This window comes from Rhodococcus sp. NPDC127593 (genome assembly GCF_042671975.1).
GTDB lineage: Bacteria > Actinomycetota > Actinomycetes > Mycobacteriales > Mycobacteriaceae > Rhodococcus_F.
In genome coordinates this window covers 57,040-113,659 of sequence record NZ_JBHXWI010000028.1, presented here as the reverse complement: position 1 = coordinate 113,659, position 56,620 = coordinate 57,040, and the positions used below count along the sequence as shown (strand labels likewise).

Annotated in this window: 54 protein-coding genes, 1 tRNA gene and 1 riboswitch (2 of these 56 running past the window's edge); of the genes, 27 read left to right on the top strand and 28 right to left on the bottom strand. The window is 68.3% G+C overall.

Annotation, left to right across the window (positions count from 1 at the left end; genetic code table 11):
- Positions 1 to 680: the 5' end (the start) of an MFS transporter gene (locus ACFVJ3_RS25745; RefSeq protein WP_378454741.1), read on the bottom strand. It extends 793 nt beyond the left edge of the window; the window shows 680 of its 1,473 coding nt (coding positions 1-680); its start codon is at positions 678 to 680; its stop codon lies beyond the left edge, outside the window.
- A gap of 154 nt (positions 681 to 834) precedes the next feature.
- On the opposite strand from ACFVJ3_RS25745, the gene ACFVJ3_RS25740 reads away from it, so the two are divergent.
- On the top strand, positions 835 to 1,275 hold the full coding sequence (locus ACFVJ3_RS25740; protein ID WP_378454740.1) for an SRPBCC family protein: 441 nt from the start codon (positions 835 to 837) through the stop codon (positions 1,273 to 1,275).
- Positions 1,276 to 1,281: 6 nt separating this feature from the next.
- Here ACFVJ3_RS25740 and ACFVJ3_RS25735 read toward each other — a convergent pair whose 3' ends face one another.
- On the bottom strand, positions 1,282 to 1,917 hold the full coding sequence (locus ACFVJ3_RS25735; protein ID WP_378454739.1) for a TetR/AcrR family transcriptional regulator: 636 nt from the start codon (positions 1,915 to 1,917) through the stop codon (positions 1,282 to 1,284).
- Between the two features lie 207 nt (positions 1,918 to 2,124).
- On the opposite strand from ACFVJ3_RS25735, the gene ACFVJ3_RS25730 reads away from it, so the two are divergent.
- From ACFVJ3_RS25730 to gcvP, 15 genes are all read left to right on the top strand, one after another.
- Positions 2,125 to 2,928 carry an SDR family NAD(P)-dependent oxidoreductase gene (locus ACFVJ3_RS25730; protein ID WP_378454738.1) on the top strand — a complete coding sequence of 268 codons (804 nt, stop codon included), beginning with the start codon at positions 2,125 to 2,127 and terminating at the stop codon, positions 2,926 to 2,928.
- Between the two features lie 41 nt (positions 2,929 to 2,969).
- Complete coding sequence (locus ACFVJ3_RS25725; protein WP_378454737.1) at positions 2,970 to 4,091, top strand: DUF5938 domain-containing protein; 1,122 nt, start codon at positions 2,970 to 2,972, stop codon at positions 4,089 to 4,091.
- Between the two features lie 34 nt (positions 4,092 to 4,125).
- On the top strand, positions 4,126 to 5,646 hold the full coding sequence (locus tag ACFVJ3_RS25720) for a long-chain fatty acid--CoA ligase (protein ID WP_378454736.1): 1,521 nt from the start codon (positions 4,126 to 4,128) through the stop codon (positions 5,644 to 5,646).
- Positions 5,647 to 5,717: 71 nt separating this feature from the next.
- Positions 5,718 to 6,335: an NUDIX hydrolase gene (locus ACFVJ3_RS25715; RefSeq protein ID WP_378454735.1), complete on the top strand. Its 618-nt coding sequence runs from the start codon at positions 5,718 to 5,720 to the stop codon at positions 6,333 to 6,335.
- A 42-nt stretch (positions 6,336 to 6,377) separates the two neighbouring features.
- Positions 6,378 to 7,436 carry an SMP-30/gluconolactonase/LRE family protein gene (locus tag ACFVJ3_RS25710; RefSeq protein WP_378454734.1) on the top strand — a complete coding sequence of 353 codons (1,059 nt, stop codon included), beginning with the start codon at positions 6,378 to 6,380 and terminating at the stop codon, positions 7,434 to 7,436.
- Between the two features lie 115 nt (positions 7,437 to 7,551).
- A complete protein-coding gene (locus tag ACFVJ3_RS25705) occupies positions 7,552 to 8,175 on the top strand; it encodes a CDP-alcohol phosphatidyltransferase family protein (RefSeq protein ID WP_378454733.1) in 624 nt (207 codons plus the stop codon).
- Positions 8,175 to 9,038, top strand: a complete 864-nt coding sequence (locus ACFVJ3_RS25700; protein ID WP_378454732.1) for a DUF881 domain-containing protein — start codon at positions 8,175 to 8,177, stop codon at positions 9,036 to 9,038. Before ACFVJ3_RS25705 ends, ACFVJ3_RS25700 begins: the two co-directional genes overlap by 1 nt.
- 32 nt (positions 9,039 to 9,070) lie before the next feature.
- Positions 9,071 to 9,433 carry a small basic family protein gene (locus ACFVJ3_RS25695; protein ID WP_005264197.1) on the top strand — a complete coding sequence of 121 codons (363 nt, stop codon included), beginning with the start codon at positions 9,071 to 9,073 and terminating at the stop codon, positions 9,431 to 9,433.
- A 7-nt stretch (positions 9,434 to 9,440) separates the two neighbouring features.
- Positions 9,441 to 10,187, top strand: a complete 747-nt coding sequence (locus tag ACFVJ3_RS25690) for a DUF881 domain-containing protein (RefSeq protein WP_378454731.1) — start codon at positions 9,441 to 9,443, stop codon at positions 10,185 to 10,187.
- 42 nt (positions 10,188 to 10,229) lie between these two features.
- Positions 10,230 to 10,634: a glycine cleavage system protein GcvH gene (gcvH, locus tag ACFVJ3_RS25685; RefSeq protein ID WP_378454730.1), complete on the top strand. Its 405-nt coding sequence runs from the start codon at positions 10,230 to 10,232 to the stop codon at positions 10,632 to 10,634.
- Positions 10,635 to 10,954: 320 nt separating this feature from the next.
- Positions 10,955 to 11,455, top strand: coding sequence for a glycogen accumulation regulator GarA (gene garA / locus ACFVJ3_RS25680; protein WP_009473579.1), 501 nt, complete (start codon positions 10,955 to 10,957; stop codon positions 11,453 to 11,455).
- Positions 11,452 to 12,192 (top strand): MerR family transcriptional regulator, encoded by a 741-nt coding sequence (locus ACFVJ3_RS25675; RefSeq protein WP_105422644.1) that lies wholly within the window; start codon positions 11,452 to 11,454, stop codon positions 12,190 to 12,192. Before garA ends, ACFVJ3_RS25675 begins: the two co-directional genes overlap by 4 nt.
- 142 nt (positions 12,193 to 12,334) lie before the next feature.
- Positions 12,335 to 12,808: a bifunctional nuclease family protein gene (locus ACFVJ3_RS25670; RefSeq protein WP_378454729.1), complete on the top strand. Its 474-nt coding sequence runs from the start codon at positions 12,335 to 12,337 to the stop codon at positions 12,806 to 12,808.
- Between the two features lie 284 nt (positions 12,809 to 13,092).
- Positions 13,093 to 13,713 carry a MerR family transcriptional regulator gene (locus tag ACFVJ3_RS25665; RefSeq protein ID WP_005243116.1) on the top strand — a complete coding sequence of 207 codons (621 nt, stop codon included), beginning with the start codon at positions 13,093 to 13,095 and terminating at the stop codon, positions 13,711 to 13,713.
- 69 nt (positions 13,714 to 13,782) lie between these two features.
- Positions 13,783 to 13,906, top strand: a riboswitch (glycine riboswitch).
- A gap of 174 nt (positions 13,907 to 14,080) precedes the next feature.
- Positions 14,081 to 16,933, top strand: coding sequence for an aminomethyl-transferring glycine dehydrogenase (gene gcvP, locus ACFVJ3_RS25660; RefSeq protein WP_378454728.1), 2,853 nt, complete (start codon positions 14,081 to 14,083; stop codon positions 16,931 to 16,933).
- Between the two features lie 45 nt (positions 16,934 to 16,978).
- Here gcvP and ACFVJ3_RS25655 read toward each other — a convergent pair whose 3' ends face one another.
- The 9 genes from ACFVJ3_RS25655 to ACFVJ3_RS25615 all read right to left on the bottom strand — a co-directional run bounded on the left by ACFVJ3_RS25655 (position 16,979) and on the right by ACFVJ3_RS25615 (position 27,491).
- Positions 16,979 to 18,133 carry a metallophosphoesterase gene (locus ACFVJ3_RS25655; RefSeq protein WP_378454727.1) on the bottom strand — a complete coding sequence of 385 codons (1,155 nt, stop codon included), beginning with the start codon at positions 18,131 to 18,133 and terminating at the stop codon, positions 16,979 to 16,981.
- Complete coding sequence (locus ACFVJ3_RS25650; protein ID WP_378454726.1) at positions 18,130 to 19,917, bottom strand: substrate-binding domain-containing protein; 1,788 nt, start codon at positions 19,915 to 19,917, stop codon at positions 18,130 to 18,132. The genes ACFVJ3_RS25655 and ACFVJ3_RS25650 overlap by 4 nt, the downstream gene beginning before the upstream one ends.
- A gap of 126 nt (positions 19,918 to 20,043) precedes the next feature.
- Entirely contained in the window at positions 20,044 to 22,227 is a 2,184-nt protein-coding gene (locus tag ACFVJ3_RS25645) for a malate synthase G (RefSeq protein ID WP_378454725.1), read from the bottom strand.
- Positions 22,228 to 22,361: 134 nt separating this feature from the next.
- Positions 22,362 to 23,327 carry a sulfite exporter TauE/SafE family protein gene (locus tag ACFVJ3_RS25640; RefSeq protein WP_378454724.1) on the bottom strand — a complete coding sequence of 322 codons (966 nt, stop codon included), beginning with the start codon at positions 23,325 to 23,327 and terminating at the stop codon, positions 22,362 to 22,364.
- A gap of 262 nt (positions 23,328 to 23,589) precedes the next feature.
- Entirely contained in the window at positions 23,590 to 24,834 is a 1,245-nt protein-coding gene (locus ACFVJ3_RS25635) for a saccharopine dehydrogenase family protein (protein WP_378454723.1), read from the bottom strand.
- Positions 24,835 to 24,869: 35 nt separating this feature from the next.
- Positions 24,870 to 25,280 (bottom strand): DUF2784 domain-containing protein, encoded by a 411-nt coding sequence (locus tag ACFVJ3_RS25630; protein ID WP_378454722.1) that lies wholly within the window; start codon positions 25,278 to 25,280, stop codon positions 24,870 to 24,872.
- Positions 25,281 to 25,356: 76 nt separating this feature from the next.
- Positions 25,357 to 25,773 carry a universal stress protein gene (locus tag ACFVJ3_RS25625; protein WP_378454721.1) on the bottom strand — a complete coding sequence of 139 codons (417 nt, stop codon included), beginning with the start codon at positions 25,771 to 25,773 and terminating at the stop codon, positions 25,357 to 25,359.
- 105 nt (positions 25,774 to 25,878) lie between these two features.
- Positions 25,879 to 27,333 carry an SDR family NAD(P)-dependent oxidoreductase gene (locus tag ACFVJ3_RS25620; protein WP_378454720.1) on the bottom strand — a complete coding sequence of 485 codons (1,455 nt, stop codon included), beginning with the start codon at positions 27,331 to 27,333 and terminating at the stop codon, positions 25,879 to 25,881.
- Between the two features lie 72 nt (positions 27,334 to 27,405).
- Positions 27,406 to 27,491 (bottom strand) — tRNA-Leu (locus tag ACFVJ3_RS25615).
- 111 nt (positions 27,492 to 27,602) lie between these two features.
- Between ACFVJ3_RS25615 and ACFVJ3_RS25610 the strand changes: the two genes are divergently transcribed.
- Positions 27,603 to 28,955, top strand: coding sequence for a M20/M25/M40 family metallo-hydrolase (locus ACFVJ3_RS25610; RefSeq protein ID WP_378454719.1), 1,353 nt, complete (start codon positions 27,603 to 27,605; stop codon positions 28,953 to 28,955).
- A 34-nt stretch (positions 28,956 to 28,989) separates the two neighbouring features.
- Positions 28,990 to 29,520: a YbhB/YbcL family Raf kinase inhibitor-like protein gene (locus tag ACFVJ3_RS25605; RefSeq protein WP_378454718.1), complete on the top strand. Its 531-nt coding sequence runs from the start codon at positions 28,990 to 28,992 to the stop codon at positions 29,518 to 29,520.
- 76 nt (positions 29,521 to 29,596) lie between these two features.
- Here the strand turns inward: ACFVJ3_RS25605 and ACFVJ3_RS25600 are convergent, their stop codons facing one another.
- The 3 genes from ACFVJ3_RS25600 to ACFVJ3_RS25590 are packed head-to-tail and all read right to left on the bottom strand — an operon-like array spanning position 29,597 to position 31,928.
- Positions 29,597 to 30,667, bottom strand: a complete 1,071-nt coding sequence (locus tag ACFVJ3_RS25600) for a quinone-dependent dihydroorotate dehydrogenase (RefSeq protein WP_378454717.1) — start codon at positions 30,665 to 30,667, stop codon at positions 29,597 to 29,599.
- A 10-nt stretch (positions 30,668 to 30,677) separates the two neighbouring features.
- Positions 30,678 to 30,917: a DUF5703 family protein gene (locus tag ACFVJ3_RS25595; RefSeq protein WP_005243088.1), complete on the bottom strand. Its 240-nt coding sequence runs from the start codon at positions 30,915 to 30,917 to the stop codon at positions 30,678 to 30,680.
- Entirely contained in the window at positions 30,918 to 31,928 is a 1,011-nt protein-coding gene (locus ACFVJ3_RS25590; RefSeq protein ID WP_378454716.1) for a hypothetical protein, read from the bottom strand.
- 184 nt (positions 31,929 to 32,112) lie between these two features.
- Here ACFVJ3_RS25590 and ACFVJ3_RS25585 point away from each other — a divergent pair, with 184 nt between their 5' ends.
- The gene (locus ACFVJ3_RS25585; RefSeq protein WP_378454715.1) at positions 32,113 to 32,469 is read left to right on the top strand and encodes a hypothetical protein; all 357 of its coding nucleotides are present in this window, start codon (positions 32,113 to 32,115) and stop codon (positions 32,467 to 32,469) included.
- Between the two features lie 9 nt (positions 32,470 to 32,478).
- Here the strand turns inward: ACFVJ3_RS25585 and ACFVJ3_RS25580 are convergent, their stop codons facing one another.
- The 5 genes from ACFVJ3_RS25580 to ACFVJ3_RS25560 form a co-directional block, all read right to left on the bottom strand.
- Entirely contained in the window at positions 32,479 to 33,357 is an 879-nt protein-coding gene (locus tag ACFVJ3_RS25580; RefSeq protein WP_378454714.1) for a heme ABC transporter ATP-binding protein, read from the bottom strand.
- Positions 33,354 to 34,427: a FecCD family ABC transporter permease gene (locus tag ACFVJ3_RS25575; protein ID WP_378454713.1), complete on the bottom strand. Its 1,074-nt coding sequence runs from the start codon at positions 34,425 to 34,427 to the stop codon at positions 33,354 to 33,356. The genes ACFVJ3_RS25580 and ACFVJ3_RS25575 overlap by 4 nt, the downstream gene beginning before the upstream one ends.
- Entirely contained in the window at positions 34,424 to 35,464 is a 1,041-nt protein-coding gene (locus ACFVJ3_RS25570; RefSeq protein WP_378454712.1) for a hemin ABC transporter substrate-binding protein, read from the bottom strand. The genes ACFVJ3_RS25575 and ACFVJ3_RS25570 overlap by 4 nt, the downstream gene beginning before the upstream one ends.
- Entirely contained in the window at positions 35,461 to 36,147 is a 687-nt protein-coding gene (locus tag ACFVJ3_RS25565; protein WP_378454711.1) for a heme oxygenase (biliverdin-producing), read from the bottom strand. Before ACFVJ3_RS25565 ends, ACFVJ3_RS25570 begins: the two co-directional genes overlap by 4 nt.
- 98 nt (positions 36,148 to 36,245) lie before the next feature.
- Positions 36,246 to 37,175: an aldo/keto reductase gene (locus ACFVJ3_RS25560; protein WP_378454710.1), complete on the bottom strand. Its 930-nt coding sequence runs from the start codon at positions 37,173 to 37,175 to the stop codon at positions 36,246 to 36,248.
- A gap of 235 nt (positions 37,176 to 37,410) precedes the next feature.
- On the opposite strand from ACFVJ3_RS25560, the gene ACFVJ3_RS25555 reads away from it, so the two are divergent.
- The 5 genes from ACFVJ3_RS25555 (at position 37,411) to mshC (ending at position 41,871) form a co-directional block, all read left to right on the top strand.
- Positions 37,411 to 38,256, top strand: coding sequence for an undecaprenyl-diphosphate phosphatase (locus ACFVJ3_RS25555; RefSeq protein WP_378454709.1), 846 nt, complete (start codon positions 37,411 to 37,413; stop codon positions 38,254 to 38,256).
- 40 nt (positions 38,257 to 38,296) lie between these two features.
- Positions 38,297 to 38,995 (top strand): histidine phosphatase family protein, encoded by a 699-nt coding sequence (locus tag ACFVJ3_RS25550; RefSeq protein ID WP_378454708.1) that lies wholly within the window; start codon positions 38,297 to 38,299, stop codon positions 38,993 to 38,995.
- A gap of 152 nt (positions 38,996 to 39,147) precedes the next feature.
- Positions 39,148 to 39,741 (top strand): DUF3090 domain-containing protein, encoded by a 594-nt coding sequence (locus tag ACFVJ3_RS25545; RefSeq protein ID WP_378454707.1) that lies wholly within the window; start codon positions 39,148 to 39,150, stop codon positions 39,739 to 39,741.
- A gap of 6 nt (positions 39,742 to 39,747) precedes the next feature.
- Complete coding sequence (locus tag ACFVJ3_RS25540; protein ID WP_378454758.1) at positions 39,748 to 40,551, top strand: SCO1664 family protein; 804 nt, start codon at positions 39,748 to 39,750, stop codon at positions 40,549 to 40,551.
- Positions 40,552 to 40,623: 72 nt separating this feature from the next.
- Positions 40,624 to 41,871, top strand: a complete 1,248-nt coding sequence (mshC, locus tag ACFVJ3_RS25535) for a cysteine--1-D-myo-inosityl 2-amino-2-deoxy-alpha-D-glucopyranoside ligase (RefSeq protein ID WP_378454706.1) — start codon at positions 40,624 to 40,626, stop codon at positions 41,869 to 41,871.
- 39 nt (positions 41,872 to 41,910) lie between these two features.
- On the opposite strand, the gene ACFVJ3_RS25530 is transcribed toward mshC, so the two are convergent.
- The 6 genes from ACFVJ3_RS25530 to ACFVJ3_RS25505 all read right to left on the bottom strand — a co-directional run bounded on the left by ACFVJ3_RS25530 (position 41,911) and on the right by ACFVJ3_RS25505 (position 52,689).
- Positions 41,911 to 46,068, bottom strand: a complete 4,158-nt coding sequence (locus ACFVJ3_RS25530; RefSeq protein WP_378454705.1) for a TIGR02680 family protein — start codon at positions 46,066 to 46,068, stop codon at positions 41,911 to 41,913.
- Positions 46,065 to 47,459 (bottom strand): TIGR02678 family protein, encoded by a 1,395-nt coding sequence (locus ACFVJ3_RS25525; protein ID WP_378454704.1) that lies wholly within the window; start codon positions 47,457 to 47,459, stop codon positions 46,065 to 46,067. The genes ACFVJ3_RS25530 and ACFVJ3_RS25525 overlap by 4 nt, the downstream gene beginning before the upstream one ends.
- Positions 47,456 to 48,907: a TIGR02677 family protein gene (locus ACFVJ3_RS25520; RefSeq protein WP_378454757.1), complete on the bottom strand. Its 1,452-nt coding sequence runs from the start codon at positions 48,905 to 48,907 to the stop codon at positions 47,456 to 47,458. The genes ACFVJ3_RS25525 and ACFVJ3_RS25520 overlap by 4 nt, the downstream gene beginning before the upstream one ends.
- Positions 48,908 to 49,208: 301 nt before the next feature.
- The gene (locus tag ACFVJ3_RS25515; protein WP_378454703.1) at positions 49,209 to 50,363 is read right to left on the bottom strand and encodes a hypothetical protein; all 1,155 of its coding nucleotides are present in this window, start codon (positions 50,361 to 50,363) and stop codon (positions 49,209 to 49,211) included.
- 181 nt (positions 50,364 to 50,544) lie between these two features.
- Positions 50,545 to 51,666 (bottom strand): helix-turn-helix transcriptional regulator, encoded by a 1,122-nt coding sequence (locus tag ACFVJ3_RS25510; protein WP_378454702.1) that lies wholly within the window; start codon positions 51,664 to 51,666, stop codon positions 50,545 to 50,547.
- Positions 51,667 to 51,837: 171 nt separating this feature from the next.
- Positions 51,838 to 52,689, bottom strand: coding sequence for a class I SAM-dependent methyltransferase (locus tag ACFVJ3_RS25505; protein WP_378454701.1), 852 nt, complete (start codon positions 52,687 to 52,689; stop codon positions 51,838 to 51,840).
- A 47-nt stretch (positions 52,690 to 52,736) separates the two neighbouring features.
- Here ACFVJ3_RS25505 and ACFVJ3_RS25500 point away from each other — a divergent pair, with 47 nt between their 5' ends.
- Together ACFVJ3_RS25500 and ACFVJ3_RS25495 are read left to right on the top strand one after the other, a co-directional pair.
- Positions 52,737 to 53,318 (top strand): helix-turn-helix domain-containing protein, encoded by a 582-nt coding sequence (locus ACFVJ3_RS25500; RefSeq protein ID WP_378454700.1) that lies wholly within the window; start codon positions 52,737 to 52,739, stop codon positions 53,316 to 53,318.
- A gap of 12 nt (positions 53,319 to 53,330) precedes the next feature.
- Complete coding sequence (locus tag ACFVJ3_RS25495; protein ID WP_378454699.1) at positions 53,331 to 53,543, top strand: hypothetical protein; 213 nt, start codon at positions 53,331 to 53,333, stop codon at positions 53,541 to 53,543.
- Between the two features lie 9 nt (positions 53,544 to 53,552).
- Here the strand turns inward: ACFVJ3_RS25495 and ACFVJ3_RS25490 are convergent, their stop codons facing one another.
- Positions 53,553 to 54,353: a helix-turn-helix domain-containing protein gene (locus tag ACFVJ3_RS25490; RefSeq protein ID WP_378454698.1), complete on the bottom strand. Its 801-nt coding sequence runs from the start codon at positions 54,351 to 54,353 to the stop codon at positions 53,553 to 53,555.
- A 65-nt stretch (positions 54,354 to 54,418) separates the two neighbouring features.
- Between ACFVJ3_RS25490 and ACFVJ3_RS25485 the strand changes: the two genes are divergently transcribed.
- On the top strand, positions 54,419 to 54,859 hold the full coding sequence (locus ACFVJ3_RS25485; RefSeq protein ID WP_378454697.1) for a DUF3224 domain-containing protein: 441 nt from the start codon (positions 54,419 to 54,421) through the stop codon (positions 54,857 to 54,859).
- Between the two features lie 37 nt (positions 54,860 to 54,896).
- On the opposite strand, the gene ACFVJ3_RS25480 is transcribed toward ACFVJ3_RS25485, so the two are convergent.
- Both ACFVJ3_RS25480 and ACFVJ3_RS25475 read right to left on the bottom strand, forming a co-directional pair.
- On the bottom strand, positions 54,897 to 55,370 hold the full coding sequence (locus ACFVJ3_RS25480) for a carboxymuconolactone decarboxylase family protein (RefSeq protein WP_378454696.1): 474 nt from the start codon (positions 55,368 to 55,370) through the stop codon (positions 54,897 to 54,899).
- A gap of 67 nt (positions 55,371 to 55,437) precedes the next feature.
- A protein-coding gene (locus tag ACFVJ3_RS25475; RefSeq protein WP_378454695.1) for an acyltransferase family protein crosses the window boundary here: on the bottom strand, positions 55,438 to 56,620 show its 3' portion. 1,004 nt of this gene lie beyond the right edge of the window; 1,183 of the gene's 2,187 nt are visible here — the last part of the coding sequence; its start codon lies beyond the right edge, outside the window; the stop codon is at positions 55,438 to 55,440.

The window sequence follows — 56,620 nt, the reverse complement described above, 5'->3', positions numbered from 1 at the left end:
CCGCCGGTGCCGAGCACACTGCCCGCGACGTCGAAGTGTGCGAACCGGGCGCGGCGCCGGTCGCCGGGAATGAGCGCGAAGACCGCCGGCAGTACGAGCGCGCATGCCAGAGGGTTCACGAACAGCACCCATCGCCAGCCCGGCCCCTCGGTGAGCACGCCGCCGAGAAAGACACCGACGGCCGATGCGAGACCGCCCACCCCGGCCCAGACGCCGAGTGCGGTATGCCGTTCGGGGCCCTCCTCGAACGTCGTCGTCAGAATCGACAGCGCGGCCGGAAGCATCAGTGCCGCACCGACACCCTGCGCGAGTCGCGCGCCGATCAGGACCTCCGCGTTTCCGGCGAACCCGCCGATCAGCGACGACAGCCCGATCATGACGGTGCCGGTGACGAGCACGCGGCGGCGCCCGAGCAGGTCGGCCAGGCGGCCGCCGAGCAGCATGAATCCGCCGTAGGTGAGGAGGTACGCGCTCGGTACCCATTGCAGTTCCTGAACCGAGATATCCAGGTCGCTGCGCATGTCGGGCAGGGCGATGTTGACGATGGATGCGTCGACGAAGTCGAGAAATGCCACGGCGCACAACAGCGTCAGCGTGAGGGTGCCTCTGGCGGTGGAGAGAAACGGGCGTGCCGGGGTCGATCGCCCGGCCCGGGAACTGTTGGTGACCGAGGTGTCCATGTCGAAGCCTTCCTGTGTTCAGGGTCCCTTGCAGGAGACGCCGCGTTGCCGGCCGTCACTTCTATGACCGACGGCCCGGCGGCGATGTGACCGCGCCGCGGCTACGTCGCGAGTACTGTCGGAACCCGGCAGGTCACGGAAACGGGAGGCTGGCATGGCTGGACGGTTCGAAGGCGCTGTTGTGATCAATCGCCCCATCGAGGAAGTGTTCGAGTACCTCGCCGCGGGGGTCAACGACCGGGAGTTCAGTCCCCGGGTGCAGGAGATCGTGAAGAAGACGGACGGTCCTCCGGGAGTCGGCACCATCTTCGTCAGCACGGTCAAGGACGCCGGGATGACCACGAAGCGGGAGTTCGAGATCACCGAATTCGAGGCGCCCCGGAAGATTCGCTGGGCGGAGCGTTCGAAGAATTCCGTGACCGCGAAAGAGGGTGGTTACGACCTCGAACCCTCGGGCGCAGGAACCAAGGTGACGATCTTCAACGTGCTGGAGGGTCACGGAATCGGAAAGCTGATCGCACCTCTCGCACTGCGGGCGGCCCGGAAGGACGCACCCGATTTCGCGCAGCGGATCAAGGCCGCCGCGGAGAAGTGACCGGCTCTACCGTGCCGGAATGACGAGCGCCAGTATCTGATCGACGTTGTTCGCGAGGCCGTCCGCCGCAGAGTCGTCCCCCGCCAGATACCTCGCGAGGCTCTGCTGGAACAGTCCGTCGAAGACCGCGTACATGGTGGCCGGGGCGATGGTGATCGTGCGCCCCGCCAATTCCGCGTACCGGGACACGATGCGCCAGATCATGTTTTCGAGGCTCTTGTCGATCGCGGCGACGTCTGCGCGGAACGACTCCTCGAACAGCGACTGCGAGCGGAGGTCGTACCAGAGTCGATGCATGGTGGCTTCGTCCTGGAGCGAATCCACCAGCACCCGGCCGAATCCCGCCTTCAACTCTTCGGCAGTCTGGGCCGTGGCGACCACGCCGTCGTATCGCGTGACACACCGGGACTTGTAGTGCCGCACGCAGTGTGTGATCAGATCGACCTTGTCGCTGAAGTAGTAGTGCAGGACGCCGTGCGAGAACTCGGAGTTCTGGGCGATCTCCCGGAGACTGGTACGGGCATAGCCGAGTTCCGAGAGGGTCTGCAACGCCGACTCGGCGAGTTGATCCCGGCGCTCGGCGAATTTGTCGACCTGGCGGCGCGAGACCCGATCGGCGTTCTTCTCGGCGACGGGTGTCACGGCATTCTTCCTGTTCGGCTCGCATGGTCCAGCACGGTGTGCATCAGTCTAACCCGCATCCTTGACGACTGTGTAACAAAAACTTGACAGTCGTCAAGAGAAATCTTGACAGTCGTCCAAAGTCGAATACTCTGTGATCCACACCACATTGCGGACTCGGTCTCGTGACGTGGTTCCGCGAATCGTCTCGTACGAAGGCAGGTCGGAATGAGCGTGAGTGATCTTGCAGGACGGAAAGCGCTGGTCACTGGTGGTGCGAAGGGGTTGGGTGCCGGTATGGCTGCCGCCCTCGCCGAGGCCGGTGCGGCAGTCGTGATCGGCGACGTCCTCGAGGGGGAGGGGCGCGCGACCGCCGATTCAATCGGGAAGTCCGGCGTCGACACCGGATTCGTGACACTCGACGTCACCGACGACGGCAACTGGGAGCGCGCCGTCGCTGCCACCGTGGAGCAACTCGGCGGACTCGACCTCCTCGTCAACAACGCGGGCATCGAGATCTCGTCACTCGTGGTCGACATCGACCCCGCCGACATCCGCCGGATGTGCGAGGTCAACATTCTCGGTGTCGCGCTCGGTCTGAAGCACGGTCTGCGCGCCATGCGTCCCGGAGGCCCGGCGGGAGCGGGCGGGGCGATCGTCAATGTCTCCTCGGTGGCCGCGACGATCCCGTTCCCGGGCATCGCCGGCTACTCCGCCACCAAGTCCGCCGTCGACCGGCTGACCCGGGTCGCGGCCCAGGAGGCCGGCAAACTCGGGTACGGCGTCCGCGTGAACTGCGTGTACCCCGGGCTGGTCGCCACCGAGATGGGACTCGGGCTGGCCGCCGACATGGAGAGGCTCGGACTGTGGCCCAGCGCCGACGCCGCGGTCGCCGACGTGATCGGTCTGACGCCTCTCGGGCGACTCGGTGAGGTCGCGGACATCGCCGACACCGTCGTCTTCCTGGCCTCCGACGCCGCTCGCTTCGTCACCGGAATCGGCCTGCCGGTAGACGGCGGCATGGGCATGTAACCGATCTCCCCGGACTCTTCTCACATTCTGAAAGGCATCTCATGACCGACAAGAAGCCCGTCATCGTCTACGGAGTCTCCGGATACACCGGGCGGCTCGTGTGTGAATACCTGCGCGAGTTCAACATTCCGTTCATCGCCGCGGGCCGGGACAAGAAGCGGATCCAGGAAGTGCTCGACCGCATTCCCGGGCTGGACACCGTCGACCACGAGGTGGTCGAGGTGGAGCACACCGTCTCGGCGCTGACCGAACTGTTCAGCGGCGCACGGGTTGTCAGCAACATGGTCGGCCCGTTCATCAAACACGGCGCCGTCGTCGTCGAGGCGGCCCTCGCCGCGGGATGCCATTACACCGACACGACCGGTGAGCAGGACTGGGTTCTGGACGTGCAGGCGAAGTTCGGCGACAAGTTCGCCGAGAAGGGTCTGCTGCTGTCTCCCGGCGTCGCGCAGATGTACACCACCGGTGAGATCGCCGCGAACATCGCTCTGGAAACGCCGGGATTGGACACTCTCGACATCCTGGTGTTGTGGAAGGGTTTTCCCACCTACGCGTCCACGCAGACGATCTTCACGATCCTCAAAGCCGACTGGTACTACCTGGAACAGAACCGGTACGAGAAGTGGGACCCTGGTACCACATTCGAGGTCGTGGTGCCGGGACAGCACCAGATGGCCCTCGCGCTGCCGTGGGGCGGCACGTGCCATCCCGTCTGGTTCAAGGACGATCCGCGGGTGGCGAACGTGAAGGCGGCAGGCGGCGTGTTCGACCGTTCCGTGATGGAGGGCGTCGTCGCGACGCAGAAGATGGTCGAGGAGCAGATCAAGACCCTTCCCGCGGACGAGCAGGACGCGGCGCTCGCGGAGATCGCCGGTTCCGTGCAGGCGGGGATGCCGCCGAGGGAGAACCCACGCGTCAACACCTCGCTCGACTCCGTGTACGCGTCCGGGCCGCTGGGTCGGGCGCATTGCGTCATCCACGGCAACTGCAACTACAAGCAGACGGGTCTCCTGCAGGCGTACGCCGCGTACTCCCTGTTGCAGCAGCCTCCGAAGCGGACGGGCCTCGCGTCAGCGTGCCAGGCGTTCGGTCATCGCGAACTCCTGGGAATCCTGCGCAGCTTCGGCCTCGTGATGGAGCCGGTTCTCACCGTGCAGAGCTGATCGTCCCGGCCGCGACTTCGAGGAGGACCGCACAATGCGCTTGACCGACTACCTCGACAAGGGTGCCTCGCTCGGACCGTCGTCGCCGTGCCTGACGATGGGCGACCGGACGCTGTCGTACGCCGATGTCCAGGACCTGAGCCGGCGCGTCGCGGCCGCGCTGGCACGGTCGGGGATCGCCGCGGGCGACAAGGTGGCCGTCCTGTCCGGCAACGACCCGACCGCGTTCTCCTGCGTGTTCGGGATCAGCCGGGCGGGGGCGGTGTGGTGCCCGATCAACCCGCGGAACGAGGCGGCGGAGAATCGGGACCTTCTCGAGCTCTTCGACTGTCGCTGCCTGATCTTCCAGAAGGCGTTCGCGCCCTTGGTCGATCGGATCCGGCAGCAGTTGCCGCTGTTGACGACCCTCGTGTGTCTCGACGGCGACGAGGAGTACGCCCACCCGTTCGACGACTGGCTCGGTACCGAACGTCTCGACGTCGAGCCCGTCGACGACCTCGCGCTGATCGTCGGCACCGGAGGGACGACGGGGAGGCCGAAGGGTGTCATGCTCACCGGCCGGAACATCGAGACGATGTCCGCGCTGACCCTGATGAGCTACCCGTTCGACGGCAGACCGGTGTACCTCGCTCTCGCGCCGTTGACGCATGCGGCGGGTGTCCTGTGTTTTCCGATCCTCACCCTCGGCGGGCAGGTGGTCATCATGCCCACGCCCGACCTGGGGCAGTTCCTCGCGCACATCGACCGGGACCGCGTCACCCACACCTTCCTTCCGCCGACCCTGATCTACATGCTGTTGGACCACGCAGACCTGGAGACGACGGACCTGAGTTCGCTGCAATGCTTCTGGTACGGCGCGGCGCCGATCTCCCCGACGCGGCTCGAAGAAGCGCTGACCCGGATCGGGCCGGTGATGGCCCAGCTGTTCGGGCAGAGCGAGGCGCCGATGATGATCGCGACGATGGCGCCGAAAGACCATTTCCACCCGGACGGTTCGGTCGCGACCGCCCGGCTGAGCTCGGCGGGCAGACCTTCCCCGCTGGTCACCGTCGCGATCATGGACGGGCAGGGGACGCTGCTGCCTGCCGGTGAGCGAGGCGAAGTGGTCGTGCGCAGCTCGCTCGTCATGACGGGGTACTACAAGAATCCCGTTGCGACGCAGGACGCGTCGGCCCACGGCTGGCATCACACGGGCGACATCGGGTACCTCGACGACGACAACTTTCTGTTCATCGTCGACCGGGCCAAGGACATGATCATCACCGGCGGATTCAACGTCTATTCCGTCGAAGTGGAACAGGCGCTCATGGCGTACCCCGGAATCCAGGACTGCGGGGTGATCGGGCTTCCCGACGACAAATGGGGTGAACGTGTCGTCGCCGTCGTCCAGTCCCGAGCCGGAACACCGATCGAGGCCGACGCACTCACGGCGTTCGTGAAAGCGCGCATCGGGAGCGTGAAGACCCCGAAGGAAATCCTGGTCTGGCCCGACCTGCCTCGTTCCAAACTGGGGAAGGTCCTCAAGAACGAGATCAGGCAGCAGCTGCTCGGCTGACGGCCGGCGCGGGGTTCGAAACGCGGGGACCGAAGCGTGGGTTTCGCCGCGACTGGCGATACTGTCGGGTGATGGTGAATGGGCACGTACTGAGCAGGGAACGGCTCGCCGACGCGCTGGCACGCTTCGAACCACGGATCGTGGACCCCACGAATCGGCGGTCCGCGGCGGTCGTGATCGCCGTGATGAACGACGGCGCCGACGGTCAGGCCGTTCCGCTGACCATGCGCCCGAGCAAGATGCGCGCGCATCCGGGACAGTTCGCGTTGCCCGGCGGCGGAGTGGATCCGGGGGAGACCGGCGAGGACGCCGCCCGGCGCGAGTTGCACGAGGAACTCGGCCTGGACGTGGAGCCGTCCGCGGTGCTCGGCAGGCTCGACGACTACGTCACGCGCTCCGGGTACGTCATCACCCCCTTCGTCGTGTGGTCGGACCAGCCGATCACATCCCTTGTCCCCAATCGCGAGGAAGTGGCGGAAGTGTTCTCGGTGGGCGTTCCCGAGATCGACGCGGAGCCGCGGTTCGTCGAGATCCCCGAATCGTCGAAACCGGTGATCCAGTGGCCGTTCCGGCGTCACCTCGTGCACGCCCCGACAGGCGCGGTCGTGTACCAGTTCCGGGAGGTCGCTCTGCACGGCAGGCACACCCGGATCGACGGTTTCGACCAGCCGGTCTTCGCCTGGCGTTAACGAGAACACGTCGAGCGGGTGAGGCGACTAATCTCACAGTTCGTGACCCTCTTCGAGTCTCTCGCCCGCAAGCTCGACCGCACCGGTGTCGACCCCGTCGTCTGGCACGCCCCGCCGCCGCCGTCGCTCACGGGAGTGCTCGCTCCCAACGGAGTGCTCGACGACGCGCACCGCTGGACACTCCCCAGCGGAGAAGGCCCGGAAGACGTTGCCGTCGATCACGACGGCCGGGTGGTCACCGGAGGCAACGACGGCCGGATCTGGCGGTTCGACAGCCACGGAGAAGCCACCGAACTCGCGAATACTCACGGTCGGCCCCTCGGCGTCGAGATACTCGACGACGGCCGATTCCTGATCTGCGACGCCGAGCGCGGTGTGCTGCGAGTCGACGACAAGGGACGCGTCGACGTGCTCGCCGACGCCGCGGCCGGGCGCCCGCTCGTGGCGTGCAACAACTCGGCGGTCGGCCGAGACGGCATCGTGTACTTCACCGACTCCTCGGCGCACTTCACGATCGCCGACCACCGCTACGACCTTCTCGAGCATCGGGGGACCGGCCGCCTGCTGCGTCTGGACCCGCGGACGGGGGAGACCGACCTCCTGGCCGAGGGACTGCAGTTCGCCAACGGTGTGGGACTGGCCTCGGACGAATCGTTCGTCCTCGTCGCCGAGACCGGCTCGTACCAGATCTCCCGCGTCGACCTGACCGGCCCGTCGCAGGGTGCGGCGTCGGTGTGGGCCGCGAATCTGCCCGGCATACCGGACAACATGACGTCCCAGACACGTGACGGGCTGTTCTGGGTGGCGCTCTACAGCCCGCGGATGCGGTTGCTCGACCTGCTCGCGCCGTACCCCACGCTGCGTATCGTCGCAGCGAACCTGCCGGAGGTCGTGCAACCGAATCCGGAGCACGCCGGCTGGGTGATCGCCCTCGATCACCGCGGCGAGATCGTGCACAGCCTGCGCGGAGGCAAGGGCAGCTATTCCCCCGTCACAGGGGTGCGGGAGCACGACGGGTGGCTGTACCTGGGAAGTCTGACCGCGGACGCCGTCGCGCGCGTCCCGGCCCCGCCGCGACCGGACATCGCGCGGGGCGAGTGACACGGCCGGACGTACCGGACGATCGACTGCACACCTTCCCGGTTGTGGAAGAGTGGCGAGAGCGGTGCGACGAGCGCCCGAAGACAGGTCCGCACTCGACGCTGGGGAGATTTTGGTGAATTCGGTGGACCGGGACACTGCGCGGTCGGACCGGATCGTGACCGTCCCGAACCTCCTGAGCGTGGTTCGACTCCTCGGGGTGCCGCTGTTCGTGTACCTGCTGCTCGTCACCCACTCCGACGGGTGGGCGCTCGCGATCCTCATGATCAGCGGCTTCACCGACTGGCTCGACGGCAAGCTGGCGCGGATCCTCGACCAGTCGTCGAAGCTGGGTGCGCTGCTCGACCCCTTCGTCGATCGCCTCTACGTCGTCACGACGCTGGTGACGTTCGTCCTGCGCGGATTCATCCCGTGGTGGGTGGCGGCGATCCTGATCGGCCGCGACGCCGTTCTCGCGCTCACGCTGTTCATCTACCGTCGGCGCGGTCTCCCACCCCCCGACGTGATGTACCTCGGCAAGGGTGCCACGTTCCTGTTGATGTTCGCGCTGCCGATGACCCTCGCGGCGCACGGTGACTGGAGCATCGCGACCGTGGCGCAGCCGCTCGGCGCTGCGCTCCTGATCTGGGGCACGGTGCTCTACGTGTGGACCGGGCTGCTCTACACCGTGAACGCGCTGACCGTCGCGCGAACCGTTCCCGTGCGAGGACCGGGCGGCGAGGAACGCGAGGTCCATTGATGAAACGGTCAGATTCCGGCATCCGCAGGAATCCGGTGCCGTCCCTGCTGCAGTCTCTGATGAACGATCATCTGGACCCCGGGTACGAGGGTGCGGCCGAGGATCGTGAGCAGGGACATTCACGGCAGACGCGGGTCGGTCAGCAGGTGTGGATCGCGATCGGTGCGCTGCTCGTGGGTCTGGTGCTGTCGGTCGCCTACCGGCAGGCCACCGAACGCATCCCCGGCACCGAGCAGGTGCGGTCCGAACTTCTGAGCAAGGTGCAGGACGCCGAAGATAGGGCGGGCGCCCTCGCCGCCACCCGGGACACGCTGTCGACACGGACCGACGACGCGCGCGCCACCGCGCTGGCCGGCGACGCCCGGGGTGCGGCACTGCTCGACGAGCTTCGCGGCCTCGAGGGGGACGCCGGAGTCGAGGCCGTGCACGGTCCCGGGCTCACCGTGACGCTGACGGACCCCGCGGCCAAGCCCAACCTGTCCGACTCGTCCCAGCGCAGTGTCGGGGGGAAGGCCGTGGTGCTCGACCGCGACCTGCAGTCGGTGGTCAATTCGCTGTGGGCGAGCGGCGCCGAGGCCATCGCGGTCGGGGATGTGCGGATCGGGCCGTCGGTGACGATCCGGCAGGCGGGTGGCGCGATGCTCGTGGACAATCAGCCGGTGTTCTCGCCGTACGTGGTCTCGGCGATCGGCCCGCAGGGGCCGATGCAGACCGGATTCGTGGTGAGTGACGCCTATCTGCGGATGTCCAGCGTGGCGCAGTTGTACGGCATCGGCTTCGCGGTGGCGGAGGCCGACGATCTCCACTTGCCCGCCGCCCCGGCGCGGGAAGTGCGGGCAGCCCGGGAAGTGGGAACACGATGACAACGGCGGAGTCGAATGGAGGCGTCACACGAATGAAGGCAGCACTGAAGGGCGGATCCGCGATCTACGGGGTGCTCGCCCTGATCGTGGGCATCGTGCTGGGCGTGGTGTTCAGCCCGCAAGTGCCGGACGCCGTGCAGCCCTACCTGCCCATCGCCGTCGTCGCCGCGCTCGACGCGGTGTTCGGCGGATTGCGTGCGTACCTCGACGAGATCTTCGACTCGAAGGTGTTCGTCGTCTCGTTCGTGTTCAACGTCCTCGTGGCGGCCCTGATCGTGTGGCTCGGTGACCAACTCGGTGTCGGAACCCAGTTGTCCACCGCGATCGTCGTCGTGCTGGGCATCCGCATCTTCGGCAACGCGGCCGCGCTCCGGCGACGTCTGTTCGGGGCGTGATCGCGGCGTGAGCGGACACGAGGGCAGACACGAACTGCACGGGAAGGAACCGGCGACGTCGCAGCGCTCACACGTCGTTTTCGCGCTGCTGGCCGCGCTTCTGCTCGGGGGGCTGGGAATCGCGATCGTGACGCAGGTGAAGAACACCGGGTCCGGCGACACCCTCGACTCGGCGAGCCCCGCGGATCTGCTGGTCGTCCTGGACACGCTGAACCAGCGGGAGGCGGCCCTGCGGCAGGAGATCGCATCGCTGGAACAGACCTTGGCAACGTTGCAACAGAGTGGCAGTTCCGGGGCGGCGCTCGACGAGGCGCGGGCCCGGTTGACGGCGCTGTCGATCCAGGTCGGCAGCGCACCGGCCACCGGCCCCGGGGTGACGTTGCGCATCACTGACCCCAACAGGGGGGTCGGCTCCGAGGTTCTGCTCGACCTCGTGCAGGAATTGCGTGCCGCCGGTGCCGAAGCCGTCCAGATCCAGGGTGCGGACGGCCCGCCCATCCGGATCGGCGTCGACTCCTGGGTGTCCGGTTCGGCCGGCAGCGTGTCGGTGGACGGCCGGAAGGTGAACGCCCCCTACGGGGTGGTCGCGATCGGTGATCCGCCGACTCTGGCGGCGGCCCTGAACATTCCCGGCGGGGTGGTCGACACGGTCGCGCGCAGCGGCGGACAGCTGACCATCGAACAATCGCAGCAGGTCACGATCTCTGCCTTGCGGGAGGCGAAACCTCGCCAATACGCTCAGCCCGGAAATTGATCTTCGCATCCGCCCGCGGATTGCCATCGAAAGGAAGCCACTGTGAGTGAGCTCGAAATCCCCGCCGATCGTCGGTACACCGCCGAACACGAGTGGGTCGAGCGGACGGGGCCCACGACGGTACGCGTCGGCATCACCGATTTCGCGCAGTCCCAGCTCGGCGACGTCGTGTTCGTCCAGCTTCCGGCGGTCGACGAGGACGTGACGGCGGGCGAATCGTTCGGCGAGGTGGAATCCACCAAGAGCGTCTCCGACATCTTCGCCCCGCTGACGGCGAAAGTCGTTGCCGCCAATGCCGATCTGGACGGCAGCCCGGAACTGGTGAACTCCGCGCCCTACGGGCAGGGGTGGCTGGTGGACCTCGGTGTCGACGACGAGGCGACCCTCGACACGGCACTGGCCGAAATGCTGGACGCCGCCGGCTATGCAGACATCACGGCAGGATAATTTCCCGAGAACACGCGGAGCGGTAATCGGATAGTTTCGGAAGGTGCCGACAGCCCGGAAAACCGGGTTGCCGGAGAAATCCGCTGTCGGAATACCGGTTCGTAATGTGCTGGCGGCCTGTCTCACTACACGCACCGGCGTGCGCAGGGTACGGTCGATGATGAACGCATGTGCCGTGTCGGGGCGCAGGTCCGTAGTTTGAATGTGATCGTGGGAGTTTGCACAGAAGTTAATGTGCACGGGAACCGAATTATGTAGTACCGAGTGGCATTGCGTAGTCCAGCGAATCTTGCTGGATGATCGAACTAGGAGGAGAAACGGTGAGCGAGAACGGCAACGACGCGGTCTATGGGGAGACGCCGGCGGAAACCACGTCGGTCTTCCGCGCGGACTTTCTCAATGAGCTCGACAACTCCTCGGCAACCCAGGCTCCGGAAGCCCCGGTGTCGGGTGTGGAGGGACTGCCCGCGGGCTCTGCTCTGCTCGTCGTCAAGCGTGGACCGAACGCAGGGTCGCGCTTCCTGCTCGACCAGCCGACGACGTCCGCGGGACGGCATCCCGACAGCGACATCTTCCTCGACGACGTGACCGTCAGCCGTCGTCATGCGGAGTTCCGCCAGGAGGACGACGAGTTCCAGGTCGTCGACGTCGGCAGCCTCAACGGCACCTACGTCAACCGTGAGCCGGTCGACTCGGCTGTCCTGGCGAACGGTGACGAGGTCCAGATCGGCAAGTTCCGACTGGTCTTCCTGACCGGACCCCGGACCACTGCAGGTGGCTCGCAGATCGGTGAGACGTCAGCTGGTGCGGGTAGCCAATGACCGCGGTGCGGCAGCAGCAGGCGCAATCGGGGATGTCGATCGGCTCCGTGCTGGACCGACTGCGCCCCGATTTTCCTGATGTGACGATCTCGAAGATCCGATTCCTCGAAGCCGAGGGTCTCATCAGCCCCCAGCGCACTCCCTCGGGGTATCGGCGATTCTCGATCGCCGACTGTGAACGACTGCGCTACGTACTCACTGCGCAGCGTGATCAGTATCTGCCGCTGAAGGTCATCAAGGAGCAGCTCGAGGCCATCGACAGAGGTGTGGCCACGGTCGGCGCAGGCGATTCTTCGCCGCGCCGGCCGCGCGCGCTCACCGTGGCCCCGGGCGAGGTGTCCCCCGAGGAGTTCCTCACCGACCGCGAGGTGCGGATCAGCCGCGACGATCTGATCGCGCGGGCAGGGATCGACGAGAAGTTCCTCGGCGAGCTGACCCGCGGAGGCCTGGTCGTTCCCGGGCCGGCGGGGTTCTTCGACGAGGACGCGGTGACGCTGGCGCGCACCGCGAGGGCGATGTCCGAGTTCGGACTCGAGGTGCGGCACCTCAGGGCGTTCAAGCTGGCGGCCGACCGCGAAGCCGGGTTGGTCGCGCAGATCGCGGGCCCCGTCGCCAAGGGCCGTGACGCCGGCGCACGTGATCGCGCCGAGGAGATGGTGCGCGAACTGGCCGCGTTGTCTCTGACGTTGCACACCTGCCTGGTGAAGTCGGCAGTCCGGGGTGCGCTCGATCGGTGAGGTGAGCTCGCCGACCGTCCCAACTTCCCAACGACGCTGCGCTCGAACGGCTGTACGGTCGAAGAGCAGACACGAATCGAATAGAATCCTGGTACGGCATTGTGTGCCGCGGACGGACCATTGCAGGGTGGAGGCAGACGCGATGAGCGAAATGCACGTGATCGGAGTTCGTGTCGAGCAGCCCCAAAATCAACCTGTTCTGCTGTTGCGTGAAACCGACGGCGAGCGGTACCTGCCCATCTGGATCGGCCAGACCGAGGCCACCGCGATCGCACTCGAACAGCAGGGCGTCGAGCCGGCGCGTCCGCTGACCCACGACCTGATCAAGAACCTGATCGAAGCCTTCGGTCGTACCCTGAAGGAAGTTCGCATCGTCGACCTTCGCGAGGGCACGTTCTATGCCGATCTCGTGTTCGACGAGAACACCCGCGTCTCGGCCCGCCCGTCCGACTCCATCGCCATCGCACTGCGGATCGGGGTGCCGATCTTCGCCGAGGAAGCGGTGCTCACGGAGGCCGGTCTGGTCATGCCCGACGAGCGCGAGGACGAGGTCGAGAAGTTCAAAGAATTCCTCGAGTCCGTGTCGCCGGACGATTTCAAGGCCACTGACGGCTAGATTGCACCTGCGGAAAGCCTCGGGCGCGGAGTATCGGTTGAGGTTCTTCCGGCGCGTTGCGTTGACCCCGTCTCTTCGGAGTCATAGCGTTCGGTGCAGTGATTTTCTGCCCTGCAGATTGTATCGGGCGTACGCTGAGTAGGTTCAGGGTACGGACTTGCTCGATGTCACTGGTGGCGCTTGCGCCGCTCGATGTGCTGCGGCTTGTGCCGCGGACACTGGCGACGCGCGTCACAGGCGCACTGATCGTCGGGTTCAGTGCAACATGCGAGAGGGAGTAGTCAGTGGGAGATCGGCCGCAGGAGAATGCGCTGAATCTTGCGCCCGGCGACAACGTTGCCGAGTCCGAATTCAGCTCGGAGGAGATCCAGCCGGGCCTCTTCCCGGACGATTCCGTGCCCGACGACCTCGTCGGATACCGCGTCCCCATCGCCTGCCAGATCGCGGGAATCACCTACCGCCAGCTCGATTACTGGGCTCGCACATCCCTCGTCGTGCCGTCCATTCGTGGCGCAGCAGGTTCGGGCAGCCAACGGCTGTACTCGTTCAAAGACATCCTCGTCCTCAAGATCGTCAAGCGTCTGCTCGACACCGGAATATCGTTGCAGAACATCCGCGTGGCCGTCGACCACCTCCGTAAGCGCGGAGTGCGGGACTTGGCCAAGATCACACTTTTCTCGGACGGGACCACGGTCTACGAGTGCACGTCCCCCGAGGAGGTCGTCGATCTGCTCCAGGGCGGGCAGGGCGTGTTCGGTATCGCGGTGAGCGGTGCGATGCGCGAACTGACCGGCACCATCGCCGATTTCCCGGCAGAGCGCGCCGACGGCGGCGCGAGCGAGCAGAGCCCCGAGGACGAACTGGCGTCGCGGCGCAAGAACCGCGCGAGCCGCAAGACGGGCTAGCCCGCATCCGTCGGAGCGCGGCGCTGCCTGCGCCGCCATCTGCAGCCGTGACATAGACTGGCGGTGCGTCGACGCCGTGCGGGAGAGTTCCGGGCACCGCAAGCACAGAAACATCGTGTGTGCGGGAGTTCGGGCGCCGAAGGAGCAACACCTCCCCGTCAATCTCTCAGGCAGACAGGACCGTGCGGGCTCCGACGTCTCTGGAAAGCGGTGGGAGCACCCACCCGCCCACGGGGAAAGGGCCGTCTTCACACGTGAACGACGGTACCGAATCTCTCAGGCGCTCGACTCGAGCAGGCGACAGAGGGGGAGGGGCGTTCCGCTACGCGGGGCGTGTCCTGATCCTCCGAACTGCTTGGGAGTTGTCGTGATCGACGCTGGAAGCCGTACATTCGCCGATCGTCATGTCGGCCCGAACGCTGCGGAACTCGCGCACATTCTCGAACTGGTCGGAGCCGATTCGCTCGACGACCTCGCGTCGAAAGCCGTCCCCGCGGTCATCCTGGACGGAGTCACGGGTGGCATCGCCGACGGCCTCGACGCACTGCCCGCACCGGTGTCCGAGCATGAAGCGCTCGCCGAACTGTCCGCACTCGCCGCGCAGAACACCGTGGCGACGTCCATGATCGGTCTCGGCTACTACGACACCCTCACCCCGCCGGTCCTGATCCGGAACATCATCGAGAACCCGGCCTGGTACACGGCCTACACGCCGTACCAGCCCGAGATCAGCCAGGGCCGTCTCGAAGCCCTCCTCAACTTCCAGACGATGGTCGCCGACCTGACCGGCATGGAGGTCGCCAACTCGTCGATGCTCGACGAGGCCACCGCCGCCGCCGAGGCGATGACGCTGCTGCGCCGGGCGAGCAAGAGCAAGTCCCCGCGGTTCGTTGTCGACGCCGACCTGTTCCCGCAGACGCTGGCCGTCGTCGAGACCCGGGCCGAGCCGCTCGGCATCGAGATCGTGGTGGCCGACCTGTCCGCCGGCCTGCCGGACGGTGACTTCTTCGGCGTCCTCGCACAGATGCCCGGCGGGTCGGGTCGCATCGTCGACTACACCGCCGTGATCGCCGCCGCCCACGAGCGCGGCGCACTGGTCGCGGTCGGGGCGGATCTGCTGGCGCTCACCCTCCTCACCCCGCCCGGCGAGATCGGGGCCGACGCCTGCTTCGGCACCACCCAGCGCTTCGGTGTCCCCATGGGCTTCGGTGGCCCGCATGCCGGCTACCTCGCCGTGCACACCAAGCACGCGCGTCAACTCCCCGGCCGTCTGGTGGGCGTCTCCATCGACGCCGACGGTGACAAGGCGTACCGGCTGGCGCTGCAGACCCGCGAGCAACACATTCGCCGTGAGAAGGCGACGTCGAACATCTGTACCGCTCAGGTGCTGCTGGCGATTCTCGCGGCCATGTACGCCAGCTACCACGGCGCCGGGGGCCTGAAGGCGATCGCCCTGCGCGTGGCGAACACGGCGCACTCCCTGGCGGCCGCAGTCCGCAAGACCGGGGCCGTCGTCGTCCACGAGCACTTCTTCGACACGATTCTCGTGCGAGTCGACGCCCGGGCGGCGGACGTGGTGGCGAAGGCGAAGGGCGCCGGCATCAACCTGCGACTCGTCGACGCCGATCATGTCGCCATCGCGTGCGACGAGGCCACCACCGCCGAGGACGTCGCCCACGTGCTGGCGGCGTTCGGCGGCGAAGGCACCGTCACCGAGGAAGCGGGCACGTCCGTCCCCGACGCGCAGCTCCGCGGATCCGACTACCTGCAGCACGAGGCGTTCACCCGGTACCGCACCGAGACGGCGATGCTGCGCTACCTGCGGGCGTTGTCCGACAAGGACATCGCACTCGACCGCAGCATGATCCCGCTCGGTTCCTGCACGATGAAGCTCAATGCCACCGCCGAGATGGAAGCGATCACCTGGCCTGCGTTCGCCGGACTGCACCCGTTCGCGCCGACCGGGGACACACCGGGAATTCTCCGCATCATCAAGGACCTCGAAAACTGGCTCGTGGCCGTCACCGGCTACGACGCGGTGAGCCTGCAGCCGAATGCCGGTAGCCAGGGCGAGTACGCGGGGCTGCTCGCGATCCGCAACTACCACCTCAGCCGCGGAGACGACCACCGCGACACCTGCCTCATCCCGTCGAGCGCCCACGGCACCAACGCCGCATCCGCGGTCATGGCCGGGATGCGCGTCGAGGTCGTCGCCTGCCGCCCGAACGGTGACGTGGACCTGGACGACCTGCGGGCGAAGATTGCCGACCACGCCGAGCGCCTCGCGGCGATCATGATCACCTACCCGTCCACACACGGTGTGTACGAGCACGAGATCGCCGACATCTGCGCCGCCGTCCACGACGCCGGCGGCCAGGTGTACGTCGACGGCGCCAACCTCAACGCCCTGGTCGGCCTGGCCCGTCCCGGCCGGTTCGGCGGCGACGTGAGCCACCTCAACCTGCACAAGACCTTCTGCATTCCGCACGGTGGCGGCGGTCCCGGTGTCGGACCGATCGGTGTGCGGTCCCATCTCACGCCGTTCCTGCCCGGACATCCGTTCGCACCCGAACTCGGCACCGCCGGACCGATTTCCGCGGCCCCCTACGGCAGTGCGTCGATTCTCCCCATCACGTGGGCGTACATCCGGATGATGGGCGCCGTCGGGCTGCGTCGCGCAAGCCTGACCGCCATCGCCTCGGCCAACTACATCGCGCGCCGACTGGACGAGTACTTCCCCGTCCTCTACACCGGCGAGGGTGGAATGGTGGCCCACGAGTGCATCCTCGACCTCCGGCCGATCACCAAGGACACCGGTGTGACCGTGGACGACGTCGCAAAGCGCCTCGCCGACTACGGATTCCACGCACCGACGATGAGCTTCCCGGTGGCGGGCACCCTTATGGTGGAGCCCACCGAGAGCGAGAACCTCGAAGAGATCGACGCCTTCTGCGAGGCGATGATCGCGATCCGCGCCGAGATCGACCGCGTGGGCTCGGGGGAGTGGCCGGTGGACGACAACCCGCTGCGCGGCGCCCCGCACACCGCCGGTTGCCTGGCAGCGGAGTGGAACCACCCCTACACCCGTGAGACGGCGGTGTTCCCCCGCGGCAAGGCCCGGCCGAAGGTGTGGCCGGCGGTCCGGCGCATCGACGGTGCGCACGGCGACCGCAACCTCGTGTGCTCCTGCCCGCCGATCTCCGCGTTCGAAGGCGCCTGACACAGACGATGCCCGTCCCGCTCACGCGGGGCGGGCATCGCTCGTTCAGTCCTCGCGCACCAGCTCGAGGATCGTGATCTCCGGCGGGGCGCCCACACGCACCGGCGGACCCCACGTGCCCACACCGCGGGTGGTGTAGAGGACGGTGTTCCCGATGCGATCCAGTCCCGCCACCGACGGCTGCTGCAGCGGCACCAGATAACGCAGCGGCCACATCTGCCCGCCGTGCGTGTGCCCCGACAGTTGCAGGTCGACACCGAGGTCGGACGCTTCCAGCGCCTGCCGCGGTTCGTGCGCGAGCAGCACGACGAACGACGACGGATCGCGTCCGGCGAGCGCGGCAGGAAGGTCGGGTTCGTACGGGGCCGGCGAGGAGTAGTCGTGGATCCCCGCGATGTCGATGGTGGCGCCGCCCCGGGTGATCGTCGCGCGTTCGTTGCGCAGCGTCCGGATGCCCAGTCGGTCCCACACGTCCAGCCACCGGCCGCCGTCGTCGGCATAGAACTCGTGGTTGCCGCTGACACCGAACACCCCGAGCGGGGCCTCGAGGTCGCCGAGCGGTTGCAGATCGGGTGATACCTTCGCGACGGTCCCGTCGACCAGATCGCCCGCGATCGCGACGAGATCGGGCTGCTCCGCGTTCACCAGGTCGACGACGCGCCGGGTGAAGTCCACTCCTCGCGCCGGGCCGACGTGGAGGTCGGACACGAGCGCCACACGCACACCGTCGAACTCGGCGGGGAGACGTTTCAGCGGCACCCGAACCCGCACGATCCGCGGCCGCGCGGCCTCCGACACCCCGTAACCGGCGGCGCCGGCGGCGCCCACCACGACGACGGCGGTGGCGATGCGCAGGCTTCGGCGACGCGACAGATCGACCTGTTCGTCGTTCCCGGTGCCGCGCAGCCGGCCGAACAGCCGCGTCAGCAGCGACACCGACGCGACCAGGAGAAGCCCGAGCACCAGATAGAACATCGCGCCGAGCCACACCCAGCCCACCCACCCCGGGGGGCGCGCCCATCCCGGGTCGAAGGCTTCGCCGCTGCCGACGCCGATGACTGCGAGAACCCACAGGACCACGAGGGTCACGTCGACGACGACCGACCAGGGACGGCCCAGCCCGGTGGCCCGGACGAGTCGCCGATGGAGCCACCAGGTGACGAGTGCGAGGAAGACCGCGAAGACCAGGAGCCTCGTCACGACAGCAGCTTGCTGATCGCGGTCGGCAAAGCCGCTCCGTCCGAGGACGCGACCTTCTCCAGCGACCCACCCGTGCGATCGGCCAACGCCTGCAACGTGTTGAGGTCGGAATTCTCGCCGATCGTCAGTACGTCGATGCGCACCGGCTTCGACGTACTCGAGGTCGCGGCGATGGCGGACAGCAGATCCGCGCGCGCGACGGAGTCGTCGTTGGCGCCGTCCGTAACGAGCAGCACCGAGTTGGTACGGCCCGGCGTGTATCCGTCGACCGCGCTCTTGTAGGCCGCTTCGAGCGACGTGTAGGTCGAGGACCCGGTGGCGGGTGTCGCCTTGGCGAGCCGGGCGTCGAGGGCCTGCCTGCGGGTGCCCTCGGTGAAACCGCCCGCCGAGAGAGGACCGGTCGCGACCACGGTCGTGTACGGCCGCGACCCGTCGAGCGTGGTGCTGTACTCCCACAGCCCGAGGTTCGACGAGTCCGGAGAACGGTCGACGTGGGCTGCCAGCGCAGCCGTCGTGTTCGCCAGGCGCGTCGCCGTCCCCTCGCGCTCACCCATCGAGCTGGAAACGTCGAGCAGGACGGTGGAGGTGCGGGGCGTGATCGGATTCCGGATCACCCGCATCAGCTCGGCCGCAGCCGCCGCATCTGCGGGAACCAGGGTGGATTCGAAACCGGGAAAGGCCAGCGTGGTGTCGTCGGGGCGGGCGAGTCCCTCGACCCGGAACCCGGCATCGGCCAGGACCTGCGCCTGTTCGGGTCGACGGACGAACTCCGCGAATTGTGCGGCGGCGCGGCTCTGCGTCTCGTCGACGGACGGGCCGGCCAGAATGGCCGCCGGATGATCTGCCACAGGTGTCGGGCCTTTCGGCATCGATGTGGTGATGTCGGCTCCGGGTGCGTCGCGCAGGGCCTGGTAGACCTGCTGTTCGGTGGCCGCGACCGCGTGGATGCCGGCGGTGGCGGGATCGCCCTGCTCGGCCAGCGCGGTGAGTGCCTCCCGCGTCGTCGCGGGTTTCGTCCCCGACGACGCCTCGTAGCCGAGCGCCAGACCGGTGAGTGCCGACGTGACGGGAGCGGAACGTGCCTGCTCCTCCGTCACCGGACCCGTGCTGCTTCCCGTGACCGCGGCCGCGACCGCTTCGACTGCCATCTCCGTGCTCTCGGCGCCGGGGCCGACGGGGAGCGCCATACCCAGGCTGCCCCAGCCCGGCAGACCGAGAGTCGCGAGGGAGTCGCGACCGGTCTGCAGCGACGGCAAGTCTTTCCAGTCGATCGCCGGCGTGCCCGGCGCGTTCGCGAACGCCGTCCGGACCGCGAGCACCACGGGACTGGTCGCCACGGGGCGTGCTTCGCCGCTGATGACGCCGGTTGCCGACACCTGCTTGACGGAATGTGAGCTGGACGGAATCCACAGCGCGGGCCGAGGGCCGAATGCCGCTGCGTCCCACGGGCCGTCCGGCCCCGCGGACAAGGCGTCGCGCACGGTGTCGGACGCGACGGCAGTGACTGTCACCGACACACACTGATCGCGGATCACCGGCGCCGTCTCCGTGAAATGGTCGGCGAGCGTCTGGAGCTGGGGTGCGATATCGGGATCCGCCGCGACCGCGAGCACGGATTCGCCTTCGACGCAGGCGCCCGCGGCAGCCACTCCCTGATCGTTGATCCGGTCACGCAACTGGAACCAGCCCACCACACCCGCCGCGATCACGACGACGAGACCGAGCACGATCAAAGGTCCCTTACTGATACCCCTGGCGCGCGATTCGCCGCGATGCTGCCCCACGTGCTTTCCAGCCCCTGTCCGACGAGTTCGACGTTGACCCTCGCAGTGTAGTGATGCGCAGGAGCACCCCGAGAGAATCGGCCCCGGCACCGGGCTGGTGACGGGGCCGATTTTCGAGTGCGAATCTCAGGCGTTGGCTGCTTTGTATTCGCGGCGGCGGCGGTGCAGGATCGGTTCGGTGTAGCCGGAGGGTTGGTGGGTGCCGTCGAGGATGAGTTCCTTCGCGGCTTGGAAGGCGATGTTGGTGTCGAAGTCGGGGGCCAGCGGCCGGTAGGTGGGGTCGCCCTGGTTCTGCCGGTCCACCACCGGGGCCATCCGCTGCAGCGACTGCACGACCTGCTCGGCGGTGACGACGCCGTGCCGGATCCAGTTGGCCAGCAACTGGCTGGAGATGCGGAGGGTGGCGCGGTCCTCCATCAGGGCTACGTCGTGGATGTCGGGGACCTTCGAGCAGCCGACGCCGGCGTCGATCCACCGGACCACGTAGCCGAGGATGGACTGGCAGTTGTTGTCGAGCTCTTCCTGCTTCTCGGTCTCGGACCAGTCGGTGCTGGGGGCGAGGGGGATGGTGAGGATCTGCTCGAGGGTGGCCCGCCGGTGTCCCGTCAGCTGGTGTTGGACGGCGACCACGTCGACCTGGTGGTAGTGGGTGGCGTGCAGGGTGGCCCCGGTCGGGGACGGCACCCACGCGGTGTTCGCGCCGGCCTTGGGGTGGCCGATCTTCTGCTCGAGCATCTCGGCCATCAGCTCGGTCATCGCCCACATGCCCTTGCCGATCTGCGCCTTGCCCTGCAACCCGCAGGCGAGACCGGTGTCGACGTTCCAGTCCTCGTAGGCGGTGATCCAGGTCTGCTTCTTCATCTCGGCCTTGCGGATCATCGGCCCGGCCTCCATCGAGGTGTGGATCTCGTCGCCGGTGCGGTCGAGGAACCCGGTGTTGATGAACACCACCCGCTCCGACGCTTCCTTGATGCTGGCGGCGAGGTTGACCGTGGTGCGGCGTTCCTCGTCCATGATCCCGACCTTGAGGGTGTTGGCGGGCAGGCCGAGGACCTGCTCGACGCGGCCGAACAGTTCGGTGGTGAACGCGACCTCGTCGGGGCCGTGCTGCTTGGGTTTGACGATGTAGATCGACCCGGTGCGGGAGTTGACCAGCGGCCCGGTCGCCTCACCCGTGGACAGGCCGTGGACCGCGCAGAGGGAGGTGATCAGGGCGTCGAGGATGCCCTCGGGGATTTCGGTGCCGTCCGGGTGCAGGATCGCCGGGGTGGTCATCAGGTGCCCGACGTTGCGGACGAACAGCAGCGACCGCCCGTGCAGGGTGAGCTCGGTCCCGTCGGGGGCGGTGTAGGTGCGGTCCCCGTTCAGGCGGCGGGTGAACGCGGTGCCGCCCTTGGTCAACTCCTCGGTCAGGTCGCCGCGGTTGAGGCCCAGCCAGTTGCGGTAGCCGATCACCTTGTCGTCGGCGTCGACGGCGGCGACGGAGTCCTCGAAGTCCATGATGGTGGTGACCGCGGACTCGAGCACCACATCCTTGACCCCCGCCGCATCGGTGGACCCGATCGGGGAGGTGGGGTCGATCTGGATTTCCGCATGCAACCCGTGGTTGCGCAGCAGCACACTGGTCGGGGCGTCGGGGGTACCGAGGTAGCCGACGAACCTGCCCGGCTCGGCGAGGGCGGTGACGGTGCCGTCGGCCAATTCCACCCGCAGGGCGGCGGCGTCGACGCTGTAGCGGGCGGCGTCGGCGTGCGAGCCCTGCGCGAGGGGGGCGGCGGTGTCGAGGAAGGTGCGGGCCCAGGCGATGACCCGGTCGCCGCGGACCTTGTTGTAGGAGCCGCCGGCCTCGGCGCCGCCGTCGTCGGGGATGGCGTTGGTGCCGTACAGGGCGTCGTACAACGACCCCCACCTCGCGTTGGAGGCGTTGAGGGCGAAGCGGGCGTTGAGGACCGGGACCACCAGCTGCGGGCCGGCGGTGGCGGTGATCTCCGAATCCACGTTCGCCGTGGACACCGCGAACGGGGCCGGTTCGGGCACCAGGTACCCGATCTCGGTGAGGAACGCCCGGTACTCGGCCGGGTCGATCGCGGTGCCGGTCCGGTCCCGGTGCCAGGCGTCGATCCGGGCCTGCAGGTCGTCGCGGGTGGCGAGCAAAGCCCGGTTCTTCGGCGCCAGGTCCCCGATCACCTTGACCGCACCCGACCAGAAACCGTCCACCGACACCCCGGTCCCCGGCAGCGCCTCCTCGTTCACGAAGTCGTAGAGCACCTTCGCGACCTGCAGACCGCCGACCTCAACACGCTCAGTCATGAAATGCCTCACTGTTCCGCACTTGGAGCACCGGACGGGTGCCATGAACCGAACCCAATGTTACTCGCTGGTAAGGATGCGGTGTGGCAGATGTTCGGCGAAGGCTCGCCCCGAGGTGAAAGCGGGACGTGAGGTCAGGGCTTCTCGCCGGTGGACAATTCGAGCGACGGGGCTTCCGACTCGATGGGCGTGTCGTTCTCGGCGTCGATCCGGTGCAGATCGCCTGCGGCCTCTGCCGCGCTGAGACGCGAACGGCGCCAGGCGACGACCAGCAGTCCGGCCCACACTGCAACGAGAGCGAGGTACCCGAGGGTCGCGACAACGCCGGTGACGTCGAATGTCTTGAACAGCTTCTGCGCGTTGGTGATGATGATGATGCCGCCGACACCGGTACCCAGAAGGGTCGCGGGCACCCGGCTGACGAGCCACGCGGCGACCGGCGCGGCGATGATGCCGCCGAGTGCCAGCCCCGCGATGATGGGGATGTTGTCGAAGAAGTCGCTGCCGAGACCGAAGATGAACCCGATGCTGGCCGCGGCGGACACCAGGAACTCCGATGCGCTGACCGAACCGATGACGGTGCGCGGTGCGGTCTTGCCCCGCGAGAGCAGGGTGCTGGTGGTGATCGGCCCCCAGCCGCCGCCGCCACTCGCGTCGATGAATCCACCGAACAGTCCGAGCGGTGAGAGGAACTTCGCCGTGTGCGGTGAGGTCCGGGCGTCGTTGACGGCGGGAGGGCGGATCGAGAAGCGGAGAAGGACGTAGACACCGATCGCCAGCAGGATCGTGGACGTCACGGGGACGGCGGCGGACGTCGACAACTGGGACAGCACCGTTGCACCGAGGAACGCGCCGACGGCACCGGGGACGCCCAGGCGCAGGACGAGCGGCCAGTCGATGTTGCGGAACCGCCAATGCGACGCGCCGGAGGCGAGCGTGGTGCCGACCTCGGCGAAATGCACTGCTGCGCTGGCGTGCGCCGGTCCGACGCCGCTGAACACGAGCAGGGTGGTCGCAGTCACGCCGAAGGCCATGCCGAGAGCGCCGTCGACCAGCTGGGCACCCACGCCTACCAGCGTGAAAATCAAGAGCTTGAACATCGAGACTCCGACCGAGAGAGTGAACCGTCAGGGCAGCAAAGACCAGCGAGCAGGCTGGTCAGCAACATCCCTGGTCGAAGGCGTGGCCTCGGCGGGAGGGCCAGAAGGGCATGAGGGCGAGCGAGGCCGCGGGGCCTGCCTGCGCGCTCGTGCCGTTCACTCGGACTCCCGTATCTCTCGTCGCGTACGCGGCCGTCCGCGCACAAGGTTCGACACTAGCGGGAGGGGTGGGCGCGTGTCATCTTCACACGCGCCCAACCGCTCACAGTTTTCGCGCAGAGATCTCGAAGCCAGCGTCGCGCAGTCGTGTCACCAGTACGTCGCCGAGTGCCGTGGCGGGAGTGAGGACGCCGGCCGCGTCCGGCAGTGCATCGCCGCCGAGGACGAGGCTCAACGCGGATTCGCCGAGCATCACCGCGGTGGCGCTGTATCCGGGGTCGCCCTTCGCCTTCACCCGCGAGGTGTAGCGCGCGCCCGTGGTGGTGGTCGTGTATACGTCCATGGTGAAGTGGCCCTTGCGTTGCGCCTCCTCGCTGGGACCGTCGCCCGGTGAGGGCAGAACGCGGTCGAGGACGTACCGGGTGGGCGGGAGGGCCATTCCGACGACCATCCCGCCGAGGGCCGCAGCCACCGCACCCGCGATCACCGGTGTGATCGGGGAGCTCCCGACGTTCATGACCTCGCGGTACTTGAACGTCCGACCGTAGGCCCAGTCCCGGAGCGCATTGCTGCGGCGCACGACCCGCGTGTTGTAGGGGCCCATGAAGAAGGGCGCCTTCCACCCCTTCAAGCCGGGCGCGATGTCCGTGCCGTTGACCACGCTCATGTCGGACTGCTTGCCGAGGTCCGGTTCCTTCGCGCGGTCGGGACTCATCGAGTACGGCGAAGCCGCGAGACGGCGCGACGCCGGATTCTTCTTCGACACGTCCACCTGCGTGCGCAGCGAATCGATCGTGCCGCCGCTGACGCCGCCCCGCACGGACGTGACCACCAGCGTGGTGTCGGTGAGTTCGCCGGCGCCGTCCGCCTGAACCTCCTCGTGCAGGACGTGCACCCCGAGATCGGACGGAATGGAGTCGAACCCGCAGGAATGGACGATCCGGGCGCCGGTCTCGCGGGCCCGTTCGTGGTTGGCGTCGATGCTCTCGCGGACGAACAACACCTCTCCGGTGAGGTCGACGTAGTCGGTGCCCGCCTCGGCGCAGGCCGCGGCGAGGGCGTGACCGTACTTGGCGTAGGGCCCGACCGTCGTCGCGACCACGCGGGTGCGTGCCGCCAGCGCTGCGAGCGACGCGGCATCGTCGGAGTTCGCGACGATGACGGGCCACTCCGCTGCGCGCGGACCGAGCGAGGACCGCACCGCTTCGAGTTTGGCGGCTGTGCGCCCCGCGAGCGCGATCCGCACGCCGTCCGGGGCGTGCCGTGCGAGATAGTCGGCGAGAAGCTTGCCGACGAAGCCGGTGGCCCCGTAGACGACGAGATCCAATTCACGTGCGCTGTCTGTCATGGCACGACCCTACTCGGCGGTAGGGAAGGGCGAGCTCAGGCTCCGGTACCACCGGGGTGGGTGGGTGCGAGGGGTACCCGGGTGCGGAGCCGCAGCACGACGTAGCCGACCCAGGAGGTGACGACGCCGAGCGCGGCGAGGGTCTGTATCGCTCCCGCGGCGGATTCCGGGTAGACGACCCCGGTGAGGTAGTGGGAGATGAATCCGGACGAGGGGAGTGGGTCCTGCCCGGCGCGGACCCGGGCCCAGCTCTCCAGGTGAGTCAGCGGACAGTCGATGCCGACGAGGAGGCCGGTGAATCCCCAGGCCACCGCCGCGAGGTGGAGGGCGATGGTGCGCGGCCAGTGCCAGGCGAGAAACCCGCCGCACACGACGTAGAGGATGAAGATCAGGTGCGCGACAACTGTCGCGTCCGCGACGACCTCGTAGAAGACAACGCTCCCCATCGATGCACCCCTGACATCCGAAGTTCCCCCTACGCCATCGTAGGCGTCGCCCGGCCGGGTCCGCCGGGTAACCGGCTCAGGCGGTGCCGCGCACGTCTTCCTTGACCACCAGGATCGGAATGTCGATCTCGAGGAGGAGGCGCTGCAGCCATCGTTCCAGGAGGAACTTGCCGATCGGGGACATGCGCCGGGTACCCACGACGAGCAGATCCGCACCGCTGCTGTCGACCAGCGCGCGCAGTGCGCTCACCTGATCGCCGTCGTGTTCGTTGGTGCGCAGTTCCCACGACGACTCGCCGACCCCGCCGCCCTCGAGCGTGGCCTGGATCTCGGCGCGCAGGGCGGACTTGTCGGACTCGGCGTCCTGCCCGGGGTCGTCGTCGAGGACGTGGAGGACGAGCAGCTGTTCCCGTCGTTGCACAGCCTCGCGGGCGGCGTGGACGATGGCCGCCCGGCCTTCCGGGCTGTCTCGGTGGACAACGGCTATCGCCATGAAGCGCCTCCATTTTCAGGTATGGGTACGACCCCTATTATCCCCGTGCCGGAGAGTGCTCCGGCTGTGTCGATGCTCTCGTAGGTGGATCCGGGCGGTGCTCGATCACCAGGGTGAGGGCTCGTAGTCCTTCAGGAAGCAGCCGTGCAGATCGACGCCCTGCTCGCCCTGGACGATCGGGTCGTAGACACGGGCGGCGCCGTCGACCAGGTCGAGAGGGGCGTGGAAGCCCTCGTCGGCCAGGCGCATCTTGGTGTAGTGCGGCCGCTCGTCGGTGATCCACCCGGTGTCCACCGCGGTCATGAGGATGCCGTCCTCGAGCATCTCCCTGGCGCTGGTGCGGGTGAGCATGTTCAGCGCGGCCTTCGCCATGTTGGTGTGCGGATGCCCCGGACCCTTGTAGGCGCGGCTGAACTGGCCTTCCATCGCAGAGACGTTCACCACGTATTTGCGGCGGGCGCCTGCCGCCGCCATCGCGGGCCGCAATCGGGACACGAGGATGAACGGGGCGACCGAGTTGCACAACTGCACCTCGAGCAGCTCGATCGGGTCGACTTCCTCGACCGTCTGGACCCAGCTGTTCGTGTGCGCGAGGTCGGGCAGGAGTCCGCCGGCGTCGATCGCGAGACCCTGGTCGATGCGATCGGGGGATGCCGACTTCGCGACCAGTGCGAGCGAGCTCACCGCATCGGGGGACAGTGCGGTGCCCGCCATCGCGGACACGTCGGACAGCGAACCGGCGAGTGCCGCCGGGTGGGCGTCACTCGTCTTGCCGAACGTCAGGACGTCCGGCAGGTCGCCGGAGGGAAGGGCGCCGGACTCGGCATCCGCCAGCGCGCTGTAGGCGCCGGGGGAGCGTCGCACCGTCTGCGCGGCGTTGTTGATCAGGATGTCCAGTGGGCCCTGCGCGGCAACGGAGTCGGCCAGCGCGACGACCTGCGCCGGGTCGCGCAGATCGATACCGACGACGCGCAGCCGGTGGATCCACTCGCTGCTGTCCTCCATCGCCTTGAACCGGCGGATGGCGTCGTTGGGGAAACGTGTCGTGATCGTCGTGTGGGCTCCGTCGCGGAGCAATCGCAGGGCGATGTACATGCCGATCTTGGCGCGACCGCCGGTCAGCAGCGCCCGGCGGCCGGTGAGGTCGGCGCGCGCGTCCCGCTTGGCGCGGCTCTTGGCCGCGCAGTCGGGGCACAGCTGGTGGTAGAAGGCGTCGACTCGGGTGTAGCGCTGCTTGCAGATGTAGCAGGGGCGGGGCCGGATCAGGGTGCCCGCGGACGCGCCATCGGCGTTCGACGTGAGCGGGATGCCCGCGGTCTCGTCGTCGATCCGATCGGGGGAACCCGTGGCGGTCGCGGCGACGACCTGACGGTCGGATTCGGAGACGGCGTCGCGGGCCGCGATCCGCCTGCGCTTCTTCAACTTCTTGAAGAGGTGACCGACAGCGCGCTGGACCGTGACGGAATCGGGATCCGCATCGTCGAGTTCCGCGGCCTGATCGAGAACCTTCAGGCAGATCTCGAGATCCGCGGGATCGATCGTCGTCGTTGTTTCGCCCATCGAACTTCGCCCTCTCACGAAGAAGGCCCCGGTTCGATGAACCGGGGCCTTTTCGTCTGTCTCAACTCAGAGTGTCCGAGGGGGGACTTGAACCCCCACGTCCGTTAATAGGACACTAGCACCTCAAGCTAGCGCGTCTGCCATTCCGCCACTCGGACCTGCTTGCCCCCATTTCCTGGGTGCTGCAAAAGATTAACCGATGAACCGCCACGGCCCAAATCGCCCCTCTCACCTGAGCGTTTCCGCTGCTGCGGTGGTAGGAAAGTGGAGTGCCAACTACACAGGAAACCCCAGGCCAGGGTCGCGCCGAAGCCGAAGTCGTGGATCTCGTCAGTTCATTGATCCGCTTCGACACGTCCAACACCGGAGAGCTCACCACGACGAAGGGCGAGCGCGAGTGTGCGGAGTGGGTGGCGGCCCAGCTGCAGGAAGTCGGGTACGAGACCGAGTACGTGGAGTCGGGTGCGCCGGGCCGTGGCAACGTGTTCGCTCGGCTGAAGGGCTCGAACCCCGATCGCGGCGCCCTCATGCTGCACGGCCACCTCGACGTCGTTCCCGCCGAGCCGGCCGATTGGCGCGTCCACCCGTTCTCCGGAGCCGTCGAGGACGGCTACGTATGGGGTCGCGGCGCCGTCGACATGAAGGACATGGTCGGGATAATCCTGGCGGTCGCCCGCCAGTTCAAGGCCGAGGGGATCGTTCCTCCCCGCGACCTCGTGTTCGCCTTCGTCGCCGACGAGGAGGCCGGTGGCAAATACGGCTGCCAATGGCTCGTCGAGAATCGACCCGATCTGTTCGAGGGTGTGACGGAAGCTGTCGGTGAGGTCGGCGGATTCTCCCTGACCGTTCCGCGACCGGACGGCACCGACCGCAGGCTCTATCTCGTGGAGACCGCGGAGAAGGGTCTCGGATGGATGCGGCTGACCGCCAAAGGCCGGGCCGGGCACGGTTCGTTCCTGCACACCGACAACGCCGTCACCATCCTGGCGCAGGCGGTCGCCCGGCTGGGTGCGCACACGTTCCCGTTGGTGATCTCCGATTCGGTGGCCGAATTCCTCGAAGCGGCGGGTGAGGAGACCGGACTCGACTTCGACCCGAAGTCGCCCGACCTCGACGGCACCCTCGCGAAACTCGGCACCATCGCCAACATCATCGGCGCCACCCTCCGGGATACCGCGAACCCGACCATGCTGTCGGCCGGCTACAAGGCCAACGTCATCCCGCAGACCGCGGAGGCTGTCGTCGACTGCCGGATCCTGCCCGGCAGGCAGGCCGATTTCGAGGCGGCGGTCGACGAGCTCATCGGACCGGACGTCCAGCGCGAATGGATCACGAAACTCGACTCCTACGAGACCACGTTCGACGGGCATCTCGTAGACGCCATGAACGACGCGATCCTCGCGCACGATCCCGGTGCCCGGACCGTCCCCTACATGCTGTCCGGCGGAACCGACGCCAAGGCGTTCGCGAAGCTCGGCATCCGGTGCTTCGGGTTCGCTCCGCTGCAGCTGCCCGCCGACCTGGATTTCAGCGCGCTGTTCCACGGTGTCGACGAACGGGTACCCGTCGACGCACTACTGTTCGGTACACGCGTGCTGGAACATTTTCTGCTCCACAGCTGATCCGAGAACCGATACGCGACAAGAGAGGAACCGCATGTCACACGACCCGTACGAGGCACTTCCCGACCTGCCGAGTTTCGAGCTGACCTCCACCGACGTCACCGACGGGCAGCCGCTGAACAAGGAACAGGTCAGCGGAATCTTCGGCGCCGGCGGCTACGACAACTCACCGCAGCTGTCGTGGTCGGGGTTCCCCGCCGAGACCAAGAGCTTCGCGGTGACCGTGTACGACCCCGACGCGCCGACGGCGTCCGGATTCTGGCACTGGGCGGTCGCCAACATTCCGGCCGACACGACCACCTTGGTGAGCGGTGCAGGCGACGACGACGGAACCGGGCTTCCCAGCGGTGCGATCACGCTGAAGAACGACGCCGGACTGAGCCGTTTCCTCGGCGCGGCCCCGCCGGCAGGACACGGGCCGCATCGCTACATCATCGTGGTCCACGCGCTCGACGTGGAGACTCTCGACGGGGTCACGGCCGACTCGACGCCGGCGTTCCTGGGTTTCAACCTGTTCTCGCACGCGATCGCTCGCGCGAAGATCCAGGGGACGTACGAGCAGTAGCTCGATAAGTCCGGAAGACACGGGTGGCCGGCGAATCCTCGGGATTCGCCGGCCACCGGTCTGTGTGCGGTCCGTGTCAGCGCACGGCGCCGGCGCCGACCGCATCGGCGACGGAGGAGTAGCCGGCCTCGCGCACCTTCCGGGCCAGCCCCTTGTGGATGCGGCGAGCCCAGAACGGCCCGCCGTAGATGAATCCGGTGTACCCCTGCACGAGGGACGCCCCGGCCAGGATCCGTTCCCATGCCTGGTCGACCGTCTCGATACCGCCGACGGAGATCAGCACCAGGCGATCGCCCACCCGCGCGTGCAGGCGGCGGAGAACCTCGAGGGATCGTTCGGCGACCGGAGGTCCCGACAACCCGCCGGCTCCGATCGCGGTCACCTCGACGTCCGGGGTGTTCAGCCCGTCTCGGCGGATGGTCGTGTTGGTCGCGACGATGCCGGCCAGGCCGAGTTCGAGCGCCAGATCCGCGACCGCGTCGACGTCGTCGTCGGACAGGTCGGGGGCGATCTTCACCAGAACCGGGACGGTCACGCAGTCGAGAACGGCACGCAGGAGAGGCCGGAGAGATTCGACGGCCTGCAGGTCCCGCAGTCCCGGGGTGTTCGGTGAGCTGACGTTGACGACCATGAAGTCGGCCAGCGGGCCGAGCAGTTGCGCGCTCGCGGTGTAATCGGCAGGGGCGTCCGCGGCGTCGACGATCTTGGTCTTGCCGATGTTCGCGCCGATCGGGACACCGGCCCGGCGCTGACGGAGATGATTGGCGGCATTGCCTGCGCCGTGATTGTTGAAACCCATTCGGTTGATCAGGGCGCGGTCCGCGGGCAGCCGGAACAGGCGGGGAGCCGGGTTGCCGGGCTGCGCCTGGGCGGTGACGGTGCCCACCTCGGCGAACCCGAAGCCGAGGGGACCCCACGTGTCGACGCCGGTCGCATCCTTGTCGAACCCGGCGGCCAGTCCGAGCGGCGCCGGGAAGTCGAGTCCGAACACGGTGTTCTGCAGTACCGGATCGTCCACGACGAGAACCTTGCCGACGAGCTGACGCAGCGGCGAGAACCGCGTGACCAGGCGCATCGCAGCGAAGGCCAGATGATGAATCCGCTCCGGCGGAACGCGGAACATCACCCGTAAGAGCAGGTGGTACAAGGAGGTCTCCCTAGATTGCGGGGTCGGGGACATGGTGAGCGGTTTTCCTTCGTTTGAGCAGCACACGGCGGCTTCCGTCGGAGTACAGGCGGACTCGGGACAGCTCCCAGCCACCGAACTCCGCCTGGATGGCCAACCTCATCGAAGCGCTGATGCGGGTGACGTCGGGTGGCAGCCGGAGCGGCACGTACTCGAAGTCCTCGGATTCGATCTCCCACCCGGAGGGGAGTCGACGTGAATGCGATGCCATCTACGAACTCCTCGTCGGGATCTGCTGCAGGCCGTCTCCCGTCGCGGAACCGATCAGGAGGTCACCGTTCACGGTATCCACAGTGACAGAGTTCGGCTGCCGGACGGTGGGATACCGTGCCGTTTCCACGCCGACACCGCTCGACAGGTCGAATCCGACCACTTCGTTGGTCTCGGTCAGCGTGACCCACGCCCGGTCGGCGGTGTCGTCGTAGGCGACGGCGTACGGCGCGAGCCCGGCGGGGAACCGCTGGCGGAGCATCAGGGTGTCGGTGGTGTAGGCGAGCAGTTCGTCGCCGGTGGTGTCGGTGACGAGGATTCGTCCGTAGTGATCGGTCGTGAGCTGCGTCGCGCCTTCACCGGCGCGCAGCGCGACGCCGAGCGCGGCACCGGGGACGTCGATGGCGGTGACGGACGTCTGACCACGGTCGAGAGCGGTGAGCGAGTCGCCGACGACGGCAAGCCCGTCGACGGACGTGAGGCCGCCGATCACCTGTGACTCGTTCGTCGCGGTGTTCACGATGTGAATCTCGCCATTGCCCAGGCCCATCGCCAGCCGCCCGTCGGGCAGTTGGGCCACCGAACGGACGTCGCCGTCGGCCGGTACGAACGTCACCTCGCCCGTTCGCAGGTCGAGCCGTCCTACCTGCGTGTTCATGGCGAGGAGCGCTACACCACCGGGGGCGAGGGAGACCTGGGCGACGGTGTCGTCCAGCGGAATCACCCGCGGAGCCGCCGTGAAATCCCCGGCCGGGAACAGCAGGATCTGGTTGCCTTCGCCTCCCAGGACCACGGTTGTGCGGGTCTCGGGGTCGAATGTGGTGGACTCGATCGGCAGGCCGACGGGGTGGACGACACCGGCGGGTGAGGTGGTCTGGCCCGGGGACTGCGCGGCACTCGCGGGCGCGATCGTGATCGCCTGATCCTCGTCGGAGTTCGACGAACAGCCCGTGACCAGTAGAAATGCCGCTCCGATACACGAGGCGACGACGCGCGCTCCCGGTCTACCCATGTGCTGCTCCTCGGGGTTCTCTCATCGACCTACACCTGCACAACTACCCACAAGCATCCCTGATCCGCGAAACGCCCACGAAAGCGGTCGGTGCCGAGCGGGTGCCGAGGCGATACCGTGAGAAACATCGACCCCGCGCCCGGCGGTTTCCCGACCGCCGGCCCAGGTCATCGAGGAGAAGACCGTGGAAATTCCCGAAACACCGACGTTCACCGTCGAAGACATCTCGGTCGGACCGCACGCACACGGCTTCGGCCGGACCGCAGAAGGTAACTCCTACGCATTCCGGGTGCGCAAGAGCACGATGCACGTCGAGGTCTACCGCGCCGACGTCGAAACCGAGGTTCCGGCTCCGGAAGACATCGTGGCGTCGGCGCGGCGCTCGGTCCGGGAGATCGACCTGACCGATGAACGCAGCATCGTCGCCGTCGTGAGAGATGCCGTGTCCGATCCCGATTCCCAGGTGGCGGGGCCGCCGGAGGACGGGATCACCGTGCGGGCGGTCCTCAGCCGTCTCGGGGCTGTCATCGACGGACTGTGACCCCGCGGTCTAGCGGTGATCGCGGCGGGGGAGGACGAGGGTCGCACCGGTCACCGGGTGCGCGATGACCTCGACGGGGTGCCCGTACACCCGGGTCAGCAAGTCCTCGGACAGGACGTCGGCGGGAGGGCCGTCGGCGGCGACGCGGCCCTGCTCGAGGACCACGATCCGGTCCGCGTACGCGGCGGCGAGCGCGAGGTCGTGGAGGACGACCACCACCGCGGTGCCCTGCTCCGCGCGGGAGCGGGCGAGACGCATCACGGTCTCCTGGTGGCCGAGGTCGAGGGCGGCGGTGGGCTCGTCGAGCAGGATCGTCTCGGTGCGCTGCGCCAGCACCCGCGCCAGAGCCGCCCGCGCACGTTCGCCACCCGACAGCGCGGTGAACGGCCGGTCGGCGAACGCCACGACGTCGCAGATCCGCATGGCCTCGGCGATCGCGGCGGCGTCGTCGTCGGAGCGGGGCGTGCGTGCCCACGGTGAGCGGCCCATCGTGATCACCTGACGCGCGGTGAACGAGAATCCGACCGTGTTCTGCTGGGGGAGGACCGCCCGGCGCTGGGCCATCTCGAGCGCCGTCCACTCTCCGAGATCCCGGTCGTCGAGGTGCACGGTGCCCGCGTGCACGTACTGATCGCCCGACAGCGCCGCGAGGAGGGTCGACTTGCCTGCCCCGTTGGGGCCGACGAGGACGAGGACCTCGCCGATCCGCACGTCCACGGACACGTCGTCGAGCACCGGCCTGCCCCCGCGGGTGACCGCGATGCCGTCCGCCCGCAGCGTCACGGCCCCCGAGGGGCGCGGAGGGGGCACCGGGTCGGTCCGTCGGAACAGGCTCTGCTCGATGGCCTCGCCGACTCGGGTGCGGAGCGGGTGGAATGACGGACTCATGCCCACCCGCCCTGACTGGCCCGGGTGCGGCGCAGCAACCAGAAGAAGAACGGCCCGCCGACAAGGGCTGTCAGCATGCCGAGCGGGAGGTCCGCGTTCGCCACGAGTGACCGGGCGCCGAGGTCGGCGAGCAGCAGCACGAGCGAGCCGCACAGCGCGCTCGCCGGAATCAGGGCCCGGTGGCCGGGCCCGACGGCGATGCGCATCAGGTGCGGGACGACCAGTCCGACGAACAGGATGATGCCGGTGAAGGCGACGCTGGACGAGACGAGCAGGGCGACGATCAGCACGGCGAGCTGACGCAGCCGCTCGACGTCGAGGCCGAGGTGCCGGGCCGCGCTCTCGCCGAGGGACAGCAGGTCGAGTTTCCCGGCGATCATCATCGTGGCGGCGATCCCGGCGACGGTCATCGGCGCCACCACCGCGACGGCGTTCCAGGTGGCCCCGTTGAGGCTGCCCAGTTGCCAGAAGACGATCTGATCGCGGGCGGCCGGGGATGCGATGAACGTGAAGAAGGCGATGAGGCCGCCGGCGAACGCGTTGACCGCGACACCGGTGAGGACGAGGGTGACGACCTCGGTGCGGCCCTCGTGCCGGGCGAGGACGTAGACGGCGACGGTGGTGATCAGTCCGGCGACGAATGCGGCCGCGGCCACCGTCCACCCGGCCGCGAACGCGCCGCCGACCACGATGGCGGCGCTGGCGCCGACCGCGGCGCCGGCGGACACCCCGATGACACCGGGTTCGGCGAGCGGGTTCGCGAACACACCCTGCAGCAGCGCACCCGCGCATCCGAGCGCCGCCCCGACCAGGATGGCGAGGACCACGCGCGGGAACCGGACCTCCCAGAGCGTCACCTCGCCGCTGGGGTGCGCAGGCATCGGTCCGAGATCCAGTCCGATGCGGTGCAGGATGCTGCCGAGAACCTCTCCGGGTCCGGTCGGCACCTGTCCGATGCAGGCCGAGAAGACGGCGGCGACGGCAAGGGCGATCAGCAGACCGCCGAGGACGGCACCGGTTCGAGTGCGTGAGGAAGGCTTACCCGGAGCGTGGAGGTCCTCGACGGTCATGGATTGTCGGTCGGGTAGACGGCGTCGGCCAACGCGCCGAGAACACGGCCCGTGTTCGGGCCGAAGCTGAGCAGCACCCCGTCCTGCATGTCGACGACGCGCTGGTTCTTGCCCGCCGGAGTCTGCGCCACCCCGGGGACCTTCTCCAGTCCCTCGATGCCGCCGATCGATTCGAGCCCGCCCGTCATCATCAGGAGGACGTCGGGAGCGGCGGCGATGAGGGCCTCACTGGTGATCGGCGCGAACTGCTGCGTGATGCCCGATGCGGTGCCGGCGTCGACGGCGCCGAGCGCGTCGATCAGCGAGTCGGCACCCGAGCCCGGGCCGCCGATCATGGTGATCGCGGTGCCACGCAGATAGAGGAATGCGATCTTCAGGGGATCGTCGCCCTGGGGGGCGCGACTCCGGGCGGCCGCGATCTCGGTCTCGGTGCGGGCCGCGAGTTCGCGGCCCTGCTCGGGCACGCCGAGCGCGTTCGCCACCGCCGTGATCTGAGCGGGCACGCCCTCGAGGGTCCGCGTCGGATCGAAATAGACGACCGGAATACCGGCTGCCCGCAGCTGATCCTGCACGGCCTGCGGTCCGATGCTGGTGTCGGTGAGGATCACCGTCGGCGCCAGGTCGAGGATGGCCTCGGCGTTGAGGGACTGCCCGCCCGGTGTCACCACCGGCACGTCCTGTGCGGCCGGGAACTCGGAGGCGATGTCCCGGCCCACCACGTTGTCGCCGAGTCCGAGCGCGAAGACCGTCTCGGTGAGCGTTCCGTAGCGGTCCGCGGTCACGATCCGGCTCGCGTCCGTGATCGTCACGTCCGTCCCGTCGAAACCGCGGACCGTGACGGGCAGCACCGGCGTGGCGGGGGACGCGAGAGGTTCGGGATCCAGGTCGTCGAGGACCGCCGTGCGCGCACCGCCGGTGCCGCCGGCGCTGTCACCGGCGCCGGAAGTGCACGCCGACACCCCCACCGCGGACACGAGAAGCAGGACGAGGACGGCGAACGGCGACCTGTCCGTGCGGGTCCGGAACACCGATCTCATCGTGCGAGGTACCGGTCGATGTCCGCTTCGAGGGCGGCGAACAGGTCGCCGTTGAGGCGGTAGGCGAGGTTGACCTCGTCGATCACCCGTTGCTGGTCCTCCGGAGACAGGGGCGCGGCGTCGAGTTTCGCGCGGTAGGTGTCCTTGAACACCTTCGGTTTCGGGATCTCGTCGAAGATGTAGAACTGCAGGCCGTCGGTGGTGTACCCGTAGGCGCGCTCGAGCATACGCCGGATGATCTGCCCACCGGACAGGTCTCCCATGTACCGGATGTAGTGGTGCGCAACGAAACCGGCGGGCCACTCGTACGCCACCTCGCGAAGCCGCTCCACGTAGCGGGTGGTGGCGGGCAGCGCGGACACCGTCTCGCGCCACGACGGCCCGCGCAGGAACTCGAGATCCGCTTCCAGCGACGGAACCCGCAGCAGTTCGTCGTGGAGAAACGGCGAGGCGACGGGGTTGCCGGTGTGGGTGCGCCCGGCGTCCTCGAGTTCGCGGTAGACGAGATACGTCTGCGCGAGCAGTTCGGCGTAGCCGTCCGAGGTGAGTTCACCGGCGAGGAGGGCCCCGACGAAACGGGACTGTTCGGTCTCCCGGTGTGCGGCGTTCGTCCCGGCCTTGATGCGCTCGGCGAAGCCGACGGTTCGGCGATCGGCCGCGTCGGCCTCGTTCAGCGTGGTCATGGACTCTCCTGCAGATCTACGGGCGTCGGCCGGTGGGCACCAGGTTAGCCTGCCCTGCACGTGAACTGCAGGTGCACGTCCGTCGGCTGCTGCACACGCTAGGCGCTGACGTCGTCCAGCGCCGCCGCGATCGCGGCAGGCAACTCCAGTTCCTCGGCGACGAGCACACCGGTCAGCTGTGCGATGTCCCTGGCCCCGACGACCGCGCTCGCGACACCCGGACGGTCGCGCGCCCACGCGAGCGCGACGGCCAGCGGGGACGTGCCGAGGCCGTCGGCCGCGGTCACGACCGCGTCGACCACTCGGACGGAGGAGTCGGTGAGGTAACTCTGGACGTCCTGCGCGTGCGCGTCGTCGGCACCACGTGAATCGACGGGGATGCCGTTACGGTATTTGCCGGTCAGGACCCCGCGGGCGAGCGGCACCGCCGCGAACACACCGATGCCGTGATGCGCCGCGGCCGGAACGAGTTCTTCCTCGACGCCGCGGGCGAGCAGCGAGTACTCCACCTGGGTGGCGACGAGCGTGGTGCCCCGCGACGCGCCTGCCGCGGTGGCCAGCTGCCACCCGAGGTAACCCCGAGCCCCGACATACCGGACCCGGCCGGTCGCCACCGCGAAATCGAGTGTGGCGGCGACCTCGTCGACCGGCGTGAACGGATCCCAGGTGGCGACCTGCCACATGTCCAGGTAGTCGGTGCCGAGTTCGCGCAGGGTGGCGTCGAGCTGGGCGACGAGACCCCGTCGCGAGCAGTCGATCCGCGACGGACCCGACGGGTTGATCCCGGAACTCGAGCTCAGGACGAGTTCCGTTCGCGGCACCACGTCGTCGAGCAGTTCCGCCAGGATCCGCTGCGCCACACCGTCGCCGTACGCGGGCGACGTGTCGACGAGCGTTCCGCCCGCATCGACGAACGCCGCGATCTGCGCCGCGGCCTCGTCGCCGTCCGTGTCCCGACCCCAGGTGAGCGTGCCCAGGCCGAGTCGTGACACTCGTAACCCGCTTGCTCCGACCGATCTCTGTTCCATAACCGCCTGCGTCTCGTACCGTAGCTGCAACCCGGGCTTCGCCCCCGAAGATGCTGGTGCCCCCCGGGACCGGCCACCACAGGTGCAGAGTAGTGGGGTATCGCACGGCAGGGGTCCTGCCACGCCGGATTCTGCCGGAGGTCGCCCTCCCCGGTACCGTGGCGCCGGTGAATTACGAACGCGACATGGGAAATTGGCGTCAGAGCGGCACATTCGACCTCGGGACCGGTGAGTGATGGGCGAGGCGATGTCCTGGCTCCAGGCGATTGTCCTCGGTGCGGTCCAGGGATTGACCGAGTTCCTGCCGATCTCCTCGTCCGGCCATCTCCGGATCGTGTCGGAGGTCTTCTTCGGTGACGACGCCGGTGCATCCTTCACCGCCGTCACCCAGCTCGGCACGGAAGCCGCGGTGCTCATCTACTTCGCCCGCGACATCGGGCGGATCATCGCCGCGTGGTTCCGGGGACTGTTCCATCCCGAGCATCGCGGTGACCTCGATTACCGGATGGGCTGGTATGTGATCATCGGCACGATCCCGGTCGGTGTGCTCGGCTTCCTGTTCAAGGACCAGATCCGCACCGGTGCCCGCAACCTGTGGCTGATCGCCACCATGCTGATCGTGTTCGCATTCGTCATCGCGGCGGCCGAGTACTACGGGCGGAAGGTGCGTCCCGTCGAGGACCTGCGCGCCAAGGACGGCATCATCATGGGTTCGGCCCAGGCGCTCGCCCTGATCCCGGGCGTCTCGCGGTCGGGCGGCACGATCAGCGCCGGCCTCTTCCTCGGACTCACCCGCGAAGCCGCGGCGCGTTACTCCTTCCTGCTCGCCATCCCCGCGGTCGTCGCGTCCGGGCTGTTCAGCCTGCCGGACGCGTTCGAACCGGCCGGTGAGGGTCTCAACGCGAGCGGCCCGCAACTCCTCGTCGCGACCGTGATCGCGTTCGCCATCGGCTACGCGTCGATCGCATGGCTGCTGCGTTTCGTCGTCGACCACTCGATGTACTGGTTCGTCGGCTACCGCATCATCCTCGGCGTGGTCGTCCTGTCGCTTCTCGCGACCGGCGTCGTGTCGGCCACCTGAGATCGGGCGGCCGGGGAGTGCACGACACTAGGCTGGGCCAATGACAGTTGTGCTGCTGCGCCACGGGCGGTCGACCTCGAACACTGCACACACGCTTGCCGGCCGGTCACCGGGAGTCGAACTCGACGACCGCGGCCGCGAGCAGGCGCAGGCCATCGTGTCCCGGCTCGCGGACGTGGTGATCGAGGAGATCGTGCATTCGCCGCTCGTGCGGTGCGAGCAGACCGTGGAACCGCTCGCCCGCGCACGGGGCCTGACCCCGGTGGTGGAACATCGGCTGGTCGAGGTCGACTACGGCGAGTGGACGGGTCGTGAGCTGAAGGTCCTGCTCGAGGAACCGCTGTGGAAGGTCGTGCAGCAGCACGCGTCCGCCGCGGTGTTCCCGGGAGGGGAAGGTCTGGCGCAGGTCCAGGCCCGAGCCGTCGCCGCGGTCCGGGAGCACGACGCGCGACTCGCGGAACTGCACGGCCGGGACGTCGTGTGGGTGGCGTGCTCGCACGGTGACGTCATCAAGTCGGTCCTCGCGGACGCCCTCGGCGCGCACCTCGACGGATTCCAGAGAATCGTCGCGGAGCCGGCCTCGATCAGTGTCGTCCGGTACACCTCCACCCGTCCGTACGTGCTGAAGATGAACGACACCGGAGCCGACCTATCGGGAGTGAACACGCCACCGGTGTCCGGTGACGGCGCCCGGGCCGAAGTATCCGGATCGGTGCCCGGCGGGGAGGTCCGCCTGTGACGATTAGGCGGACCCCGCCGGTGTCGATTAGGCGGACCCCGCCGGTGACGATTGACGGATAATGAACGCAACATGCTGCGAGGAACAGTCCGAGACGGAACAACGAGTGGGCAGCGCCGCAGTAGGGCCCGGCTCCAGCTGAAGGAGGTGCAATGTCACGCGCAATTCACGTATTCCGCACTCCTGACCGATTCATTGCCGGGACGGTGGGTGAGCCCGGCGACAGGTCGTTCTATCTCCAGGCAGTACACGAGGCGCGAGTGATCAGCGTCCTGCTGGAGAAACAGCAGGTTCAGGTTCTGGCCGACCGGATGGGACTCCTCCTCGAGGAAGTGCACCGCCGGTTCGGGACGGAGGTTCCCCCGGAGGGGGCCGAACTCGGCGACGCGAGCCCCCTCGTCACCCCGATCGACGCCGAGTTCCGGGTCGGCACGATGGGCCTGGGCTGGGACGCGGACGCCGGAGCCGTCGTGGTGGAACTGCTCGCCGTCAGCGAGACGGAGTTCGACGAGTCCGTCGTTCTCGACGACTCCGAGGACGGACCGGACGCCGTGCGCGTCTTCCTCACCCCGTTGCAGGCGCGGGACTTCTCGTTGCGGTCCGAACGGGTCATCGCCGCCGGTCGCGCGCCGTGCCCGCTGTGCGGTGAGCCGCTGGCCCCGGAGGGACACATCTGCATCCGGACCAACGGGTACCGCCGCGGCCAGAGCTTCGGCCTCACCCCGGAGATGGACGAGGAGGACTGACGGTTGTTGCCTGCCGAGGAGTCCGATCCTCTGGAGTCCGGCGAGCTGACCCTCATCGGCCAGATCACCCACGCCAGTAACGCCACCTTGGTGTGCGACGCGGTCGACGGTGAGAACACCGTCCGCTGCGTGTACAAGCCGGTCCGCGGGGAGCGTCCGTTGTGGGACTTCCCGGACGGCACACTCGCCGGGCGTGAATACGCGTCGTATCTCGTGTCCGAGCAGCTCGGGTGGGGTGTGATTCCCCGCACTCTCCTGCGGGACGGTCCGTTCGGCCCGGGGATGGTGCAGCGGTGGGTCGACACCCCCGACCGGCACGCCGACGACACCGGCGGTCTCGACCTGGTCGACCTCTGCGCCCCCGACGCCGTCCCCGAGGGGTGGTTCGAGATTTTGCGCGCCACCGACATGGACGGCGAACCGGTCGCGCTCATCCATGCAGACGACCCGCGGCTGCAGCGGATGGCGGTCCTCGACGTGCTGATCAACAACGCCGACCGCAAGGGTGGCCACGCGCTCGAGGGGCTCGACGGTTCCGTCTACGGCGTCGACCACGGCATTTGCCTGCACACGGAGAACAAGCTGCGGACCGTGTTGTGGGGGTGGGCCGGTACGGAGGTGCCGGGCGCCCTCGTCGTCGACATCGCCGAACTGATCTCCTCGCTCGAGGGTGACTTCGGTGCGCGGCTCGGTGAGCACATCACGTCCGGCGAGGTCGCCGCGCTGTACGAGCGTGCCGTGGATCTCCTCGCGGCGCCCGTGATGCCCCGGCCGAACGGTCACCGGCCCATCCCGTGGCCCGCGTTCTGACGGACCCGTTCGGGGCCCTGTGGGCGGCGGCTCCCTCCGAGGCGGAAACACGGGTCCACTAGGCTCGCTGTCATGCAGTCTTGGTCCGAAACCGCTGTCCCGTCCGTTCCAGGCCAGGGGCCTCCGCTGCGGTTGTTCGACACCGCTGACCGGCAGGTTCGCCCCGTCACTCCCGGGCGCACGGCCACGATGTACGTGTGCGGTATCACCCCCTATGACGCCACCCACCTCGGTCACGCGGCCACATACCTGACGTTCGATCTGGTGAACCGGATCTGGCGTGACGCCGGGCACGACGTGCACTACGTCCAGAACGTCACCGACGTCGACGACCCGCTGTTCGAGCGCGCCAACCGCGACGGTGAGGACTGGGTCGTCCTCGGCATGCGCGAGACGGCGCTGTTCCGCGAAGACATGGAAGCCCTCCGGGTGCTGCCCCCGCGCGACTACATCGGCGCGGTGGAGTCGATCGGCGAGGTGATCGAGATGGTCGAGAAGTTCGTCGCGTCCGGCGCCGCATACGTCGTCGACGACCCCGAATTCCCCGACGTGTACTTCCGTGCCAAAGCGACGGAGCAGTTCGGGTACGAGTCCGGCTACGACCGCGAGACCATGGACAAGTTCTTCGCCGAGCGCGGCGGCGACCCCGACCGCCCCGGCAAGGAGGATCCCCTCGACGCCCTGGTGTGGCGTGCGGTCCGGCCGGGCGAGCCGTCCTGGCCGTCGCCGTTCGGCCCCGGGCGCCCCGGCTGGCACATCGAGTGTTCGGCCATCGCCCTCAACCGCATCGGATCGGGTTTCGACGTGCAGGGCGGCGGCAGCGACCTGATCTTCCCGCACCACGAGTACTCCGCAGCGCACGCCGAGTCGGCCACGGGCGACCGTCGCTTCGCCCGCCACTACGTGCACACCGGCATGATCGGTCTCGACGGCGAGAAGATGTCGAAGAGCCGCGGCAACCTCGTGTTCGTGTCGAAGCTGCGCGGCGAGGGTGTCGACCCGGCCGCCATCCGCCTCGGACTGCTGTCCGGGCACTATCGGCAGGACCGCCCGTGGACCGAGCAGGTTCTCGCCGACGCCCACACCCGGCTGAAGCTGTGGAAGGACGCCGCCGCACTCGAATCGGCACAGTCGGCCACCGACACGATCGCCCGGCTGCGCCAGCATCTCGCGGACGATCTCGACGCCCCGAAGGCACTCGACGCCCTCGACGGCTGGGCCCGTCGCGCCCTCGACAACGGTGGCTCGGACACGACCGCGCCGGGCGAATTCGCCGCCGCCGTGGACGCCCTCCTCGGTGTGCGCCTTCGGCGCCCGTGAGTACTTGTTAACCGCGGGCGGTTAACAAGTACTCACGGGTCAGGCGAACTCGAAGGCACCCTCCGCGGGCGTCGGGACGCGCCGGCGCAGGGGCGAACCGAGCGCCTGCGCCAGGTCGGTGCCGTCATGTTCGGCGAGCAGTTCGCCATCCGACCACACGAGGAGCGTGGCGCTGACGCTCTGCTCGGCTGTCGAGTGCGCCAGATCGTAGTGCGCACAGCCCGGCACGCCGCCGTACGTGATCCACAGGTCGAACCCGGTCATGAACAGGTCGAGGTCGAATTGCACGCTGAGGCCGAGCAGTTCGGCCCGGCCGTTGTCGTCGACGCCGGCGAACGCCTCGTCCAGCGCCAGCAGTCGCGGCGCATGGGGGTCGGCCGAATCGAGCATGACGTGCGCTGCGGCGAACAACGGCAGGTGCAGCGAGACGGACTGCTCACCCCCGGAGAGTGCGCTGTGCCGGGCGACTGTCAGCCGGTCCTCGTTGCCGTTGCCGCTGATCAGGGTGAACGAGAACACCCGCCACCGCCGGTAGTCGAGGGCGGACGCCAGGATCTCCGGGTACGAACGCTCCGGGTGGGCGGCGCGGGCGGTCCTGATCTGGTGGGCGAAGTGGGCGCGCATCGTGGCGAGCTCGTCCGGGCCCAGCGCCGAGGTGTCGCGCTCGAGCAGTTTGGAGATCGCCTTCGCGCTGTCGTCGAGGTTGTCAGCGAGCACCCAGTGGACGCCGATGGTGTTGCCGGACGACATCCGCCGCTCCCGCATCTCGGTGCCCATCCGGGCGATGAGTTCGCGGGCGTCGACGGTCCGTTCGTGGATCTGCTGTGCGAGACCCGTGAGCAGCGCGTCCTCCAGGATGCGACGCTCGGATTCGGTGAGCAGCAATTCCTGATCGGAGCGAGCGGACGCGATGCGGGCGGCGAACTCGCCGATCGACGAGTAGCCCTCGTCGTCCTGCACCTGCACCACGGTCACGCCGTCGGGGGCGTCCCACTGCAGGCGGTAGTCCTGGCCGGCGGCCGCCAGCTGTGCGTCGAAGTCCTGCAGCGCGGTGGTGAGCGCGGTGCGCGTCGCCTTGCGGGCCGAGTCGCTCACCCGCACCGATTCGGTGGCGCCGTCCAGCGCGCGGAACAGTGCGTCCACTTCGGGCGGCAGGATCGGCGTGTCGTCTTCGGCGTTCTGGATGCGATACACCAGCTGTTCGGCACTCATCCACGCCGCCGAGCTCGCCGGCCAGGTGTGGCCGCCGTCCACGCCGAGGAGTTCGAGCAGGTCCCGCCGGGCATACGGCGCGAGGCGGGCGGCGTCGGCGCGCGTTTCCGTCAGCGCCAGCCGGAGCGTCTGAACGGCGGTGTTGTACGCGCCCTCGGCCTTGCCGATGGCCTCACCCGCGTCCTTGTCCGTCTTGCGGGCGTCGCGCTGCTCCTTCTTGCACGCTTCGATCCGAGCGTGCGCCTCCTCGAGCTGCCGGTCCAACTGCTCGGCCCCCGCACCCAGCGTGTCGCGCAGTGTCTCGAGACGTTGGATCTGTTGCGCGAGAACCTCTTCGGCGATGGCACCTTCTTCCGTGAACTCCTCCGCGTTGCCGCGCGCCTCGTGCAGTCGGTCCTCGGACTCGCGAGTGTGCTCCACCTCTTTGGCGTGTTCGCGCCTGCACCGTTGCACCATCTCGCCCTGTTTCTCGAAATGCCGGACGGCCGCGGCGAGCGAGTCGATCTCGCGGGCGACGTGGGGAGTCCGATGCGTGGACGCGGTGGCCCGGAGCTGTTTCTCCTTCGCGGACAGGTCGGCGATGGCCTGGTCGAGTTCGCGACCGACTGCTGTCGCCGTGTCGGAGCGGCTGCGGAGCGCGCCGGCGGATTCGGTGACCTTCTTCAGCGCCGTGAGGATCGATCCGGTGCGGGGCAGGGCCTGCGCCGCCGCGGTCGTCCGCGTCAGCAGCGCCTCCGCCGCATCCGCGGACGCCCGGGTTTTGTCGAGGGTCGCCCGGGTTTCCTCGAGAGTGCTGTCGAGTTCGGTGATCCGGGCGGCGCGCCTGCGGGCCCGTGCGGTGGTTCCGATGTACTCCGCGTCCGATTTCGTGCGGCGTCCCCGCTGGATTCCCTGCCGGTACGCACCGTCTTCGGCGACACCCACCGGACCTTCGGACAGGTCGAGGGATTCGAGGGCGATGGATTCGAGGATCCCGCGCACGCGATCGTCGGGAACACCCGTGTCCTGCTCGACCTCGAGAATGTCCGCGACGGACTTGCCGGTGGGCCGATCCTCGGCCGGAAGGGCCACGAGGAACTGTTCGGATTGGACGTCGGGGAGCGCGTCGTCGACGGTCACCCAGCCGTCGAGGAGATTCGCGGCCTCCAGTGCGGCCTCGATTCCCGCCGCCGCGGTGGCGTCGACACTGTCGGCGAAGCGGACGAGCCGCCACAGCGGTGCACCGGTCAGCCGGGAACGGGCATCCTGCCGGGCGGCCGAGAGCGGCGGGGCGTCGTCGTGCTCGGATTCGATGGCCGCGCGGGCCGATTCGTGTTCGGCGATCGCCTCCTCGGCGGCGGCGACGTCGCGGTCGTACTGCTGACGACGCAGCCGGAGCGCGTCGACGGCGTCCGTGGTCTGTTCGGTCAACGTCTCCGACAGGGTGGCGGCGTCGTCGTCGCCGATCCGGCCGAGGGCGGTGTCCAGGGCGTCGAACAGTGAAGCGGGCGCGTCGATCTCGGCGTAGAGGGGCGATTGTTCCGTCCACCAGGATCGGAGTTCGGTGGCGCAGCGGCTGCGGGCCGATTCGACCGCGGTCTCGGCTTCGAGAACGGCCACCTTCGCGGTGTCGAGTTGCTCCTGGCCGCGGCGTGCCGCCTCGTCGGCGCGGGTCCGTTCGGTGACCGCCTTCTCGACGGTGGCGAGTGCGGCGCGGACCGCGCGGATGTCACCGTCGCGCTCCTCGGCGTGTCCGCGCAGCGCAGCGGTCAGCTGGTCGGTGCGCGCATTCTCGGGGAGTGCGGTCCAGGTGATTCCCGCGTCCTCGGCGGCGAGGTGAAGTTCGTCTTCGGCGTGGGTGAGTGCCTCGACGGCGCGGGCAACGGCGTCGCCGGCCTTGTCGTGTTCCTCGGCTCGCTGTTCGAGGGTCGCCTTGGCCTTGCGTGCCTTCTCGGCTTGCAGTTCGGTCGATTTCTCGAGCGTCGAGACGGCTTGCGCGAGGTCGTCGAGTTGCGTCCGTCCCTCGTATGCCGTCGACCGCTTCAGCGCGTCCAGGGTGGCGTTGGCCTGGTCGAGTGCGCGTTCGGCGGCGGTGAAGCGTTCCTCGGCGGCCGCTCGGCTCTCCTGGCTGCGCGCCCGGTCGCCGGCCGCGGCGTGGAGAGTGGCGATGCCGGATCGGACGGCCTCGAGCCGGGTCGCGAGGTGATCGACGTCCGTACGCGCCTGCTGGCGAAGGTATTTCGCGTACACGCCGACGAAGCTCTGCGCTGCCTGGTCCGCCGCGGCCAGCCCCTCGAGCGCCCGGCCGACTTCCTCCATGTCGCTGAACGAGCGGGCGGCCTCGAGGACCAGTTGCTCGTCGAGCGGTCGCAGACCGTCGGTGAGTGCCTGCGACAGTCCCTTGGGGTCGAGGTTCTTCGCGAGCTGGGGCCGCCGGAGCGTGAGGATGAGGTTGATCAGCTGGTCGTAGCGCTGGACGCCGAGCCCGAACATCCGGGCGTCGATGGCGGCGCGGTAGTCGAGCGGCCTGTCGGTGATGGAGTCGGTGCCGATCTGTTCGCCCAGTTGCTTCTTCGTGAGCGGACGGTCGTCGCTGCCGAGCAGGGAGAAGTCGACGCCGACGCGACCGTCGGCCACGAAGTACCAGCGTGTGACCTTGTCGTTGGTGCGGGAGGCGCGCATGCCGATGCCCACGGTGACGGCCTCGGGGTCGTCCTTCGCGCCGCGGCAGAACTCCATCCAGACGTACGAGTACGCGCTCTCCTGCCCGCGGTACAGGAGGTTCGACTTCATGGTGCGTTCCTCGCCGGCGAACGGATTGAGCCGCCGGGGTTCGATCCTGCCGTCGAAGACGAACGGGAACAGCACTTCGAGGGCCTTGGTCTTACCGGAACCGTTGGGACCGCGGAGAACGAGGCGACCGTCGGCGAAGGAGAACTCCTGATCGCGGTAGTCCCAGAGGTTGATGATCCCGGCGCGGGTGGGCCGGAAACGCGCACTCGTCATGCTGTGATTTCCTCGCTGTCGTTCGCTGAGCTCTGGAACAGGTCGATCTCGGGTGTGCGGTCGCGGATCGTGACCACTACACCCCGATAGCGGGCGAGCGCCGGGAGTGCGAGCACGCCGCCCGGTACTGCCGCGGTGAGGCGTAGCCGCTCGAGTAGCGTCAGCGCCGCGCGTCCCAGACCGTCCGGGTCGGCCTGCCACCCGGCGGCGAACGTGCGCCCGAATCGTTCGGTCAGTGTCCGGACGGTGCCGGCGATCCACTCGTCCTCGACGACCGGGAACAGCCGGTCCGCGGGGGCGGGGTCCGCGGGTTCGAATCCGTCGTGGCCGGCGAGGCTGTCGAAGATCCCGGACTGCGGAATGGCGCTGTCGACCTGTTCGATCAGGTCGTCGAACCGGCCACGCGGCAGCGGCATCCGGGCCGTCTCCGGGGCATCCGGATCCAGTACGCGATCGGCGATCTCCCCGGCGAGCAGGAGCGCGACCTGCGCGACCGTTCCCGTCCCGGGGAACCGGATGTCGGAGAGACGTCCGGAGGAGTCGATCATCGCGACGCCCTCCTCACGCCGCTCCGCGACCAGTCCGGTGAGCAACTCGACATCGGTTGCGGTGCGGGGGAGTGCGAGTTGCACGAGCTCGTCATCGTCCAGGTCGGCGGCGTAGACGACGGGCCGTTCGACGAGAGCGCGGCGGACCCGTCGCGCCGTCTCCTTCACGTCGATTGGCCGGGCCGTCCCGAACTCCGAGGTGTAGTCCTCGGTCACCGAGTCCGTGCCGGCGAGCAGTCCGCGGATGGACCGGAGGTGCTGCAGTGCGCGCGGCGGCCGGAAGAGGGCGATGACGACGGACCTGTCGATGTCGTAGAGCGCCTCTCCCGCATCGGGATTGGCGGCCCAGCCTCCTGCGTCACCGTCCGCGAGGGCGATCGCGCCGCGGGCGGCGAGCCAGCCGACGGCGTCGACGAACGCATCCCGGTCGGACGCGCGTTCCGTGGACAGGTCCACACCGTCGACCTGTGCGGCGTCGGCGGCCACGTGATCGGCGAGCTCGGAAAGGGTGATCTGGTTTCCGGCGCGGCCGAGCGCTGCCAGCGCCAACGCGAGGTAGGCGTAGCGGTACCGGTCGAACGTGCGGTCGGTGGCCGTCTTGGCCGGCGTGCCGGCGTCGAGTCGGTCGCTCACCGTGAACAGCCGGGCGGTCGTCTCCGTGACTTCGAGTCGGTACCCGAAGAGCGTCATCAGGTCGTCGCGTAGTTCGGTTGCCCACCGGCGGAGCAGGGGGAGTGCGATGCGATCCGGATAGGTCTGTGTCACCAGGTGATTCGACAGGATGACGCGGGCGGCTCGCTGATACGAATCGAGAGCGAGCGGCGAGATCTCCCGCGCCTTCACCGAACGCTCACCTGCAGTCCGTCGAGGTGCAGACGTCCTCGGGCGGTGCGCACCACCGTCGATTCACTGTGCGGGCTGAGGGTCAGCTTCACGCCGTTCTCCGATCCTGTGCTGCTCTTCACGCGGCCGCTGACCGGTACCCGCGCCGTCAGTGCCGCGTTGAGCAGACTCAGCAGCACGTCGGTTTCGGCCTCGTCGAGGACCCGCTCGTAGACCCCGCCCCGGGCCAGCGACTGGGCGGCGGCGGCGCGAAGTCGTTGTGCGGTCAGTTGTTCCTCCCGCAGGCGGCGCACGCTGCCCTCGTTGCGCTGCACCCGCGCCGGCAGACCGGGGGACGGGGGACGTCCGGTCTCGGCCAGCGTGCGGGAGATCTCCACGGGCTGGGCCTCCCACCACGACCGCGTGTCGGGAATTATGTCGGCGTCCGGATGCACCATCGACAGGTGGCGCGGACGACCGAGGTCGAACACGGCTTGGAACAGCGCATGTGCGGCGTCCTCCGTCGGAGTTGCGGCGAACCAGCCTGCGAGGTGGCGCAATTGGCTCTCCCTGCTGACGCCACCCTTGCGGGTTTCGGTGACGCGGCGCAGCAGCGACAGGACGGCGGCGATGGCGCTCATCGTGCCCTCGCGCAGGCGTTCCGACTCGCTGAGACCGGCCTCGCTCCCGACGAACCAATGCGTCAATCCCGCCCACCGTGCGCGCCAATCGGCTTCGCGCTCTTCGACGCCGAGGAACACCCGCTCGTCGCTGGTGGCGGCCCGCGCCACCATCGTCTCGACGCCGGTGTCCTCCACGAGCGCGATCGCCGCCGCGAGTTTCGGCGCGTAGCGCGAGAGGTCGGAGCTGAACTCGCGCATGTGTGTGAGGAGAGCGTCCTTGTGGGACATGAACGTCTCCGGCGTGATCTCCGTGGTGCGGACGAGATCGCCCAGGGTCAGATAGAACTGGGCGGCGCGGCCGGCCATGTCCGACAGCGTCGCATCGAGACGATTGAGTTTCCGGTACACCAGGTCGTCGTCGGCCGCGCGGTTGGCCGCGGCGAGGTCGTTCATGTCGGCGAGGAGGTCGGGCAGCGCCAGCCGGGACAGCGACGCGTCGTCGAGCCGGGCCGCGAGTGCGTCCTCGACGGCTCGGAACACCTGGTAGCCGGCCTGGCTGAATTGGTAGACGAAGTGCCGGTTCCGGTATTCGGCCAGCGTCGCGGCGCGTGTTCCGTCGTAGCTGCGTTCGAGCACTTCCCAGACGTGCAGTTGTTCGAGCAGGGGAGTGATGTCTCCGGCGCCGAGTTGTCCGGCCGGATCGTCTCCGGCGAGGCCGTCCAGAATGCGGGCGACGTCGCCGGCGTGGAGCAGGACGACGTAGTTGGCGCGGGCGTGGTCGAAGGCCCGCAGCACCCACAGGTACTCCGCGCGCTTCTCCGCCGTGGTGAAGGCGAACAGTTTCAACCGGTCGTCCCGGAGTGGGGGAGCGACCGCCGGGCGCGCTGCACGCAGCCCCGACGGGGACCGGCCTGGATCGCTGCCTGATTCACTCACCGTGACAGGTTATGCGGTCGTGCAGCCGTCGAGCGAACGCCGTGCCGACCTGCGCCATCAACGTCGATTATGAATCGGGCCCTGACGGAACACCGTAATTGTCCGAATCGGGGGAGCGGGCTCACCTCGAACCACCCTGCGACACCGATGTTTCACAGTCCCGATTCGCCCGCCTCACCCCACCGCTGCACCGATGAAGGGAGGCAGGCATTCAGAGGACGAACAGCACGAAGACGATCGCCACCAGCACGAGAGCCAGCCCGACGGCCGCGGCGACGAGCCAGGACGCCCGGGATGTCGAGTCGGCGGTGGATTCGTCCCCGGTCTGCGCGACTGCGCGAGGTTCCGGCGGCGTCGCGACGGCTGTTCCGCCCAGCCGCGCGGGGGAGGCACCCACCGCCGCGGCCGACGCGGGGTTGCGCGTGCGCGTGGCCGGCCGGCTCGGGGTTGTCGAGGGCACCGGCTCGCCGACGACGGCGTCGATCACTTCGGTGACGTCGTACGACGGCGGTAGGCCGATCGGGGTGACCCTGTGGGTGGTCGGGTTGAATCCGGCGGCGCGGATGGCGGCACCGAGCGCTGCGGTCTGCTCGGGACCCGGGCCGACGACACATCGCACACCGAACTTCTCACCGATCGTGGTCGCGAATCCGTGGATGGCCGCGGAGTCCCTCGCGATCAGGCCGTCGCCCGTGACGACCACGGCATCGAGATTGCTGGGCAGCCAGCCGAACGCACCGAGCGCGGTGGCGATCTGAGCGGTGGGGGAGCCCCCCGCGGAGAAGCGGAACGCCTTGCCTGCCTCGACACCCGAGCGAATCAGCGCGACGGTCGCGCCGGTGTCGTCGACGTGATAGATGCCGACCAACTGCCCCGGACGCTCCGCGATCTCGGATTCGAACCAGGCTGCGGCGGCTTCGGCGTCCGAGACGAGGGACAGGTAGGACATGTCGGCGTAGTCCAGGGCGTCACGCAGCGCCGCGACGGCGGCCGAATCCCAGCGGGTGGGGTAGGCGGCCATGATGTCGGGGGCGCCGCCCGTCCGGCCGCCGTGGTCGGGGAGAGGTTCGCACTCCCGGAGCAGGCATCGCATCGCGCCCGCGACCAGGTCTTCGGCGCGGTAACGCGATCCGTCGCCTACCGCGACACCGGCCGGATCGCCGACGCGGGGAAGGAACCCCGACACGGTGTGGGTGTCGCCGATCGTGTGCGGCGCCGATCCGCCGAGAATTGCCGTGCCGTCCGGGCACATGTGCAGGACGGTGTCCCGGACGATGACCACCGGATCCGGGGATCCTGGATCGTTCGACGCCACCACCGCGGTGGACACGACACTGCCGATCCTGAGCCCGACTCCCATGGACATGCAAGTACCCCTATTCGTTTTGCGAACGGATTGCGACTTCCGTCAGGCCTGTTCCGACTCCTCGGTGAGGCCGCAAGATGTACATCCTGCTACCCGAGTGCCGTTGTGCGCGCCATCACGCGCGGCGTGGCGTGGTCGTGTTGCGCACATTCGGGCATTTCCGCCCGCGGCGAGCGGTCGGTCAGGTAACCGTCGGTGCGCCGAGGGCTGTTCTCCACTCGGGCACGTTCGCGGTCATCCAGTCGAGGAGGTGCTCTGCCTCCTGCGGATGACGACCGGTGCCGGCGAGAAGGTCCGCGAAGGCCTGCGCGGGGGCGACCAGGCGGACGTTGTCGCGGAAGAGGGTGCGCTCGAAGACCGCAGCCGATCGGGGCGTGGCGACGAGGACGTTGGCGCCCTGATCGACTGGGCGTAGCTCGAGTGCGCCGGCCAGCGCCTCGCCGTGGTCGGCGTAGATCTGGACCTGATGCGCCGGCGCGTATTCGGCGAACGCCGCTGCGGCAACCGACCCGGTCACCGCATAGAGGTGACCGGAGACCTTCCCGAGTTTCGCGACGAACGACTGCACACCCTCGTGTGCGAAATAGCCGACGGTGGGGCAGTCCTTGAAACTGAAGTCGCTGCTCCAGGCGCGCAGCATCTGCTGCCATCGGACGCTGGTGATGGGACCGCGGGGGAGTCGTTCGAGCAGATCGCGTTCCTCCAGGGTTTCGACCACCCGATAGGTCGCGCCGGTGGACGCGCCGGACAGCCGGACGAGTTCGGGGACCGTCAGCTGGCCCGAATGATCGGCGAGGGCACGCACGACCCGGGCGGCGGGATCGCCGGTCAGCTGGGCGGCCGGACGGCCGGGGCCCCGCCACGGGTCGGCATCCGCGCCTCGGTCGCGCACCCAGATCGCAGGTCGGTCCGCGGCGAGGGAGGTGTTGCCCGTCGCATCGGCGTAGGAGAAACCCCTGGCGTCGAGTTGACGACGAACCGGCTCGGAAAGGTAACGGGCGCAGACGAATCCGTGATCTGATCCGGACAGTCCGTCGGCGAACCGGGCGGCGTCGCCCGCGAGCACCCCTCGGGCGGGGATGACGGAGAAGGACGCCACCTCGCCGTTGGGTGCGCCGACCAGCAATCGTTCCGGTGCGTCGGCGAGGGAGCGGGACTTTCCGGACGTCAAAGTCCAGCCGTGGGGGAGTGCGGCCTGGAGAGTGGCGATCGCCCGGCGGTAGAGATCGATGTCGCGTTCCGGCTTGGGAAACGGCACCTTCGGCTCGCTACCTGCGAATTCGGCGTTCTCCTGATTCGGCACTTCACCAGTCTAACTAATCGGTCCGAGACGGAACCGCAGAATAGACCGAATAGTCTTGGTTCGTCCCGAATCCCACCGAGTAGTCGGATCCCGCCACAACTCGCCACCTCCACGTGAACCAGTTCCCAAAGGCGAGGACGGCGTCGGGGAGTTCGACTCCATCCGGCGGATTCAGGGACGCCGGGCAATCCAGACGGTCCGGCTGCCACGGACCGTCAGGTCCCCGCGGTGCAGGACATTGTCGGGGTTGCCTTCCGAGAGAAGTCGATCGAGGGTGTCGCGGTCGTCGGCGGCAAGTTGCCCGTCGAGCGCGGAGCGAATGCGGCGCAGGTAGGTCTGTGCGTAGCGTCCGGTGCTCGGCGGTGCCGGGGTTGCCTCGCTGGTGAAACTGCGCTCCTCGACATCCGCGAAACCGGCACGCTCCACGTGTGCCCGCCAGTTCGGATGCGAGTTCCAGTCCAACCGCGCCAAGGCCTCGTGGCAGCGCGACTCCAGGCCCGGGCGGCCCAGGCCGAGGTCGTCCGGCAGGAGGCGCGGCAGCGCGTCCATCTCGACCACCACCAGCACGCCGTCGGTGTTCAGCGCGCCGTACATATCGCGGAGCACCCGGTCGGGATCGGCGACCTCGTGCAACGAGGAGGCCGCCCACACGACGTCCGCCGCGTCGACTGCGGGCCAGGCGACATCCAGATCGGCGTGCACGACCCTCAATCGGCCGGCCAGGCCCTGCCGGTGCGCGGCCGTGTGGACGCGCTCGAGCATCGCCTCCGACCTGTCGATCGCGATCACCTGGGCCGAGAGGAATCGTCGAGCCATCGTCAGGCTGCCTACGCCCGTTCCCGCCCCCACGTCGACGACCCGGCGCGGGGTCTCCCGGGTGCGTTGGCCGGCCCACTCCGCCACCGGGTCCAGGTAGGAGCCGAAGACCTCGGCGTCCAGGTCCAGTAGATCTGCCAGCGCTGCCCCGTGGTCCTCGGTGTGCCCGCCGTGGTGGCGTGCGTGGTGATGAGAATGCTGTGTCATGGCTCCAGGCTAAGTGCATCCTGCGCTTTGCGCATATACTCTTGCCTATGACGCAAGAACTCGGGTTGGACAGCGTGATCCGTCAACGCATCCGGGGCCTTCGGGTGGCCCGCGGCTGGTCCCTGGATGTGCTCGCTGCGCGCTGCTTTCTCAGTCCTTCCACCCTGAGCCGCATCGAAACCGGCCACCGCAGGATCGCCCTGGACCAACTGGTCCCGATCGCGCGCGCCCTCGGCACCACGCTCGATCAGCTCGTCGAGTCCGTCGAGGACGAGGATGTGGTGATCCGCCCGCAGCCCGAACACACGCGAGGCCTGACGATCTGGCTCCTGTCCCGCGAACGCGCACTCCATGGCGCGACCGTGGCGAAGATGCGCATCACCACCGATCGGCCCGCGGGCCCGGAGCACGTGAGTGTGCACCCCGGCCACGAGTGGTTCACGGTGCTGTCGGGGACAGCCCGCCTGCAACTCGGTGAGCGAACCATACTTGTCGAAGCGGGTGCCGCAGCGGAGTTCTCGACCATGGTTCCGCACTCGATCGGCGCCCACGACGGTCCCGTGGAGATCCTCACGATCTTCGACCACGACGGGGAGCGTGCCCACCTGCACGCCGATCACAACGGGTAGGAAAGGACGGACATGTCGTCTTCCGACACCACAGGCCCGACGGAGTTTCCGGCGAGCATGGGGAAGGTCTCCCGCCGTGAGCTCGCATCCCACGGCTATACGCGTTTCGACCAACTGACGACGGTCACCGCCAAGGAGCTGTCGAAGATCCACGGCGTCGGACCGAAGGCGATCCGAATCCTCGAGGAGGAACTCGCGAAGCGGGGGCTCGGCTTCGGGAATTGAACGGCCGCGCTACAGCAGGCCATGCGTGCGCTGATAGGTAGCCGGTGGTGTCCCGACCACGTGAGTGAAGACGCGGGTCAGGTGAGCCTGGTCGCTGAACCCCAGTTCGTAGGCGAGCGCAGACCAGTCGATCCTCTCGCCCGAGTGGGCGGCGCCGGCGGCGTCGAGGATGCGGAATCGCTGGATCACCCACTTCGGGCCGATGCCGACGTACTCGGTGAACAGCCGTTGCAGGGTGCGCAGGCTACAGCCGGCATGTGCGGCGAGCTCGTCCGCCCGGACGATGTCGCGGTTGCACTGGGCGTCGCCCACCAGGGCTGTGATCTCCCGTCCCGTGGGATCTGGAACGGGGTCGGTGCGGAGAAGGTATCGCTCGAAGGCGTCGATCATCTCCGCGCTGTCCGTGCCGGCGAGGATCCGCTCCGCGACCGGGCGATCGTCACCGGCGAGCAGATGACGTCCAGGCAGGACGGTTCCCGAAATCGCGCCGACGCTACCCTTCAGCAGGGGCCGGAACCCTCCAGCGTGGAAGGCGGCTCCCAGTACGTGGCCGTTCCCGGTCAGCGTTCGGTAGAACGGCGACCGGGAGATCCCGTGCACCAGCAACTGTCCGTCCTCGGCCGCGATATGAACGCGGGGCTGGGGCACCACCTGCTGTCGATGGGGCTTCGGTACCGACCACCTCACGAGCCAGTGGTAGTCGACGAACTCGGCCAAAGCCTCTCGGGGAGCTACCCGTTCGACCTCGAACCCGCGCGCGTCGGCGGTCGGGCGGACGATCGCCTCGGGATGTCCTGGCACACTCGGCACGGCCTCATCCTAGTGTCGTGAATGTTCAAGAACCTCACGCTGTCGCGTACCTAGAGTCTCGTGTCATGAGCTACTCACACAGTGCACGAGGCAAGTTCTCCATCGCGTCGTGGTCGGAATCGGTGATCGTCGACATCGACGGCGAAGGCACGACTGCCGGTGACACCTACTACCCCGCACGCGGTGCCACCCGAGCGACCGTCGCGTACTCGTACTCCGGGGACATCGAGGGAACGAGCACAGTGGTCTATTTGATCGCATACAAGACCGATGCCGCGCCGGTGCTCGGCCTCGAGCGCTTCGAGGGCTCGATCGGCGGGCACGACGGGACGTGCGTGTTCCAGCACATCGGCAGCCAGGACCAGGGTTCCGTGTCGGCACGGATAGAGGTGGTGCCGGGTATGGGGACCGGTGGTCTGATCGACCTATGCGGCAGCGCGGACCTGTCCATCGCCGGACCCGGCGACAACGGCTACGACTTCGTTCTGTCGTACGACGTCGGCTGACCCTTCGATGTCGATCGGGTCTCAGGCCCGGCGGCCGTCATGTCGTCGTGGGTAGGGCGAGTGGCTTCAGGCCACACGACGCCGCGAAGCCCTGCGATTCGATGCCGAACGCGGTATTGGTGCGGGTCATGAGGTTCGCCACCGCGATGAACGCGGTCAGTTCCACCAGCGCGGCTGGGCCGAGCGCCTCGAGCAGCCCGGCCGACAGTTCGTCGGTGACGGTCGGTGGAGTCTGGGTCATCGCTTCGGCGTACTCGAGCACGCCCCGCTCCTGCGGCGTGAACACGTCCGACTGCCGCCAGCGGGGCACCTCGCGTGCCTTGGTCAGATCGAGCCCCTCGTTGTGGGCTCGGAAGTAGCCGAAGTCCAGGCAGAAGCTGCAGCCGACCAGGCCGGCCACCGCCATGTGGGCGAACGACTTCAGGTTCTCGTCACACTGATCCCACTTCTGGGCCTGGCGGCCGACGCTGAAGCTGAAGTTCAGCACCTTCCGGTTGTGTGCTCTCGGCATGAGACACCGGCCACCGGCCGAATGTGACACCGGACCGGATGTGATTTGCAGGAACCGCCGCTACCGCTCAGCCCGGTGCGAGTGCGCGCTCGGCCAGAGCGGCGACGACGGGTGAGAGTGCCTGAGCGTGTTCGAGGGTCAGGTGGTTGTCGTCGCGGTACACGAGGTCGTTGCCGACGATGACGGGGCAGCGCTCGGTGGTGCAGAACAGGGAGGTGAGGTCGGCGTATCGCCCGCCGCCTGCGGCGGTGGCCATCGCCTCGGCTGCGACGCCGGCGTCGTTCACCGCGACCGGCCGTGGCGGCGAGCAGGCGGTCGCGTCGTCCAGGTGGGCGGACAGGCACGTAGGCACGGTCGAGTGCGGATCCGGGATCGGTCCGAGGACGAGGACGGCCGCGCCCGTGGCGCGGAGTTCCGTAACCAGCCGGGTCAGGCTGTCGAGCCACTCTTGGCCGTACACGGTGAAACCGAAGTCGGCGCCATACCGACGGGACATGCTCAGCACGACCAACCGGGGCCGCTCGGCCCGCAGTCGGTCGACGATCTCGCCGCGCCACTGCTCGCACTCGGTGTATTCCCGACCGAGGTAGGGGCTGGTGAGCGGGAGGTCGAGAAGCGGGCACGTGACCTTGCCCATCGTCTCGAGCCGCCAATGATTCTGCTCGGCGGCCGATTCGAATGCCGGGGCCCACATCGCGGCGTGCGAATCGCCGACCAGCGCCATCGTTGTCGGAGACGCCACGTCCCCCGACGCGCACTCGTCCTGCCCCACCTCGAGCCACGACCGCACACAGCCGTTGACGAACACCTCCGGCTTGTCGGCAGGCGCGTCGGCGAGCGGTGGGGACAGATTCGACGGGACTGCTTGCAGCCCTGCCGATTTCGCGACCACCGTCTGTACCTGCGCGGTCATGTCGTGCACCGCCGCGTCGCGCGGATCGACTGCGGTAGGCGCCGATTCGGCTGGCGCAGAGACGGTGAGGGCCGCGGCCGCGGCTCCGTGTCCGACCGGAACCGGCCGCGCCACCAGCAACACCTGTGCCGCACAGACAGCGATGGCGGTGACGGCGCCGCCGAGCACGAGGCTGCGCGAGGACGAGTGGCGTAACGGAGCAGCGAAGCGGACAGGGTTCTCGACCAGGACCAGTGTCAGTCCGGCCAGACCCGCGGACACCATGACCATCGCCAGACGATCGGTCAGGTCGAGCGAGCGGCCGAGCACGATCGGCGCGAGCAGCAGCACCGGCCAG

Coding starts and splice junctions, on each gene's coding strand:
- ACFVJ3_RS25740 (WP_378454740.1), top strand. CDS start 835: ATGGCTGGACGGTTCGAAGGCGCTGTTGTGATCAATCGCCCCATCGAG.
- ACFVJ3_RS25730 (WP_378454738.1), top strand. CDS start 2,125: ATGAGCGTGAGTGATCTTGCAGGACGGAAAGCGCTGGTCACTGGTGGT.
- ACFVJ3_RS25725 (WP_378454737.1), top strand. CDS start 2,970: ATGACCGACAAGAAGCCCGTCATCGTCTACGGAGTCTCCGGATACACC.
- ACFVJ3_RS25720 (WP_378454736.1), top strand. CDS start 4,126: ATGCGCTTGACCGACTACCTCGACAAGGGTGCCTCGCTCGGACCGTCG.
- ACFVJ3_RS25715 (WP_378454735.1), top strand. CDS start 5,718: ATGGTGAATGGGCACGTACTGAGCAGGGAACGGCTCGCCGACGCGCTG.
- ACFVJ3_RS25700 (WP_378454732.1), top strand. CDS start 8,175: ATGAAACGGTCAGATTCCGGCATCCGCAGGAATCCGGTGCCGTCCCTG.
- ACFVJ3_RS25695 (WP_005264197.1), top strand. CDS start 9,071: ATGAAGGCAGCACTGAAGGGCGGATCCGCGATCTACGGGGTGCTCGCC.
- ACFVJ3_RS25675 (WP_105422644.1), top strand. CDS start 11,452: ATGACCGCGGTGCGGCAGCAGCAGGCGCAATCGGGGATGTCGATCGGC.
- ACFVJ3_RS25670 (WP_378454729.1), top strand. CDS start 12,335: ATGAGCGAAATGCACGTGATCGGAGTTCGTGTCGAGCAGCCCCAAAAT.
- ACFVJ3_RS25645 (WP_378454725.1), bottom strand. CDS start 22,227: ATGACTGAGCGTGTTGAGGTCGGCGGTCTGCAGGTCGCGAAGGTGCTC.
- ACFVJ3_RS25640 (WP_378454724.1), bottom strand. CDS start 23,327: ATGTTCAAGCTCTTGATTTTCACGCTGGTAGGCGTGGGTGCCCAGCTG.
- ACFVJ3_RS25635 (WP_378454723.1), bottom strand. CDS start 24,834: ATGACAGACAGCGCACGTGAATTGGATCTCGTCGTCTACGGGGCCACC.
- ACFVJ3_RS25630 (WP_378454722.1), bottom strand. CDS start 25,280: ATGGGGAGCGTTGTCTTCTACGAGGTCGTCGCGGACGCGACAGTTGTC.
- ACFVJ3_RS25625 (WP_378454721.1), bottom strand. CDS start 25,773: ATGGCGATAGCCGTTGTCCACCGAGACAGCCCGGAAGGCCGGGCGGCC.
- ACFVJ3_RS25620 (WP_378454720.1), bottom strand. CDS start 27,333: ATGGGCGAAACAACGACGACGATCGATCCCGCGGATCTCGAGATCTGC.
- ACFVJ3_RS25605 (WP_378454718.1), top strand. CDS start 28,990: ATGTCACACGACCCGTACGAGGCACTTCCCGACCTGCCGAGTTTCGAG.
- ACFVJ3_RS25595 (WP_005243088.1), bottom strand. CDS start 30,917: ATGGCATCGCATTCACGTCGACTCCCCTCCGGGTGGGAGATCGAATCC.
- ACFVJ3_RS25590 (WP_378454716.1), bottom strand. CDS start 31,928: ATGGGTAGACCGGGAGCGCGCGTCGTCGCCTCGTGTATCGGAGCGGCA.
- ACFVJ3_RS25580 (WP_378454714.1), bottom strand. CDS start 33,357: ATGAGTCCGTCATTCCACCCGCTCCGCACCCGAGTCGGCGAGGCCATC.
- ACFVJ3_RS25575 (WP_378454713.1), bottom strand. CDS start 34,427: ATGACCGTCGAGGACCTCCACGCTCCGGGTAAGCCTTCCTCACGCACT.
- ACFVJ3_RS25570 (WP_378454712.1), bottom strand. CDS start 35,464: ATGAGATCGGTGTTCCGGACCCGCACGGACAGGTCGCCGTTCGCCGTC.
- ACFVJ3_RS25565 (WP_378454711.1), bottom strand. CDS start 36,147: ATGACCACGCTGAACGAGGCCGACGCGGCCGATCGCCGAACCGTCGGC.
- ACFVJ3_RS25560 (WP_378454710.1), bottom strand. CDS start 37,175: ATGGAACAGAGATCGGTCGGAGCAAGCGGGTTACGAGTGTCACGACTC.
- ACFVJ3_RS25555 (WP_378454709.1), top strand. CDS start 37,411: ATGGGCGAGGCGATGTCCTGGCTCCAGGCGATTGTCCTCGGTGCGGTC.
- ACFVJ3_RS25550 (WP_378454708.1), top strand. CDS start 38,297: ATGACAGTTGTGCTGCTGCGCCACGGGCGGTCGACCTCGAACACTGCA.
- ACFVJ3_RS25545 (WP_378454707.1), top strand. CDS start 39,148: ATGTCACGCGCAATTCACGTATTCCGCACTCCTGACCGATTCATTGCC.
- mshC (WP_378454706.1), top strand. CDS start 40,624: ATGCAGTCTTGGTCCGAAACCGCTGTCCCGTCCGTTCCAGGCCAGGGG.
- ACFVJ3_RS25530 (WP_378454705.1), bottom strand. CDS start 46,068: ATGACGAGTGCGCGTTTCCGGCCCACCCGCGCCGGGATCATCAACCTC.
- ACFVJ3_RS25515 (WP_378454703.1), bottom strand. CDS start 50,363: ATGTCCATGGGAGTCGGGCTCAGGATCGGCAGTGTCGTGTCCACCGCG.
- ACFVJ3_RS25505 (WP_378454701.1), bottom strand. CDS start 52,689: ATGACACAGCATTCTCATCACCACGCACGCCACCACGGCGGGCACACC.
- ACFVJ3_RS25500 (WP_378454700.1), top strand. CDS start 52,737: ATGACGCAAGAACTCGGGTTGGACAGCGTGATCCGTCAACGCATCCGG.
- ACFVJ3_RS25495 (WP_378454699.1), top strand. CDS start 53,331: ATGTCGTCTTCCGACACCACAGGCCCGACGGAGTTTCCGGCGAGCATG.
- ACFVJ3_RS25485 (WP_378454697.1), top strand. CDS start 54,419: ATGAGCTACTCACACAGTGCACGAGGCAAGTTCTCCATCGCGTCGTGG.
- ACFVJ3_RS25480 (WP_378454696.1), bottom strand. CDS start 55,370: ATGCCGAGAGCACACAACCGGAAGGTGCTGAACTTCAGCTTCAGCGTC.